The sequence below is a fragment of the Pseudomonas sp. X10 genome (assembly GCF_054889225.1).
The window spans coordinates 5,618,885-5,674,979 of record NZ_CM142677.1 but is presented as its reverse complement, the minus strand read 5'-3'; the positions used below and the strand labels follow the sequence as shown (position 1 = coordinate 5,674,979).

Below are 56,095 nucleotides of genomic sequence, written 5' to 3'. Positions count from 1 at the left end.
GGCCCTCATGGTTGTGCATATCGCTTTCACCGCCGCCGTGCTGATGGCCGCCGCTCGTGGCCACCAAGGCCTTGTACTGCTCGGCATTCATCTGGGGCAGTTGATTCAGGAACGCGACGATACCCCAGATGTACTCATCGCCCATGCTCTTGCCCCAGGCGGGCATGCCCGTGGCTTTGATACCGTGCTTGATTGTCCAGAATGCGGCGGCCGGATCGCCTCCGATACCCACCTTGGTGAGGTCAGGTGGCGACGGGTATAGCGCTTGGCTTAGCTCAGTCTTTCCAACGCCGGGGGCGAGGTGACACCCAATGCACATGGCGTTGTAGTTACCTGCTCCTGCCTTGATCAGCGCGGCGTCCTTTAGGTCAGGCACTTCAATGTCTCGTGCTCGAACCTCAATCGACCGATCGCGAGCCATGGCGAGAAAGGAATGGACTGCCGGGAAGTGAGGATCATCGGCGCCGACATTCACCAAGCCGAAATAGGCCGTGCCCAATACCGCCGCACTTCCGACCGCACCGGCCACAAGCAGCGTTGTAATTGTTCTTTTCATGTTGGAATTCTCAGAACCACATCCTGATACCGGCAACGAAGCGTGCCTCATTAACATCTCCACCCTCGTCTCGGATGAAGTCAGCGGTTTTGCCGTAGGAGCGGCTCCAGGTAACGCCTATGTATGGAGCAAACTGGCGGACAATTTCATACCGTAGACGCAGCCCGACTTCGGTATTGGCCAGACCCGAGCCAACGCCGCGCTCAGGATCATTCTTGCCATAGAAATTCGCCTCGGCCGTTGGCTGCAAAATCAAGCGATTGGTCAGCAGGATGTCGTATTCGCCCTCAAGACGCACAGCAGTCTGGCCGTTCTCGCCAATGAACGCCGTGGCTTCTGCCTCGAAGTCGTACAAGGCCAAGCCCTGAATTCCAAAGGCTGCCCAGGTCTGAGGGGATTCCGGTTTGAAGTCCTGGCGGACCCCGGCGACCACGTCCCACCACGGACTGACGGAGCGCCCATAGAGCAGTTGCAGCTCCGCGTCTTCGGTTACCCCATTGGTGCGCTCGCCCTCGGAACGAACCCAGAGTCGATTCACATCGCCGCCGACCCAGCCTGATGCGTCCCAGGCTAGCGTGCTGCCCTCGTCTGCGTCCTGGTATTCGAGCTGGTCCAACAGGAAGAAACTGTTGTTACCGCTGTCGTGGACCTGGTGGCCACCCAGGGGCGGAAAAGCTGCCTCGCGGTCGGCATCAGTGAGCACCGGAATCGGCGTGCGGCTCGTTGTGGTCGGAGAAGTCGCTGAACCATGGTTCATCTGGGAATGGTCCATGCCCTTCATCGCACCGTGATCCATGCCCTGCATGTTTCCATGGCCCATTTTGCTGTGGTCTATCTTGCTATGGTCCACCGAGCTGGATTTGTTCTGGCTTTGAGCATGCCCCATCTGGTTGTGATCAACAGAGGCAGACTTTTTATGCTGTTTGCTCACCCCCATCTTGCTGTGATCCATCGCCGGCATCGATTCGGACGGAGCAGCATCCATTTGCATGGAACCGTGTCCCATCTTGGAATGATCCATGCTCGTGTGATCCATTTCCTCAGCGGCGAAGCTGGGCGTTACGCCCAGCATGCCGATTGAAACGGTCAGGGCCAGCAGCGAAGGCCGCCCAAGGCTATTGGCCATCTTTCCCTGCCTTAGCTTTGTCGCTGCCATGCGATTCCATCATTTTGTCGTGGTCCATGCCTTCCATCGAGCCATGGTCCATCCCCTTCATCGAGCCGTGGTCCATACCTTCCATGGAGCCATGGTCCATGCCTTCATGGTTCATCTGGCCCTGCTTGTCCTGCGAACCTTTGGCTTTGTCGGCCTCGGTGGTTTTCTGGGAATGCTGATCATGGTTGTCGCTGGACCACGACGACGGGGCATAAACAGCCAGCATGCCTACCATCGCAGCAGAAAGGAAAAAGGCGCTTCGTTTCATTGGTTTGCTCATCTCAAATCTCCAGTTCATTCGTCCACACGGACTTCTCGGAACATGCCCATTTCCATGTGGAACAGTAGGTGACAGTGATAGGCCCAACGTCCCAAGGCATCTGCGGTGACGCGATAGCTTCGTTTTGAGCCAGGTGGCATGTCGATGGTGTGCTTGCGAACCATGAAGTTGCCGTTCTCGTCCTCCAGATCACTCCACATACCGTGGAGATGGATGGGGTGAGTCATCATGGTGTCGTTGACCAAGGTGATGCGAAGACGCTCGCCATATTTCAACCGCAGCGGTTCAGCGTCGGAGAATTTGATACCGTCGAACGACCACGCGAATTTCTCCATGTGGCCGGTAAGGTGCAGTTCGATTGTGCGTCCAGGCTCTCGACCATCGGGATCGATGAAGGTGCTCCGCAAATCGGCGTAGGTCAGCACTCGGCGCCCGTTGTTGCGCAGGCCAATTCCCGGATCGTTCAACTTCGGGGTCGGCGACATGGTCTGCATATCGACCAACGGGTTATTGGTCTCGGAAGCCGGATGGCTCTGCATTGCACCGCTCATGCCGGCCATGCCCTCATGACCCATCCCAGCCATCTTGCTGTGATCCATGCCGGCCATGCTGCCATGGTCCATCCCAGTCATCTTGCTGTGATCCATGCCGGCCATGTTGCCCTGGTCCATGCCAGCCATGCCGCCGTGATCCATTCCGCCCATGCTGCCGTGGTCCATGCCCATATCGCTCATGGCGATGATCGGGCGTGGATCAACCTCCGGCACGGGTGATTGCAAGCCTTCACGAACTGCCAGGGTGCCTCGGGAGTACCCGGTACGGTCCATGGACTGCGCGAAGATCGTATAGGCCTGCTCGTTTTCAGGTTCGACGATGACATCGTAGGTTTCCGCAACGGCGATCCGGAACTCATCGACCGATACGGGTTTGACGTACTGGCCGTCAGCAGCCACAACCGTCATCTTGAGCCCAGGAATCCGGACATCGAAATAGGTCATGGCCGAGCCGTTGATAAAGCGCAGGCGGATCTTCTCGCCGGGCTTGAAGATACCCGTCCAGTTGCCGTTCGGAGCTTGGCCGTTCATGAGGTAGGTGTAGGTATACCCGCTCACATCAGCGAGGTCGGTGGGGCTCATCTTCATTTCAGCCCACATCTTCCGATCCGCTACAGCTGCCGACCAGCCTTTCTCGCTCACGTCGTCAACGAAGTCGCTGACTGTGCGCTTGTGGAAGTTGTAGTAGTCGGATTGCTTCTTGAGTTTGGAGAGCACCCGCGCGGGGTCCTCATCCGTCCAATCGCTGAGCATGACGACGTAATCACGGTCATACACAAACGGCTCCGGATCCTTGGCATCGATCACCAATGCGCCATAGACCCCGGACTGCTCCTGGAAGCCCGAGTGGCTGTGATACCAGTAAGTGCCGTTCTGGTGGACCTTGAACTTGTATTCGTACATACCATCGGGAGCGATGCCGTGGAAGCTCAAGCCCGGCACACCGTCCATGTTGGCGGGCAGGATGATGCCGTGCCAGTGAATGGAGGTGTCCTGTTTCAACCGGTTGCGTACGCGCAGCGTCACGGTATCGCCTTCGCGCCATCGCAGGATCGGCCCTGGCACGGAGCCGTTGATGGCCATGGCCGTACGAGCTGCACCAGTGATGTTGACGGGCAGTTCACCGATATACAGATCGAAGTCCGTGCCGCTGAGCACGTTCGGTTGGCCAGGGCTGGTCACGGCCCAGACCGGCGCGCGCCACATGCCGAGCCCACCCAGAAGTCCGGTAGCGGCCAGGCCTTTGACGAAAGATCGTCTCGTGGTTTTGCTTTGCATGCCGTTGCGTCCAGTCAGGTAGATTGCTGATATCCAGGCTGCTCGATGGCGCAGCCCTTGGGTTCATTGGAGCTCTCACCAGTCTCGTAGACTTTCGCCACTGCGCGAGGCTGATGAGAGGCCGCAGTCTGAAACTGCCATAGTTCAGATTCCGGGGTGATTACATTTCTGTAAGCTCGGATCAGCAGCTTTCGTGGCCCGCGTGCTTGCTGGACTGGGCGGCGACTGGCGCCTGCTCTTTCTTCTCCTGAGCAACTTGGTAGGCCTGCATGGAGCTTTGGCGAGCCGCTTCCATCCGCGCAAAGGTCCGGTCCGCGCCGCCCTCTGCCAGGGCGATGCCTGCCATGCCGAAGGTAACGACCGCCACAATTGCTTTGACCATGTTCATCTGGAGATCCTCCGTGGGTTCTGCGCCTCATGGCGTCAGGTACAGGGTCAAGTTAGCCTCGCGGTGCTGTCAGAAAACTGATCTCGACATTACTTTTCCGTCAGCTTCTGGTTGGGCGTCTTTTTTCCTGCAAACTGGAGATGCACCCCGCGTGGATGAGAGCAGATGAAATTACTCGTAGCCGAAGATGAGCCGAAAACCGGTGTCTACCTCCAGCAAGGCCTGGCAGAAGCTGGCTTCACCGTTGACAGGGTGATGACAGGCACTGACGCCCTGCAACAGGCGCAGAGCGAAGCGTATGACTTGCTGATTCTCGACGTGATGATGCCGGGGCTCGATGGATGGGAGGTCCTGCGCAAGATCCGTGCAGCGGGTAAGGATGTGCCGGTCCTTTTCTTGACGGCCCGTGATGGCGTAGACGATCGCGTGAAAGGTTTGGAGCTGGGCGCTGATGATTACCTGGTGAAGCCCTTTGCATTCTCGGAGTTGCTGGCTCGGGTCCGCACGTTGCTGCGCAGAGGCAACGGTGGATCTGTTCAAACCACCATGAAAATGGCGGACCTTGAGGTTGACCTGCTCAAGCGCCGGGCTACGAGAAATGGCAAGCGGATCGACCTTACTGCCAAAGAGTTTTCTCTGCTGGAGCTGCTCATGCGCCGACGCGGCGAGGTGCTCCCCAAGTCGCTGATCGCTTCTCAGGTCTGGGACATGAACTTCGACAGTGACACCAACGTGATCGAGGTCGCGATTCGCCGGCTGCGGGCCAAGATCGATGATGACTTCGCGCCAAAACTCATTCATACGGCCCGTGGCATGGGTTACATGATGGATGTGCCCGAGTGATGCGCCCGCAATCATCGCTCGTCAAGCGACTGACCCTGATGTTCATGTTCGCGGTGACAGCTGTCTTGGTCGTTGCCGGCGTGGCTTTCTACGGGCTCAGCCAGCACCATTTCCGGATGCTGGATGAGCAGGCGCTTTCCGAAAAGCTGGAGTCAACGCGTCATATCCTGTCCATCTCAGCAGCGCGAGGCGGGCTCGACGATCAGGAGCAGCAGCTGCGGGCATTGCTCGGCGCACATCAGGATCTTTCGGCGAAAATCACCAAGGCTGACGGAACGGTCCTTTTTTCAGACTCCAAAGCCTCCCAAATTCCTCAGCGCTTCGAGCAGGCGCGCCAGGGTGCGGTCTGGGAATGGCAGGATGAATCGCAGAACTTCCGCGGCATTACCGCCCAGCTGACCCTAGCAGGCGAGCCAGAACCGGTGACTGCCGTGCTGATGCTCGATGTCACCACTCACGCCCATTTCTTTGTCACCCTGCAATGGTGGTTCGGCATCGGCTTGGTGATCAGCGCGATTGTGAGCGCAGGCTTGGGTTGGGTTGTGGCCAAGCGTGGGCTTCGGCCTGTTGGGCAAATCACCAAAGTGGCCACCGGGATGTCGGCAAGATCGCTCCGCGAGCGCATTCCCCTGGAGCCCGTACCGCTTGAACTTCAGGAGCTCATCCTGTCTTTCAACGGGATGCTGGGACGATTGGAGGATGCATTCGTTCGGTTGTCCAACTTTTCTGCCGATATCGCTCACGAGTTGAGAACGCCGGTCAGCAACCTACTGACCCATACCGAAGTGGTGCTCACCAAGAAGCGTGACCTGGATGCATATGAGGAAAACCTCTATTCGAATCTGGAAGACCTCAAGCGCATGTCGCGGATGATCGACGACATGCTGTTCCTCGCCAAGGCGGATAACGGTCTGATCGTGCCCGAGCAGATCGATGTGGACCTCTCCGAGCTTGTATGCAAGCTGTTCGAGTACTATCAGTTCCTGGCTGAGGACCGGAGCATTCAGCTGACCCTCCATGGTCGTGGTAAGGTTCGTGGCGATCGCCTGATGATTGATCGAGCGCTTTCCAACCTTTTATCGAACGCGTTGCGCTACACCCCGGAAGGCAACGAGATATCAGTGCAGATCGAGCAAACACCTGAAAGCGTGACGCTATCCGTACGTAACAGCGGAGTAACCATCGATCCTCAGCACATTGGCAAGATCTTCGACCGGTTCTATCGGGCCGATCCAGCCAGACGCGAAGGCGGGCCAAGCAATGCAGGCCTGGGTCTGTCGATAACACGCTCTATCATTGAGGCTCACAGCGGACGAATTTGGTGTACTTCAGCGGAGGGTGTCACAACTTTCTTCATCAGCCTCCAAGCGCTTGGTTTGTGCAGCCCCAACCCCTTAATGCTGAATTCATCCCGATAGCAGAGTTCAAATGGCCGGCGATGACCATGGGCTTCCAAGCTGAGCCTGCACAGCTGAAGGGCTTGAACGTAGGAGACAAGGTGAAATTTGGGTTCCGTATGGAGGGAAGCGTCGCGAAAATCGTGAGCATTCAGAAGCAGTGATTTTCCAGCCTTAAATGATCGGGCAGGCCTTCTCACCGAGATGATTCGGACAAGCTTACAGAAATGTAATCAATCTTCAGGACCCCGTCAGGTCGAACGCTACATACCGTCATGAGACGGTGCACTGGCATCACATCGACCCGATACCGGAGATATGACCATGAACAGTCGCTTTGAAGAATGCATCTCGGAATGCCTGCGCTGCGCGCTGGCCTGTGAAGGAGTCTTCGATTAACGCTCTGCTCCTTTTGCGATCCTTTAGAAGTCGACCCAATGGAGCCATTTACAGATGCCTGCTATCGGCCAGAAGCGGTCGCTCGATTACTTTCTATCAAACGCGAACGTTAGGCCTGTTTCTGAGCACTTGCTGCGGGCGTCTAGGCGTCCATGAGGATAAAGTCGCCACTTCCCGTTTTCTGGGACTGATGAGCAAACCTCATGAACCCTTGCCGATTTAACCGTCTAGTCCCCACTCGTTAGCTCGCTTACTGTTCTCCCAACGCCAAATGTCGGGAGATCCAAATGCACAAGCGCACACTCGGGAACAGTTCACTCGAAGTGTCAGCCCTGGGCTTCGGTTGCATGGGCTTGAGCCATGGCTACGGCCCGGCGACTGACACACAACAAGCCATTGCGCTGATCCGATCGGCGGTTGACCGAGGCGTCACTTTCTTCGATACCGCCGAGGTTTACGGCCCTTACCTGAACGAACAAGTGGTGGGCGAAGCCCTGGCACCGGTGCGCGATCAAGTGGTCATCGCCACCAAGTTCGGCTTCACCTTCGGCGACGACAATAAACAGCAAATTCTCAACAGCCGCCCAGAGCACATCCGGGTCGCCGTCGAGGGTTCGTTACGTCGGCTGAAGACCGATTACATCGATCTGCTTTACCAGCACCGCGTCGATCCGGACGTGCCGATCGAGGACGTCGCCGGGGTGGTGAAGGACTTGATTGGCGAAGGCAAGGTCAAGCACTTCGGCCTGTCAGAGGCCGGTGCTCAGACCATTCGCCGTGCACACGCGGTACAGCCGGTCACAGCACTGCAAAGTGAATATTCGCTGTGGTGGCGCGAGCCTGAGCAGGAAATCCTGCCGGTGCTGTGGGAGTTAGGCATCGGCCTCGTACCGTTCAGCCCATTGGGCAAAGGTTTCCTCACCGGCACGGTGTCGGCGCAGGCAACTTACGGTAGCGACGACTTCCGCAGCATCGTCCCGCGTTTCAGTCAGCCGGCGCTGCAAGCCAATCAGGGACTGGTGGTGTTGATCCGTCAGATCGCCGCGCAGAAACAAGCGACACCCGCACAGATCGCGCTGGCGTGGCTGCTCGCGCAGGCGCCGTGGATTGTGCCGATTCCGGGGACGACCAAACTGCCTCGCCTGGAAGAAAACCTCGGCGGCGCGGACATCGCGCTCGACGCCTTCGAACTGAAGGCAATTGATACAGCGTTGACGCAGATCCGCATCGAAGGCGAGCGTTATCCCGAGGCCCTTAAGGCGCGTGTCGGTCGATGAGCGACGATCACGATCCGCTGCGGTGCACGGTGATCGCCGCACTGGCCAGCGCTCCGCTGCTGTCGCTCGCCGACACGCAAGGCGCCAGTGAAACACCGCGCTCAGGGTCGCGGATTCTGGTCGCCTACTTCTCGCGTTCGGGCAATACCCGCGTGGTCGCCGGGCTGATCCAGCGTGGACTGGGTGCCGATCTCTTCGAGATTCGCCCGGCCAACGCCTACCCCGAGGACTATCTGCAAACCGTCGAGCAGGCGCGTCAGGAGCGTGACAGCGGCTTCGTGCCCGAGCTGCAAAACAAGGTTCACGCCCTCAGCGACTACGACACGATCTATCTCGGTTTTCCGATCTGGGGTGAAACCGCCCCGTCGATCGTGCGCGCCTTTCTCAGCGCCCACGACCTGGCCGGCAAGACCCTAATTCCCTTCAACACCCACGGTGGTTATGGCTTGGGCAACAGCCGCAGCGTGCTGGTCAAGCACGCGCCGAAGGCAAAGGTTCTGGAGGGTTTTGTGATGGAGAGTGAGCAAGAGCGCAAGACCATGGAACGCGTGAACGGCTGGCTGAGCGCTCACCCACTCACGCGCTAATCGAATTCTGTACGGAGTGACATTATGAAAACCCGCACGTTGGGCAATGGCCTGGAAGTGTCCGCACTGGGCCTTGGCTGCATGAGCATGACCTCGGCCTATGGGCCGGCTGCCGACAAGGCCAGCATGATCAAGCTGATTCGTTCGGCCCATGAGCAAGGCATCACCTTGTTCGACACCGCTGAAGCGTACGGCCCGTTCGCCAATGAAGAACTGCTGGGCGAGGCCTTGCAGCCGATCCGCGAGCAGGTCGTCATCGCCACCAAGTTCGGCTTCGATATCGACCTGATTACCGGCGCACGCGGCGGCGGAACCAACAGCCGTCCCGAGCATATCCGCGCCGTGGCCGAGGCGTCGTTGAAGCGTCTGCGCACCGATTGCATCGACCTGTTTTATCAGCACCGCGTTGATTCGCAGGTGCCCATCGAAGACGTCGCCGGCACGGTCAAGGGGCTGATCGCCGAGGGCAAGATCAAGCATTTCGGCCTGTCCGAAGCAGGTGTGGAAACCATTCGCCGGGCGCACGCGGTGCAAGCGGTCACGGCGGTGCAGAGCGAATATTCGCTGTTCTGGCGAGGCCCAGAGCTGGAACTGCTGGCAGTGCTGGAAGAACTGCGGATTGGTTTTGTACCGTTCAGCCCCCTCGGAGCCGGTTTCCTCACCGGTCAGATCGATGAGCACACGCAGTTTGACGCCAGCGATTTCCGCAACTTCGTCCCGCGTTTTTCCCCTGAAGCGCGCAAGGCCAATCTGGCTTTGGTCGATGTGGTGAAAGCCGTCGCGCAACGCAAACACGCCACGCCAGCGCAAGTGGCGCTGGCTTGGTTGCTCGCACAGAAACCGTGGATTGTGCCGATCCCGGGCACCACCAAACCCCATCGACTGGAAGAGAACCTGGGCGCAGTCGAACTGCAATTGACCGGTGACGATCTGCGCGAGATCAACGAACAGATGGCGCAGATTGAAGTGCACGGTGAACGCCTGCCGGAATCGGCACTGAAGATGACCGGACTCTGAATCTGCCCAACGCGGCGCCACGTGCGGCGCCACTTTCACGTCTGACCGGAGTTGACACGATGAACCGATTGATCGCACCACTCGTTGCTTTGTCATTCATGGCAGCAGAATCCCAGGCCGCCAGCGAAATCCGCGTTACACCGAACGGCTCGCAGCCCTCGATCAAGGGCGCGGCGGAAAACTTTACCGGCACGGTGCGCGTTGATGGCCTGTTCAAGGGCGAGCCGCCGGCGCGTGTCGGCGGCGGCACGGTAACCTTCGAACCTGGTGCACGCACGGCGTGGCACACCCATCCGCTGGGGCAAACGCTGATCGTCACCGCAGGCGTCGGATACGTGCAGCAAGAAGGCGGCCCGCGACTGGAAATCCGACCGGGCGACACTGTCTGGATTCCTCCGCACACCCGTCACTGGCATGGCGCCACGGCCAGCAACGGCATGACCCACATCGCCATCGCTGAAGCCGAAGACGGCAAGACCGTCACCTGGGCGGAACAGGTCTCGGAGGCGCAATACGCCGGACAATGAAGTTACGGAATGTGTCGAAGCTGCTCACCCGGCACCTCTGTCGCAAACCGTCATCCTACCTCCATGCCCCGCACCAGCGCAGTCGCGCCGCAATTGCAGCGATTATGGCGATGGCGACTCATGAATTCTGCTCAGAAGTCCATGCGCAATTTCGGGGTTAATCGACACAACCATCCTCCGTACGATCCAGCGACACCGCAGTGACCCGCAATGGATGGAGCCTTTCACGATGACCATTGACGCACGCAACAACACTGCCCTCCCCACACTCATGGCGCTTTGTCTAGGCATCGGGGCGATGTTCAGCGTTACCACTCAAGCAGCCGAGGCGTCGCAGACCATGGCTAGCACGCGCGCCAGCGCAACTACCTTGTCGCGCCAGCAACAAACGATTCCCCTGATCGCCGCGTTCATGGCGACCAGCGACATCCCCAACCTCAACACCGCGCTCAATCAAGGGCTCGATGCCGGCTTGACCATCAGCGAAACCCGGGAAATTTTGGTGCAGCTGTACGCCTATGTGGGCTTTCCGCGCAGCCTCAACGCCTTGAACGAGCTGATGACGGTGGTGCAGACACGCAAACAGCGCGGTATCGAAGACGCGCTGGGGCGTGAGCCGAGCCGGGCGATTCCGATCGGGGATGAGCTGCTGGCCGCCGGCACCGCGAATCAAACCAGGATCTCCGGCGCCCCGGTCAAAGGCCCGGTGTTCGAGTTCGCTCCGGTGATCAACCGGTTCCTGCAAACCCACCTGTTCGGCGATATCTTCGAGCGCGACAACCTCGACTGGCAAAGCCGCGAACTGGCGACCGTCGGGGCGCTGGCGGCAACGCCAGGTGTCGAGCCGCAATTGCGCTCGCACATGGCGGCGAGCCTGCGCGTCGGTCTGAGCACGGCACAGTTGCTCGAGGTCACGGAACTGCTGAAAAAACACGGCGATGCGCATACGGCTGAACGTGCCAATACCGCGTTGACCCAGGCCCTCGCGGCTTCGGGGAAATGACATGAAATCTGCAAAGTACCTGCTGAGCATCACGCTGTTGAGCCTGTTGGCGGCCTGCGCGAACCACCCCGATGGCTCGTTGCTGATTAAACAACAAGGCAGCTTCGCCGCCGGCGGAACGGTGACCACTGCACCGGGCACCTTCAACCCGCACCAACCGATGACGCCCAACGGCCAGACCTACCACGGTGACCACGTTTACGCCTTCTATCAAATTCCGGTGGATGCGCGAAAACTGCCCATCGTCATGTGGCATGGTGCGGGTCAGTTTTCCAAGACCTGGGAAACCACCGCCGATGGTCGCGAAGGCTTTCAGAACATCTTTCTGCGCCGCCATTACGGCGTCTATCTGATCGATCAGCCACGGCGTGGCGATGCCGGGCGCAGCATGGTCGAAACCACAATCAAGCCTGTGCCTGACGAACAACTGTGGTTCAACCAGTTCCGCATCGGCCTGTGGCCCAACTACTTCAACGGCGTGCAAGTGGCACAGGATGCACAGACCCGCGAGCAATTTTTCCGGGCGATGACGCCGAACACCGGGCCGTTCGACATGGACGTGGTCTCTGATGGCGTGTCAGCACTGTTCGAAAAAATCGGCCCGGGGATTTTATTCACCCATTCGCAAGGTGGCGGGCCGGGCTGGTTGACGGCGATCAAGAACGACAAGGTCAAAGCCATCGTGGCGTTCGAACCGGGCAGCAGCTTCGTGTTTGCTGATGGTGAAGTGCCTGCGCCGATTCCCAGCGCGTTCGACACAGTGCAAGGCGCGGCGGTGCCGATGGAGCAATTCATGGCCCTCACGCGCATTCCGATTCTGATCCTTTACGGCGACAACATCCCGGAGCAGGCGGTCGACCTGCCCGCTCAGGACAGTTGGCGCGCACGCCTGAAAATGGCCCGGCTCTGGCGTGACGCGGTCAATCGCCACGGCGGTGATGTGCGACTGATCCACCTGCCGGAGATCGGCATTCACGGCAATACCCACTTCCCCATGTCGGATCTGAACAACGTGCAGATCGCTGACCTGGTCGCGCAATTCCTCAAAGAAAACCAGCTGGACTGACCCAAACACTTTTGCAACTGCCGCCCTTTTGATTGCTGAGGAGCTTCACGTGAAAAACACACTCAAAGCCACGTTCATGTCGGCATTGGTCGGCCTTTCGGCGGGCGAAGCCTTGGCCGCCGATTACAAAAAGAACCCGTTCACCCTCGCCTACGACGGCGCGATCAGCAAGAACGAACCGGGCAAGGTCAACATCCACCCGGTCAGCTACAAGCTCAACGGGCTGGATATCGCCGCCAACGTATACACCCCGGCTAACTATGATGCGAAGAAGACCTATTCGACCGTGGTCGTTGCACACCCCAATGGCGGCGTGAAAGAACAAGTCGCCGGTCTGTATGCCCAACGCCTGGCCGAACAGGGCTACATCACTATCACTGCCGATGCGGCGTATCAGGGTGCCAGCGGTGGTCAGCCGCGCAGCATCGATAAACCGGCGTATCGCATCGAAGACATTCACGGCATGGCCGACTTCATCAGCCAGTTTGCCGGCGTCGATGACAAGCGTCTGGGCCTGCTCGGTATCTGTGGTGGCGGTGGTTATTCGCTGGCGGCAGCGCAAACCGACAAACGCTTCAAATCGCTGGCAACGGTGAGCATGTTCAACTCGGGCCGGGTACGTCGCAACGGCTACAACGACTCGCAAATGGACAGCATTCAGCAACGCCTGCAACAGGCGTCAGCAGCCCGCGCGCAAGAGGCGGCCGGCGGCGCGGTGCTGTATTCAGGCGATGCCAACCTTACCGACGAGCAGATTGCCAAACTGCCCTTCGAGCTGTATCGCCAAGGTTATGACTACTACTGGAAGACCCACGCGCACCCGAACTCGACCTTCAAATACACCACCAGCAGCCTGATCGACTTGATGCGTTTCGATGCCACTGACCATATCGAGCTGATCAACCAACCGTTGCTGATGATCGCTGGCAGCAAAGCCGACAGCCTGTACATGACGCAGGACGCCTTTCCCAAAGCCACCGGCACCACCGACAAGGAAGTGTTTATCCTCGACGGCGCGACGCACATCGAAACCTATTGGGTGCCGCGTCATGTCGATGCCGCAATTGGCAAACTGACCGCGTTTTACGCCCGCACCTTGTAATTAGCTCTCTTGGGGTCGCGCATCCGTGTGCAACCTGCTTTCATGGATTAATCCAGCGCCCCTCATGAGAGGTTCTCATCAATGTCCCGCGCCAATCTAAACGACCTGCAAGCCTTCGTGGTCATCACCCGCGAAGGCAGTTTCACCCGCGCGGCCGCCCAGCTTGGCGTCTCGCAGTCGGCGCTGAGCCACACCATGCGCGCGCTGGAAAGCCGATTGGGCGTGCGCCTGCTGACGCGTACCACCCGCAGCGTTTCGCCGACCGAGGCGGGTCAGCGGCTGTATCAATCGATGGCGCCGAGGTTCGATGAGATTGAACTCGAACTGGCTGCCGTCAGCGAGTTTCGTGACACCCCGGCAGGCAATGTGCGGATTCAAGCATCCGAACATGCCGCCAACAATATTCTGTGGCCCAAGCTTTTAAAGGTGCTCCCCGACTATCCGGACATCAAAGTCGAAATCACTGTCGACTACGCGCTCTCCGACATCGTCGCGCAACGCTATGACGCCGGTGTACGCCTGGGAGATCAGGTGGCTAAGGACATGATCGCCGTTCCTATCGGGCCACCTTTGCGAATCGCGGTCGTGGGCTCACCCGAGTATTTCAAACAGCGGCCGGTGCCGAAGGAGCCCGGTGATCTGGCCGCGCAAGACTGCATCAATCTACGCCTACCCACCCATGGCAGTCTGATGCAATGGGATTTTGAGAAGGATGGTCACGAACTGAAGGCCCGTGTCGAAGGACAATGGACGTTCAACAGCAGCCTGCCGATCCTGCGTGCGGCCGTGGCGGGATGTGGCTTGGGTTTCCTGCCGGAGGACATGGTGGCGAAGGAGCTAGCTGACGGTAGCCTTGTGCGGGTGTTGGAAGATTGGTGCCAACCCTTTGCCGGTTACCATCTCTACTACCCCAATCGCCGTGAACACTCATCAGCATTTGGCGTTGTAGTTGAAGCGTTACTCTACAAGCGCTGAGTCATGGACCTTCAAGGCGTCTGAGTTTTTACCCGCCCCACAAGCCCGCGAATAAGCAGATGCTTTGATTGATTGCAGGCGTACGCGACCGGCTGCAATGGGTCGATTACTGCTGATCATGAATGGCAGCTTTTGGCCGAGAGCTGCCGGCCCCAATTGACCACCTGTTTGCATTCGACCCTAAGAGCAGGGCTAGCCGTTATCTTGAACTGGACTACCCCGTGCTTGGCCCTCTCCCAGAACAGCGGTACAGCTACCCACACCTAGAGGTTTGGATGAGTAGCACTGATTATATTCACGCGTCGGCCCATCTGAACACCATGGTCTTCCAGCATCCGGAACGACGCGGAAAGAGCCTTCCTTGGAAGCTGCGCACCAGACTGATGTGCAAGCTTCTGGCCGGCGATATGGGGGTAGACGTTATGCACGCAATGCGGCCGCAGTTCGCACTGCGGATCGACGTAGGGGAGATCGCCACCGATTTGGTGAAAGAGTTCAACAAGACGTCAGCACTCAGAACCTGGGGCTGGGATGTGCATCATTTATGGCACGCCTCAGGTGGTGCCGCCCACATCGCTTTTATAGCTCTCCATTAGTGCGTGCCTTGAGTGGTCATATCCGATGCAAATGGCTGGTCAAGTCGAATGCAAACAGGTGGTCAAGTGCCATGCAAACGCTTGGTCAAGTCAGGTGCAATTTCCCAGCATACCGGGAGGTACTTGCCTCGCCGTGGCAGACACTGACACTGTTCGGGTGGGGCTAGGGGAGCATGACAGGCACTTGCTTAAGCGTATGCGTGGAACTGGCATTCAGCGCGTAGCCGTCTCGGTTTTCCGAGGGGCCAGCCATACTGCAATATGACTTACCAGGTTATCCAGGATGACCTTGGTCCTGTAGAGGTCGAATTCTTTGACAGTGAAAGTCCGGGATGCTGGATTCATCCAGCGGAATGGGACTGATCGACCAAGGCGGGAGCGCGCTGCGTCGAGAGGCCTCCAGGCCGCGTCGATGCTGGCGGCGACAGTTTTAATTCTCTGGCGCAATCGTCTGGACTGTCATTTCGGATGGTTGCGACAGTTTTGCGTTTCCTCAAGCCGAGGCTGCAGACCGCGGATTTTGTGCCCCCGCTGCGACAGCTTTAATTCTCAAAAACCAAAACTGGATTCTGAGAATTAAAACTGTCGCAGGAGCTCTGGGAGGTGTGCGTCAGAAGACGACATCCAACGGTACATCACGAACAGTCGTGGTATCCCAGGACGTCTTGGGGGCATCCCGCAGAGCGGTGTAAGTCAGCCTTAGCGCCGTATTGTTGAGAGCTGAGCTGCCATAGCACAGCCCGACTCTGCGGCTGGGCAGCGGGGACTTGATGGGCTGGGTAATCACGTCTTGTCTATTGCTCACCAGCGACGAAGGCACTATCGCCACCCCGGCGCCGGCGGCCACAAGCGACACTGACTGGTTAAGAGAGCCGCTGCTAGCTACTGCTGTAGCGCTGGAGTTGCCGTAGAGCGGCGCCAAGCGTTGGTGAGTGGGGTGGTCAGGACAGATGACCCAGGGATAGACACTGGGTGTGGACCCTAACTCAGTACCCCGCCTACTGATCAAAACGAAAGGGTCGTCCCAAATGGGGAGGAATAGTTCGTCCTCGCAACGCTCATCCTCAACGCCCAATCGAGCATCACCAGCACAACCTTCGAAGAGGGTCAGATAAAGTTGCGGCACAGCCTGGCGGACAAACGATAAAAAAGTACGAACGTGGTCAGGGGCGAGGTCATTTTCAATACCTAAGCTCAACGGAAGTCGCGCTTGGCTTGTGCGAAACCTTAGCCGCAAGGCCTCCGACTCACTCACCAACGAACAGGCTTGAGGGTAGAGAGAACGTGCCTCTTCACTCACCTCGACACCCCGAGATTGTCGGTTGAAAAGAGTGGTACCCAGCGCTTCTTCCAGTTGCTTGATAGTCACCGAGAGCGTCGGTTGGCTAATGCACAAGCGCTGTGCGGCTGAAGTGATATTGCGTTCTTCGAATACGGCAATAAACGCTTTCAGATGGCGTATATCCATAGGATATTCCGATACCTGTTAAAGGAATTAAGCATTTTATCAAACCTGACGGCTTGCCTACACTACTTGCCATACGTTTTCCATATGTCAGGAGATTTATCATGCAGAAGCCCCTAGTCATCGTGACCGGCGCCAGCTCTGGGATTGGGGAAGCCATTGCTCGCCTTTTTTCCGCGCAGGGTCACCCATTGTTGCTATTGGCCCGTCGCGTGGAGCGTCTTGAAAAACTCAACCTGCCTAACGCTCTGTGCCGAGGTGTGGATGTGACAGATCGGAGCGCCCTATTGGCTGCTGTGCAGGAAGCCGAGGTGAAATTCGGTCCAGCTGATGTGGTTGTCAACAATGCCGGCGTCATGCTGCTAGGGGACATGGATACCCAATCGCCAGATGAGTGGGAACGCATGCTCGATGTCAACGTGAAGGGGCTGCTGAACGGCATTCATTCAGTCTTGGCCGGTATGATTGAGCGCAACCGCGGGACTATCATCAATATCGGCTCCGTCGCCGGTCGAAAGACCTTCCCTAACCATGTTGCCTATGTCGGTACCAAGTTCGCAGTGCATGCGATTTCGGAAAACCTGCGCGAAGAAGTTGCGGCTCACAACGTCAGGGTTATCACCATTGCGCCAGGTGCGGTGGAGACCGAACTGCTCAGCCACACAACCAACGATGCGATCAAAGCCGGGTATCAAGACTGGAAAGCTGGAATGGGAGGGGTGGTACTCTCAGCCGACGATGTAGCGAATGCCGTTCGATACGCTTATGAACAACCCCAGGGTGTATGCATCCGTGAAATTGTCTTGGCGGCTACGCGTCAGCAGGCGTGATTGAGTCAGGATGTCACAAGTATCCGGTTTGCCGAAACAAAACCCCCTCCTGGGGGTTTTGTCTTTCATGCATCCGCTCCTGGACCCCAGGACTGTATGCAGCCGGGATCAGGTTCAGATCTGCATGGCCATGCCGTCGACGTTCATCGCGGCCTGGCGCAGGGCTTCGGAGCGAGTCGGGTGGGGATGGCAGGTGAGGGCGATGTCTTCGGCCGACGCGGAAAACTCCATGGCTACGCAGAACTCGCCGATCATCTCGCTGACGCTCGGACCCACCAAGTGAACGCCTAGCACCTCATCGGTGTTGGCATCGGCCAGGACCTTGGCGAAGCCTTCGGTCTCATGGTTGATCTTGGCGCGGCTGTTGGCGGTGAAGGGGAACTTGCCGACCTTGTAGGCACGGCCCTCGGCCTTGAGCTGTTCTTCGGTCTTGCCGACGCTGGCCAATTCCGGACGGGTATAGATGACGCCAGGGATCAGGTTGTAGTTGACCTCATGGAGCTTGCCAGCGATGCGTTCGATACACGATACCGCCTCATCCTCTGCCTTGTGCGCAAGCATTGGGCCGGAGGTGACATCGCCGATTACCCAGATGCCCGGCACCGAGGTGCGGTGGTGCTCATTGTTGAGCATGCCGCGCTTGTCGGCTTCCAGGCCGACGCTTTCCAGGCCAAGGCCCTGGGTGTAGGGGCGACGGCCAATAGCGACCAGCACGTAGTCGGCTTCCAGTGTTTCCGGGGCGCCGCCGGCGGCAGGCTCCAGGATCAGGCTCACCGAGTCGGCGGAGGCGCTGGCCTGGGTGACTTTGCTGCTGAGCTTAAAGCTCATGCCTTGCTTGGCCAAGGCTTTTTGCAGGGTCTTGGCGGTTTCTTCGTCAGTGCCCGGGCAGATGCGGTCCAGGTATTCGATCACCGTGACCTGGCTCCCCAGGCGGCGCCAGACCGATCCCAGTTCCAGGCCGATCACTCCAGCGCCGATGACAATCAGATGCTTGGGCACCTGTGGCAACGAGAGTGCCCCGGTAGAATCGATGATGCGCTGGTTGTCGATGGTCACGCCCGGTAGCGGCGTCGGTTCGGAGCCGGTGGCGATCACGATGTCCTTGGCCTGCAGTGCGGTCTCGCTGCCGTCCTCGGCCTTGACGATGACCTTACCGACGCCATCCAGCCGACCCCAACCCTTGATCCAGTCGACCTTGTTCTTGCGGAAAAGGAATTCGATGCCCTTGGTCAAGCCGGTAACGCTCTCGTCCTTCTGCTTCATCATCTGGGCCAGGTTCAGGGTCGGCTTGACCTCGATGCCCAGCTGGGCGAACTCCGTGCCACTGGCGGCTTCATAGAGCTCTGAGGCGTGCAACAGGGCCTTGGAAGGCATGCAACCGACGTTCAGGCAGGTACCGCCGAGCGTCGAGCGGCCTTCCACGCAGGCTACGCTCAGGCCCAATTGGCCAGCACGGATAGCGGCGTTGTAGCCGCCGGGCCCGCCACCGATGATCACCACATCGTAGGATTTCATGGTCGTACTCCAGGATGAAGAAGTGGATTTGGGGCACAAGATTAGTCGGCGCACAGAGGATTGTATACAATTCTGGCGCCTGACCTGGATTGATAGCTCTAGACTATGGTCTTGATTAACGGAAACTTCGCACGGATGAACTACCCTGTTTCGGTGACGTCCGAAGATGAAAGGGAGGGTCATTCATGCTTGCGCAACTTCCACCCGCATTGCAGAGCCTGCACTTACCACTGCGCTTGAAGCTGTGGGACGGTAACCAGTTCGATCTGGGGCCGAGCCCTCAAGTCACCATCCTGGTCAAGGAGCCCCAACTGATCAGTCAGTTGACGCACCCCAGCCTGGATGAACTGGGCGCCGCCTTCGTCGAAGGCAAGCTTGAGCTTGAAGGGAAAATTGGTGAAGTCATCCGGGTCTGTGATGAGCTCAGTGAAGCGTTGCTCAAGGATGAAACCGAGGTCCCGCCGGTGCGCACTGCCCATGACAAGGCCACCGATGCCGAGGCCATTTCCTATCACTACGATTTATCCAACGACTTCTACCAGCTTTGGCTGGATCAGGACATGGCGTATTCCTGCGGCTATTTCAAGGAAGCCGACAACACTCTGGATGAGGCCCAGCAGAACAAGTTCGAGCATCTGTGCCGCAAGCTGCGTCTGCAAGCCGGTGACTATCTGCTGGATGTGGGGTGTGGCTGGGGTGGGTTGGCCAGGTTTGCCGCGCGGGAGTATGGCGCCAAGGTCTTCGGCATTACCCTGAGCAAGGAGCAACTCAAGCTTGGGCGCCAGCGGGTCAAGGACGAGGGGCTGTCCGACAAGGTCGACCTGCAGATTCTCGACTATCGCGATTTACCCCAGGATGGCCGCTTCGACAAGGTGGTTAGTGTCGGCATGTTCGAACATGTCGGCCATGCCAACCTGGCCCTCTATTGTCAGCGCCTGTTCGGCGCAGTGCGGGAAGGTGGCTTGGTCATGAACCATGGCATCACGGCCAAGCATGTGGATGGCCGTCCGGTCGGGCGGGGAGCAGGCGATTTCATCGACCGCTACGTCTTCCCCCATGGCGAGTTGCCACACCTGTCGATGATCAGCGCGCGGATCTGCGAGGCCGGTCTTGAGGTGGTCGACGTCGAAAGCCTTCGCTTGCACTATGCGCGCACCCTGGAACACTGGAGCGAGCGCCTGGAGAACCAGTTGCACAAGGCTGCGGCCATGGTCCCGGAAAAGACCTTGCGGATATGGCGTCTTTACCTGGCCGGCTGTGCCTATGCCTTCAGCAAAGGCTGGATCAACCTCCACCAGATTCTGGCGGTGAAACCATACGCCAATGGTCACCATGATCTGCCGTGGACCCGCGAAGACCTTTATCGCTGAGCGAGCTCAGAGAATCGGTGAAATGAGCCGGGCGATACGCATCCCTAGCTGTTGCAGGCGATGCGTATCGTTGGTGTCTTTTGCAGTGATTTCCCTGGACTGCTCGAAGTCATTGAGCAACATGGCTTCGACTTGGTCGGCGAAAGTCCGGTCTACCGTCAGCAGCATGATCTCGAAGTTCAGGCGGAAGGAGCGGTTGTCCAGGTTGGCACTACCGATCGCACTGACTTCGTCATCGACCAGCACCACCTTCTGGTGCAGAAACCCCGGTTCATAGCGGAACATACGCACGCCGGCACGTACCGCCTCGAAGGCGAACAGGCTGGAGGCGGCAAAGACGATACGGTGATCGGGCCGAGAAGGGATCAGGATGCGCACATCCACGCCTCGTAGTACGGCTAGGCGCAATGCGGCGAATACGGCTTCATCGGGAATGAAATAGGGACTGGTGATCCATATGCGCTGGGTGGCCGAATGCAGGGCCTCGAGAAAAAACAGCGCGCAGGTTTCCTGGGAGTCGGCTGGGCCGCTGGCCAGTACTTGGCACAACACGCCATCTTCGGGGTAGGTATCCGGCAGTATCAATGGCGGCAACTCCCTCGCTGCCCAGTACCAGTCTTCGGCAAACGACTCTTGCAGGCAGGCGAGCACGGGACCGCTGACTTGCACATGGGTATCGCGCCAGGGCGACAGGCGGGGATGGCCACCCAGGTACTCATCACCGACATTGAGCCCGCCAAGGAAGCCAAGCAGTCCATCGACCACCACTATCTTGCGGTGGTTGCGGAAGTTCACCTGGAAGCGATTGAACCAGCCGCGACGGGTGGCGAAGGCCCTTATATCCACTCCGCCATCACGTAGGACCTGGCAGTAACGGTTAGGCAGGGCATGGCTGCCGACGCTGTCATAAAGGACAAAGATGCGTACGCCTTCGGCCGCCTTACGCAATAGCAGCTGCTGGAGCTCGCGGCCAATGGCGTCGTCGTGGATGATGAAAAACTGTACCAGCACCGTATCTCGCGCTTCGGCAATGGCAGCGAATATGGCCTCGAATGTGGCCTCGCCATCGATCAGCAGCTGCACCTGATTATTCGCCAGGCAGGGCATGCGTCCCAGCTTCGGCAGGGCTCGTAGGGCAGCATAGGAGCTGGACTCCCGGGCAGCCATTGCCTCTTCGACCCAGGGGCGCCAGTTCAGGTTGGCCATCGCCACATGCATTTCCTGGTTGGCCTGGCGCCTGGCCTGGATGTACGCGTTGAAGGAGCGGGCGCCGAATACCAGGTAAGGAATCAGCGTCAGGTAGGGGATGAACAGCAGGGGCATGGCCCAGGCGATCGCTCCTTGCGCCGTACGGACAGTGAACACTGCATGCAGCGCGGCGATGAGGCCGAGCAGGTGAGTAAGGCCGATCAGGTAACCGAAGAAGTAAGGGCTGTGGTAATCCATATGCATCCTGCTGACGGAGGGCACTGGTCACTAACAGACCATGTTCCTGTGCCTGGGTGCAACCGAAAGCGGAAAATCGCGTCTAAGTCGTTGTCCGGCTTGGGGCCGGGGTATCGAGGAGTTTTGACATGAAGATTCGTCTGCCACTGTTCGCTCTGGTGCTTGGCCTTTCCAGCCCACTGGTGCATGCGCAGATGCTACAACCCGGTTTGTGGGAGTTGACCACCAGCAACATGCAGGTCGATGGAAAGCCCTTGCCGGACATGGAGTTCATGCTCGGCCAATTGAAGAACCTGCCACCTGAGCAACGGGAGATGATGGAAGGCGCCCTGGCCAAGCAGGGCATTACGGTGGCGGGTAAAGGCGTGCGTTCTTGCCTGACGCCGGAGCAGGTCAAGACCGACGATATCCCACTGCAGGATCCTCAGTCTGGCTGTACCCAGAAGATCACCGAGCGCAGCGGCAATGTATGGAAGTTCGAGTTCAGTTGTCCGCGGGCGCAAGGTAACGGTCAGGCTACCTTCCTCAGTGACCGTGAGTTCCTCTCCCAGGTTAATGGCACCTTCAACGCTTCCGGTGTTCAGCAGCAGGGGAGCATGAACACCCGGGCGGTTTGGCTGGGTAGTGATTGCGGTTCGGTACAGCCGCGCAGTTGATCATTCTGAGGGGGCGATGGATTGCCAGTTCCACAGACTACTGGCCACGGCATCATGGGCATGCAGGCTCTCGGCATGTTCCACACGCAGATGAAACCCGGTGAGCCAGGGCTGATCGCGCAACGCGCGGTGTAGACGTCGCGCTGCATCCTCGCAGAACATCAGATTCTGGCCATTGACCAAGGCGAAAGCCTGCTCATCCGCCCGTTTCACGGCTGTCTGGACTGCCGTACCCAGCGCCGCCTCCGTCTGATCTATCAGTACCTTGATGGGGAGAACCTTCATGTCGTGCTGCAACCTCACCTGCAGGCGAGCCAGGCTCCGCTGGCTGTGAGGTGTGGCAACTATCCCTTCGCTTGTACCCAACCACCTGAGTACGGACTCATGATCGAGCTTTCGATTGGCGAAGTCTTCGAGAAATTGCTGTTGAATCAGCTGTCTGGCAAGGGCAGCCGAGCACGGGCACGTGGATGAATAGGGGACATCCGCTTTTAGTTCCACGTGGAACATTTCATTTTCCAGCCGAGCGCACAGTTCGACCGGGTAGGTTTTCCAGCCACTCAGAGGACTGACTAGGGCTGGACGTTTTAGCAGGTAGTCGAAGCGTAATGTCAGGTAGGCACTGGAGGAAAGACCCACGTGGCTTTCGAGAAAGGTCTTGAGTAGCCGGGAGATGGAGGCGGGATTCAATTCCACGGTTTCCAGCTGTTCTAAGGCCAGGTACAGCCGCGACATATGGATGCCCCGAGAACCGTCGTCATCCAGGTTGACGCCAGCATCGGCAGTGGCGGTAAGGGTTTGCTCCTCGAACCTGATGGGGAGGGCGATACCGCGCATACCGACCCATTCCAAGGGCTGCGCCCGTTGATTCATTTGAGCTGCGATGTCGGGAAGAGTCAGGGTCGTCATGGTGTGGATTTCGCCAAGGCAGAGTAAGAGAGAAGGGCTAGCGGCAACCGCCAACAAGGCTGCAATGCAGGTTGAAGCGCTGACCGTTGGAGCTGGAAACCCGGTTGATGGTGGTCCAGCCGATCCGACGACTGTATCCAACCCAGGCTTCGCCATCACTGGCCAGGCCCGTGAAGAAAGTCAGTGAGCCATAGCGACTGTTGGTTTGCGCCCACAGGCGACGGCCTTCAACTTCATAGCCGCGCAGATAGAACGTATTGCCCTGGGTACGCACGCTGTAATAGTTGCCCTTGCCATCCTGGCACGCCAACAGCGTAGCGCTGCGTGTGCACAGGGTCAGGTCGCTGCGAGGCATGGCATGCGCTGCCAAAGGCTGGATAACGAGTAGGACTGCGAGGACGCAGGGGCTGGTACATAACAAAGTCATCGTCTGTTCTCGGGCGTACCTTCGGTCGCGTTCAAAGGATAAGCGGCTTGGCGAAATTGTATTGTTATAATATAACATCATGCAATGCATCGTTCGAATGCGCTCGCCAGATGAGGATCCGCCATGCCAGACCGTCTTCCCGTTACCGTGCTTTCCGGCTTTCTCGGCGCTGGTAAAAGCACCCTGCTTAATCATGTGCTGCGTAACCGTGAAAACCTGCGGGTGGCGGTAATCGTCAACGACATGAGTGAAATCAATATCGACGCCAGTGAGGTCCAGCGCAACGTTAGCCTCAACCGTGCCGAAGAGAAGTTGGTGGAAATGAGCAATGGCTGCATTTGCTGCACCTTGCGTGAAGACCTGCTTGAGGAAGTTGGCCGCTTGGCGCGGGAAGGCCGTTTCGATTACTTGCTGATCGAGTCCACTGGCATTTCCGAGCCCCTGCCGGTCGCCGAGACGTTCACGTTCCGTGACGAGCAGGGCCGCAGCTTGTCCGACATGGCACGGTTGGACACCATGGTCACCGTGGTCGATGGTCTGAACTTCCTTCGCGATTACCAAGCTGCCGAAAGCCTGGCCAGTCATGGTGAAACCCTTGGCGAGGGTGATGAGCGTTCGATCAGTGACCTGCTGATCGAGCAGGTAGAATTCGCCGATGTGATCTTGCTGAGCAAGATCGACCTGATCAGCCAGCATGAACGTGAAGAACTCGCCGCCATCCTGCGCGGGCTCAATGCTCGTGCGCAGATCATCCCCATGTTGATGGGCCAGGTGCCGCTGGAGCGAATTCTCAATACCGGCTTGTTTGACTTCGACCAGGCCGCCCAAGCGCCTGGGTGGCTGCAGGAGCTGCGGGGCGAGCATGTACCGGAGACTGAAGAGTACGGAATCGCTGCCAGTACCTGGCAAGCCCGGCGGCCTCTTCATCCCCAGCGCTTCTTCGACTTTATCCACAGGCCATGGGGCAATGGCCGTTTGCTGCGTTCCAAAGGGTTCTTCTGGCTGGCCAGTAAATATCAGGAGGCCGGCAGTTGGTCTCAGGCCGGTGGCATGATGCGCCATGGCTTCGCTGGCCGTTGGTGGCGCTTCGTACCACGTGAGCACTGGCCTCAGGATGAGCAGAGTACAGCGGCTATCCTCAAGCTCTGGACAGCCGAATGCGGTGACTGCCGACAAGAGCTGGTGTTCATCGGCCAGAACATCGACTTTGCCCGTCTGACAGCCGAACTCGATGCCTGCTTGCTGAGTGATGCGGAAATGACCGAGGGGGCGCAGGCCTGGTTGCGCTTGCCGGACCCGTTCGGTCCCTGGCATGACGAGGAGGCCGCCTGATGCTGGCGCGGGCGTTGATGCCGGCGCCTCGTCAGGTTACGGGGGAGTCGCCGCCGGTACTTGCCGAGATTCTTCAGGACGGCACCAATCTGGCGGTCTGGCAACGGCGTTTGCCTGCGCAGATCGAAGACTTCGCCGCGCTGTTGCTCAGCCTGGGCCAGCCGCTGGCTGAGGAGCGGGTGATCGAGGTGGACGAACGGCAATCGCCAGCGCTGGACGGTCTGCTTGCCAGCGCTGCCGACCTGCACGGCTATGAGAGCTTTGTCGCTGATGTCTCCTGGTTGGTCTCAGCCTATACCTGCTTACTTGGTGCGCAGCGTATAGGGCTGCGCTTGCGTGTGCTGGAGGGGGCGATGTGCCCACGTTTTCACGTTGATCATGTGCCTGTGCGCTTGCTCACGACTTACATAGGGTGCGGCAGTGAGTGGCTGGAAGAAGACGGTATTGATCGGGCACGATTATCCACAGATACGCCGTCTGTGGATAAGATCAGGCGCCTGCAGGTTGGTGAGGTGGCGGTGCTGAAGGGCGAGAAGTGGCTGGGCAATGAGGGGGCGGGGTTGATCCATCGCTCTCCTTCACCACAGGCGGGGGAGCGCCGCTTATTGCTGAGCCTTGACTGGTTGGCTTGACCCGGCATAGTGGGGCAAATGCCAGACAGTGCGGACAAATGCTGCAGAATATTCCTACCTATGTCATTGCCGGACCGCTGGGTGCCGGCAAGACTAGCCTGATCCGCCAATTGTTGGCCCAACGCCCTGCCGGTGAGCGCTGGGCAGTGTTGGTCAATGAGTTTGGCCAGATCGGCCTGGATGCAGCCTTGCTCAGCTGTGGCGACGATGGCATTGCCATCGGTGAGGTTGCTGGTGGCTGCCTGTGCTGCGTCAACGGCATGCCTTTCCAAGTCGGTCTAGGTCGCCTATTGCGCAAGGCGCGTCCTGACCGTCTTCTGATCGAGCCTTCCGGGTTGGGTCATCCGCTGCAGTTGCTGATGCAGTTGCGTCAACCACCGTGGATTGGCGTTCTGGCGGTACAACCGCTGCTGCTGGTGCTGGATGCCGAAAGGCTTGCTGAAGGGCAGGCGTTGCCCGATGCGCAGCAGCAAGCATTATTGGCTGCTGGGCTCTTGGTCATGAACAAGTCGGCCGCTGTGGATAAAGAAAAGCGGCTGTTGATAACCTCCCGTTTGCCCGCTCTGCCCTGTTTTTGGACCGAACAGGGATTTCTTCCGCTAGCGCGCTTGCCTGTGGATGGTGCTGTCGTTGAGGTGCCCCAAGCTGTGGATAATTTGCCTGGGGAGCTGTTCAAGGCCCCGCTTCCTACCCTGTGGAAAACCCCGCAGACCCCTATCTGTCTGGCGCAGCAAGGCGAAGGGGGCTGGAGTATCGGCTGGCGCTGGCACCCCCAGCAGTGTTTTGACCTGGTGCGTTTGCAGGACTTCCTCCGGCAGTGGCCATGGCGCCGCGCCAAATTGGTTATCCACTGCCCACAGGGTTGGCAATCCTTCAATGGGTTGGAATGCCAGGCAGCTACCTGGCAACTAAGCGAATGGCGTAAAGACTCAAGGATCGAATTGATCTTCGACCGGGCTCAGCCGGTGGATGCGCTGCAACAGGCGCTGGCAGCCTGCTGCGTGCAGGCCTGATCACTGACGCCAGCGGTTGTGTTCCTGGCGCCACTGCTTCATTTCGATGACGTTGTCTTCCCGTGGCGGGGTCTTGATCTCGAAGGGGTAGGGGGCGAGTTCGATCTGCATGGTGTGGGGGCCGAATTGAGTCACGGTACCTGGGTGTCTCTGCTCCCCGGTCACGGTGAATTCGAACCCGTACACCCGAGCCAAGCGCTTCCTGCCATTTGCATCGCGGCTGAAACCGATGCGCTTGAGGGCGACGGCGCCGTCGAGCAACTCGAGGTCGAGCTTGGCGCAATGCTGCTTGACCCGCTCCAGGGCCTTCTCGCGTAGCCCATGGCTGTGCCATAACCAGGCACCTGCCGTCGCCAGCACCATCAGCACGAAGAGGTTTTCCAGGGTCAACATTTGCGTATGCTCCAACCAAGTTGGTTCAGCTTAACTGCCTTGCTGGCCTGTCGTACAGGTGGCATTTGGCGCCATACTGCACGCCGCACATTCTTTGACCCGCTTTGGAAACCTTGCATGAAACGTACACCGCACCTGCTCGCTATCCAGTCCCATGTGGTTTTCGGCCACGCCGGAAACAGCGCCGCGGTGTTTCCCATGCAGAGGATCGGCGTGAATGTCTGGCCGCTCAATACCGTGCAGTTTTCCAATCATACCCAGTATGGCCAGTGGGCAGGAGAGGTGCTCGCACCAGAGCAGATTCCGGCGCTGGTCGAAGGGATCGCAGCGATCGGTGAGCTGGGCCATTGTGACGCCGCGCTGTCCGGCTATCTGGGCAGCGCCGAGCAAGGGCGGGAGATCTTGGCAGGGGTAGAGCGGATCAAGGCGGTCAACCCCCGCGCCCTGTACCTGTGCGATCCGGTCATGGGGCATGTGGAGAAAGGCTGTATCGTACCGTTGGAGGTCAGCGAGTTCTTGTTGGAGCAAGCGGCGGCCGTTGCCGACATCCTCTGCCCCAATCAGCTGGAGCTGGACAGTTTCTGCGGACGCCGTGCCGAGTCCCTGGAGGACTGCGTCGTCATGGCGCGGAGCCTGCTCGAGCGGGGGCCGAAAGCGGTATTGGTCAAGCACCTGGCCTATCCGGGCCGCCCTGGCGACGCCTTCGAAATGCTGCTGGTTACCCAGGAAGGGAGCTGGCACCTGCGCCGCCCGCTGCTGGCTTTCCCGCGTCAGCCGGTAGGCGTGGGTGACCTGACTTCCGGGCTGTTCCTGGCTCGGGTCCTGCTCGGTGACTCTTGGCTGCAGGCGTTCGAATTCACCGCGGCGGCGGTTCATGAAGTGCTGCTGGAAACCCAGGCCTGCGCCAGCTACGAATTGCAGTTGGTACGGGCCCAGGATCGTATCGCACACCCACGTGTACGCTTCGAGGCACAGCGCCTCTAGATGGCGTCGGTCTTCAGGTCCTGGTAGCGCTTTTCCAGTTCCTGGCGGATCAGACGGCGCTGCTTGCCTTGCAGGAAGCGTCGCTTCTCTTCACTGGTTTCTGGCTGGCGCGGTGGCACTGCGACGGGTTTGCGGTTGTCGTCGACGGCGACCATGGTGAAAAAACAGCTGTTGGAGTGGCGCACGGAGCGTTCGCGTATATTTTCGGTGACCACCTTGATGCCGACCTCCATGGAGGTCGTGCCGGTGTAGTTGACCGAAGCCAGGAAAGTCACCAGCTCACCAACGTGCACCGGCTCGCGAAAGATCACCTGGTCCACCGACAGGGTTACCACATAGGATCCGGCGTAGCGGCTGGCGCAGGCATAGGCGACTTCGTCGAGGTACTTGAGCAGAGTGCCGCCGTGTACGTTGCCAGAGAAGTTGGCCATGTCCGGGGTCATCAGGACAGTCATCGACAGCTGGGCGTTTCCAGGTTCCATAGTGTGCTCACGGTAAGGTTGCGCTGAATCGGGGTGGGTATCTGCGGACACTTCTGTTTCCCCTTTAGAGTTTTCCCATCCTGAAACGGGACGCCGTCCGGCGCCTTTCCGTCACGTGAATCGCGCCAAAGCCTGCGGCGAACTGGCCGATCTGTTTCTACATATTGCACCAGCTTTTTGCAGTAGGGCGCGATGTTAACCTGAGCGCGCCCACGCATCGTGGGTTTTCCTACATCTAGAACAGTATGTACTCTCTGCTTGTTCAGACCTCGTCTGATAGAGGAGCGGTCTGTCCCGTGCATTTGAAACAAGGAGCATCACGCCATGCATGCCATAAGCTTCATCCAGGATCTGGCAGTGATCATGCTGGTCGCCGGGGTGGTCACCATTCTCTTCCACCGCTTCAAACAGCCGGTGGTGCTTGGCTACATCGTCGCAGGCTTTATCATCGGGCCGCACACCCCTCCGTTTGGCCTGATCCACGATGAAGAGACGATCAAGACGCTGGCCGAGCTCGGGGTGATCTTCCTGATGTTCTGCCTGGGCCTGGAGTTCAGCCTACGCAAGCTGTTCAAGGTGGGCGCCACGGCGTTCATCGCAGCCTTCCTGGAAATCGTCCTGATGATCTGGATCGGTTTCGAGATCGGTCGCTGGTTCGGCTGGAACACCATGGATTCGTTGTTCCTCGGCGCGATTCTGGCGATTTCCTCGACCACCATCATCGTCAAGGCGCTCAATGACCTGAAGATGAAGAACGAGCGGTTCGCCCAACTGATCTTCGGCGTGCTGATCGTCGAGGACATTCTTGGTATCGGTATCATCGCCCTGTTGTCCGGTATCGCTGTCAGTGGCACGGTCAGCTCTGGCGAAGTGTTTTCCACGGTCGGCAAGCTGTCGTTGTTCATGATCGTTGCGCTGGTGATCGGCATCTTGCTGGTGCCGCGGCTGTTGTCCTACGTGGCAAAGTTCGAGAGCAACGAGATGTTGCTGATCACTGTGCTTGGGCTGTGCTTCGGCTTCTGCCTGCTGGTGGTCAAACTGGAGTACAGCATGGTCCTGGGCGCGTTCCTGATCGGCGCGATCATGGCCGAGTCCCGCCAGCTGTTGAAGATCGAACGCTTGATCGAGCCTGTGCGTGACTTGTTCAGCGCCATATTCTTCGTTGCCATTGGTCTGCTGATCGATCCCCAGGTACTGATCGACTATGCCTGGCCGATCATGGTGATCACCCTGGCGGTGGTGCTGGGCAAGATGCTGTCCTGTGGTATGGGCGCGTTCATCGCGGGTAATGATGGCCGTACCTCGCTGCGGGTGGGCATGGGGCTTTCGCAGATTGGCGAGTTTTCCTTCATCATCGCCGCCCTGGGCATGACCTTGCAGGTCACCAGCGACTTCCTCTATCCGGTGGCCGTAGCCGTGTCGGCTATCACCACTTTGCTGACGCCTTACCTGATTCGCGCTGCGGACCCTTTGTCGATCAAGCTCGCCAAGGTCGTGCCGCAACGTCTGGCGCGCGTCCTGTCGTTGTATGGCGAGTGGTTGCGCAGCATCCAGCCCCAAGGGGAGGGCGCGATGCTGGCCTCGATGATCCGGCGCATCCTGTTGCAGGTCGGCGTCAACCTCGCCCTGGTCGTGGCGATCTTCTTCAGCGGCGGTTATTTCGCCGTACGCATCGGCAACTACTTGCAGGAGTGGATCGGTGACATCAGCCAGCAGAAGGCGCTGATCTGGGGAGCGGCGTTGCTGCTGTCGCTGCCGTTCCTGATTGCGGCCTACCGCAAGCTCAAGGCGCTATCGATGTTGTTGGCGGAGATGGGCGTGAAGCCGGAAATGGCGGGGCGCCATACCCAGCGTGTGCGGCGGGTGATTGCCGAAGTGATCCCGCTGCTCTCGCTGCTGGTGATCTTCCTGCTACTGTCGGCATTGTCGGCGAGCATACTGCCAACCACCGAACTACTGCTGTTGATCGTGGTGGTGGCGGCAGTGGTAGTGGCGGTGCTGTGGCGCTGGTTCATCCGGGTGCATACCCGCATGCAGATCGCTTTGCTGGAGACCCTGGAGAACCACCGCGATCATACGCACTGATGGGTAGATGACGCGTTGGCGGGATCGCCAGGCCGCAAGCCTGGCGATTTCATGAACAGGAGCCATTGCTCCGTGAGGCTATGACTCGCTCAGCTTTCCAGCCAGACGTCCCGGGCCCAGTGCCAGACCGACTCCCAGCTTTCCTCGGTCACGATCTCTTCCTCGCCGGACCACAAGACCACGGTGCCGTCTTCCTCGACACAGTAGTAGTCATCGCCATCCTGACATATCGGGATGAGGTCGCGGGGGACGCCGGAGTCCCAGGCATTGGCTGCTACCTCGGGCAGGTAGGTATGGGATTGCGGATCGGTGACGGTCACCGGCTCCAGGCTGCCATACACCACGTCGCTGACAGTCAGTAGGAACTCCTTGAACACGAAGGGGATGTTGATGAACAGTTGCTCCTCGATTTCGACCAGCAAGTCTTCATCGGGAAGCTCCAGGGGCACCGGTACCGGTTCGTTGGCTTCACGGAGTTGTTCGATCACTTCTTCCACGGTTCACATCCTCTGACCTTGATGACACGCTGCGCGTTATACCCTAGTAGCCCGCTGTGTTAAAAGCAAAAACCCCAGGCAGGGCTGGGGTTTTTTGTGCAATGCGGTGGAGCCTGTTGCCGTTTATGGAACGGCAACAGGGCCTGGGATCAGCCGTTCTGGCGGATACCAGCGAGCAGCCATGGCTGGTTTTCGCCCTGGGCGCGCTCCATGTTCCAGCTTTCGCTGAAAGGCTCGCCCTGGTCGAAACGCGAGGTCTTCGACACGCCGTGGAAGGTCAGGGTGGCAATGGTCTTATCGGCGCGGTCGTCGACACCTTCCAGCTGCACTTCGAGGTTGTCGATGTAGGTGGACTGGAAGCCATCACCCAGGTCGGCACGTTCGCGCTTGAGGAACTCGAGCATCTGCGGGGTGACGAACTCGGAGATCTTGTCCATCTCGTTGGCGTCCCAGTGCTGTTGCAGCGACTGGAAGTGATTGCGCGCGGCAGCCAGGAAGCTCTGCTCGTTGAACCAGGCCGGAGCGTTGATCACTGGGGCAGGAGCAGCGGAACCACCGAAGATCGACGGCTGGGCTGGCTGGGCATGGACTTCACGCTGGAACGGCGCGTGGCCGGCAGCGGCGACCTGAGGCTGTTGCTGGCGGCGGCGGGCAGCAATGAAACGGAATACCAGGAAGGCGATCAGACCCATGATCAGGATGTCGAAGATCTGCATGCCTTCGAAGCCATCACCCATGAACATCGAGGCCAGCAAGCCACCGGCGGCGATGCCGGCCAGTGGGCCCAGCCAGCGCGAAGCACCGCTGGCAGCGGCTGGTGCGCGGCCAGGAGCGGTCGGTGTGGCAGCTGGAGTGGTTGGCGCGGCCTGGCGAGTCTGGTGGGTAGGCGCGGCGCCCGAGCTCTTGCCGCCGCCGAAGCGCTTGGCATTGGCGTCCAGGCTCAGCGTCAGGCCGATGCACAGCGCCAAGGCGATGCTAAGAAAACGTTGCATAGATGGGTATTCCCGTGTGGTTGATTGCACGCGCGTCATGGTGCACAGGTTGTAGGACACATGACCAGCGCCATAATGTTTCCAGCTTTTGCCTGATTGGCTTACAGGCTTATCTGGCAGATCTGTGGGCCTTTCGTCTAACCGCTGTACGAAAGGCCCATAGGAGGAGCGTCCGGAAAGGAAGGTCAGATAGCTTCCAGTTTGGCGTAACTGAGCATCAGCCACTTGCTGCCTTCGGCAAAGTTGACCTGCACACGGGCCTGGGCCCCGGAGCCTTCGAAGTTGAGGATCACGCCCTCGCCGAATACTGAGTGCTGCACGCGCTGGCCGAGGCTGAAGGCCGTCTGCGGAATGCTCGCGTTGGCGAACAAGCTGCTGTTCTGGCTTTGCGTATTACCGAACGGGCGGCTGACGCTGTTCGACAGGCGCACTTCCTGGATCAGCCCGGCGGGGATCTCTCGGACGAAGCGCGACACCTTGTTGTAGGTTTCGCTGCCGTACAGGCGACGGGTTTCAGCGTAGGTCATGACCAACTGGCGCATGGCTCGGGTGATACCGACGTAGGCCAGGCGGCGTTCCTCTTCCAAGCGCCCAGGCTCTTCCAGGCTCATCTTGTGAGGGAACAGGCCTTCTTCCATGCCAACCAGGAACACATAGGGGAATTCGAGGCCCTTGGCGCTGTGCAGGGTCATCAGCTGGATGCTGTCTTCGTGCTCGTCGGCCTGGGCATCGCCGGCTTCCAGCGAGGCATGACCGAGGAAGGCCGACAGCGGAGAGAGGTCGGCGTCATCTTCGCTGGTTTCGAAGTTGCGCGCGGCGCTGACCAGTTCTTCAAGGTTCTCCACCCGGGCCTGACCCTTTTCGCCTTTCTCTTCCTGGTGGTAGATGATCAGGCCGGACTGCTCGATGACCGTCTGAGTCATCAAGTGCAGGGGCATGTCCAGAACCTTGGCGGCCAGGTTCTCCATCAGCTCGATGAAAGCGCCCAGGGCACTGGCGGCACGGCCCTTGAGGGCTTTGTTGGCCAACAGTTGGCACATGGCTTCCCACATCGACAGGCGGCTGTGGCGAGCGTGCTCGCGGATGGCCTCGACGGTCTTTTCACCGATACCGCGTGGCGGCACGTTGATCACCCGCTCCAGGGCGGCGTCGTTGCCGCGGCCTTCGAGCAGGCGCAGGTAGGCCATGGCGTTCTTGATCTCGGCGCGCTCGAAGAAGCGTTGGCCCCCGTAGATGCGGTAGGGGATGCGTTCGCGCAGCAGGGCCTCTTCGAGTACCCGCGACTGGGCGTTGGAACGATAGAGGATGGCGATCTCGTTGCGCGCGGCGCCCTGCTTGAGCACGCTTTCGATGGTTTCCACCACGTAGCGGGCTTCGTCGTGCTCGTTGTAGGCGGCGTACAGGCTCAGGGGCTCGCCCTCACCGACATCGGTCCACAGCTCCTTGCCCAGGCGCCCGCTGTTGTTGGCGATCAGGGCGTTGGCGGCCTTGAGGATGCCGGCGGTGGAGCGGTAGTTCTGTTCCAGGCGGATCAGCTCGGCGTCGGGGAAGTCGGCCGTGTACTGGTGGATGTTCTCGATCTTGGCACCACGCCAGCCGTAGATGGACTGGTCGTCGTCGCCCACCGCCATCAGGCTGTCGCCGCCGGCCGCCAAGAGGCGCAGCCAGGCGTACTGAACGGCGTTGGTGTCCTGGAATTCGTCGACCAACAGGTGCCGGAAGCGCCGCTGGTAGTGCTCGAGCAGGCCCGGATGGTCGCGCCACAGGTCGAGGGCACGTAACAGCAGCTCGGAGAAGTCGATGACCCCGGCGCGCTGGCAGGCATCCTCGTAGGCCTCGTAGATACTGCGCATGGTGCCGAGGAACAGGTCACCACTGGCCTGGATGTGTTTCGGGCGCAGGCCCTCGTCCTTCTGGCCATTGATGAACCACTGGGCCTGGCGGGCCGGCCAGCGTTGCTCGTCCAGGCCGAGCTCGCGAATGACCCGTTTGATCAGGCGCTGCTGGTCGTCGCTGTCGAGGATCTGGAAGTTCTGGTTCAGCCCCGCCTCCTGCCAGTGCGCACGCAACAGGCGGTGTGCCAGGCCGTGGAAGGTGCCGACCCACATGCCCGCCGGGTTGATGCCCAGCAGTTGTTCGATCCGCTGGCGCATTTCCGCCGCGGCCTTGTTGGTGAAGGTCACCGACAGGATCGAATGCGGCGAGGCCTGCTCGACCTGGATCAACCAGGCGATGCGGTGCACCAGCACACGGGTTTTGCCGGAGCCGGCACCGGCCAGGACCAACTGACGCCCCACCGAGGCTGCTACGGCCTGGCGTTGGGCATCGTTGAGGGAGTTCAACAGGAGGGAGAGGTCATCGTTGCGCATCCGGCCATTCTATGGCCGCAGACGGGGCAGGGGCAAACGCCCCCTGGGAAAATCTTGCCGCTGCTGGCCTGCCGCTCAGCGGGCTGGCTGGCCGAGCCGCGTTCTTGAGCGGCCCACCTTGCTATGGCTGCCGCCAGCGCTAGAAATGCCAGCGGCGCCCCTGGTGGGCCAACAGGCTATGCGCTTGCTCCGGCCCGTTGGAGCCGGCCGGGTAGGGGCGTGGAGCCTGGAAGTGCTCCTGCCATCCGGTGAGGATAGGATCGATCCAGGTCCAGGCGGCCTCCACTTCGTCGCGGCGCATGAAAAGGGTCGAGTCGCCGGCCAGCACGTCCAGCAACAGGCGTTCGTAGGCATCCCAGCGTCGGGTTTGGCCGAACACCTGGGCCAGGTTCAGGTCCAGCTCGACCGGCTCCAGGCGCATGCCTTTGCCTGGGCTCTTGGTCATCATGCGCAGGCTGATGCGCTCATCGGGCTGCAGTTGGATCAGCAATTGGTTGACCTGGCCGCCGCTGAACAGCTCGTGGGGCACCGGCTTGAACTGGATGACGATCTGCGATGAGCGGCGTGCCAGGCGCTTGCCGGTGCGCAGGTAGAAGGGCACACCGGCCCAGCGCCAGTTGTCGATATGCGCCTGTACGGCGACGAACGTCTCGGTATCGCTGTCGTTGTCGACATCTTTCTCGAAGTAGTAGGCTGGAACTTCCTGGCCGCCGATCTTGCCGGCGCTGTACTGGCCGCGCACGGTCTTGTCCTGCACGTCCTGACCAGTGATGGGCTTGAGTGCACGGAGGATCTTCACCTTTTCGTCGCGCACCGCTTCTGCTTCGAACTGCGCTGGCGGCTCCATGGCTACCAGGCACAGCAGCTGCAGCAGGTGGTTCTGCAGCATGTCGCGGGTGGCCCCGGCACCGTCATAGTAGGCACCGCGGTTTTCCACACCCAGGGTTTCGCAGACGCTGATCTGCACATGATCGATCTGGCTGTTGCGCCACACCGGTTCCAGCAGGGCATTGGCGAAGCGCAGGGCCATGAGGTTCTGCACGGTTTCCTTTCCCAGGTAGTGGTCGATACGAAATACCTGGGGTTCCTCGAAGACCGCGCCGATAGCCTCGTTGATCGCGGTGGCGGACTCGAGCGAGTGGCCGATGGGTTTCTCCAGCACGATGCGTGCTTCGTTGTCGGCCAGGCCGGCCACCTTCAGGTGGTTGGCGATCGGAACGAACAGGTTGGGCGCGGTGGCCAGATAGTAGATCCGCGTCAGCCCGCCTGGCTCACCGAGAAAGCGCGCCAGGCGACCGAAATCGGCACTCTGCGAGGCGTCCATGGAGAAGTAGTCCAGGCGTGCCGAAAACCGGTTCCAGACGTCTTCCTCGAAGTCGTTGCGGGCAATCTGCGCCCTGCAGCGCCGCTCGGCGAGTTTCAGGTAGTCGTTGCGTGGCAGATTGCGCCGGGCCAGGGCGATGATCCGCACGGCAGGGTGCAGGCGGCCCTCGCGATACAGGTGATAGAGCGCCGGCAGCAATTTATGCAGGGCCAGGTCGCCCGTGCCGCCGAATACCAGAATGTCGCAAGGAATAGTCAATACCACTACGCTCCTAGATCGTTTAGCTGGGCGGGTCGTCGGTCATGTAGTATAACTACAAGAAAGCTACAACCCGGCCTGTCGATCATAACCGAGTCCAGCCTGTGAATCTGTTGCAACATATCGCCCAATCGCGCCACCTGCTGCGCAAATCGGAACTGAAAGTAGCTGACCACGTGCTGCTCGATCCGGCCGCTGTCATGCACAGTTCCATGGCCGATCTTGCCCACAGCGTTGGTATCAGCGAGCCGACCATCGTGCGCTTTTGCCGAGCCATTGGTTGCTCCGGGTTTCAGGACCTCAAGCTCAAGCTGGCCCAGAGCCTGGCTGCCGGTGCCAGCTTTGGCCAGTTCGCGATCCACGAAGACGACTCGGTCGCCGACTACAGCCTGAAGATCTTCGACACCACCCTGCACACCCTGATGGAGGTGCGTGAGCACCTTGATGCCCAGGCGTTGCAAAAGGCAGTGACGGCCATGGCCCAGGCGCAGCGCGTGGAGTTCTACGGCTTTGGCGCTTCCGGCGCGGTGGCTGCCGATGCCCAGCACAAGTTCTTCCGGCTCCTGCTCAGCGCCGCAGCCTATTCCGACCCGCACATGCAGGCGATGTCGGCGGTGACCTTGAAGCCAGGCGATGTGGCCGTGTGCATCTCCCAGTCGGGGCGCTCCAAGGATTTGCTGATCACCGCCAATCTGGTGCGGGAAAGCGGTGCGGCACTGATCACCCTGTGCCCGAGCCAGACGCCGCTGGCCGAGCTGTCGACCGTCAACCTGGCCATCGATGTCCATGAAGACACCGAGATCTACACCCCGTTGACCTCGCGTATCGCTCACCTGGTGGTGATCGACGTGCTGGCCATGGGCGTGGCCATGGCGCGCGGCCCGAGCCTGGTCAACCACCTCAAGAGCGTCAAGCGCAGCTTGCGCAGCCTGCGGCTGTCACCTAAGTCGGTCAAGGCCACGGACGACTAAATCGTCGATTTGGCGGCAGATTTCACGGATTTGTAACCATTTTTCCGCCAAATCGTAAAGCACTGAGGTCAGGCTGAAGCTCCCGCACTCGACAAGGGAGACAGGCAATGGCTCGTGAACTCGATGGCTCGTACCAACCTACCGCCAAGACACGCAAGCAGCAGGAAAAGGATCAGCGCCGCATGGAATTCCGCCGCGCGATCGAAAGCTACTGCGAGCAACGTCAATTGCTTCGCGACATAGCCGATTATCCGGAGTTGCGGGATATCACTGTGTGGCAGGTATCGGCGGCAAGCGCCCCGAAAACCGCTCCACAAGCTCGCTGATCTTCGCTCGCTCGTTGCGAATGAACGCCAGGAACGCCAGGGCCACCGGTGACTGCCGCTTGGCCTTGGACTGGACCACGCACCAGCTGCGGTACAGTGGTAGCTCCTCTACCGGCAACTCACGCAGGATACCGGTGGCCAGTTCCAGGTTGAGCGCGTGGCGGGTCAACAGAGCGATGCCCAGTCCGGCGATCACGCACTCACGCTGCGCATCGGCGGAGGCCACTTCCAGCGTCTGGGTGAAATGCACGCGCTTGTCCTTGAAGTACTCCTCGCAAGCTTTGCGCGTGCCTGAACCTTGCTCGCGGATCAGCAGCGTATGAGGCTCAAGATCCTGCAGACGCAGGCGTTCCAGCTTGCACAGCGGATGGTCCGGTGGCGCCACGGCGACGATCGGGTTGTTCAGGAACGGCATGAATTCCAGCCCCATGTCCTGAGGCACCATGGACATGATGATCAGGTCGTCACGGTTGTCCGAAAGGCGCCGGATGGCTTGGGCGCGGTTGACGACCGTGAGGGTCAGGTTGACCTCCGGGTGACGCTGCTTGAAGGCGGCGAACAGGTGTGGCACGAAGTACTTGGCGCTGGACTCGATCGCCAGTTTCAACTGACCCTGCAGTGACCCCTGCATGTCTGACAGTTGCATGTCGAGGCTTTCCAGGCGCCCGAAGATATCCCGGCTGGCCCGCTGCAGGGCTTCGGCCGCTTCGGTGAGGTACAGCTTCTTGCCGACGTACTCGAACAGGGGTTGGCCGACCAGCTCTTCCAGTTGACGGATCTGTAGACTAACGGCGGGTTGCGTCAGGGCCATTTCTTCCGCGGCCCGACTGTAGGAGCGCAAATCACACACCTCATTGAAGATCTGCAATTGACGCAATGTCATACGCATCAATGACTTACGCATTTTTTCCCGAGCTCCGGCAAAACCTTGTAACAGCACTATAAGCTTTTGCTAATACTGTCTCTAATAAATATTGATTTTTGTTTATCGACCTACAGCGCTAGGGTGAATATGCGACTGGCCAGCAGTATCTGGTCACGCGCCGACCGGTGTTGCCGGCTCGTGTGTTCCATCGGCTTTGGGAAGACTCCAGTGATAAAAAAAATCCTGATCGCCAACCGGGGTGAAATTGCAGTTCGGATCGTGCGTGCTTGCGCCGAGATGGGCATTCGCTCGGTCGCGATCTTTTCCGACGCCGACCGTCATGCCTTGCACGTCAAGCGTGCCGATGAGGCGTACAGTATCGGTGCCGAGCCTTTGGCCGGTTACCTGAACCCGCGCAAGCTGGTGAACCTAGCGGTCGAAACCGGTTGCGATGCCTTGCACCCAGGTTACGGTTTCCTGTCGGAAAACGCCGAGTTGGCGGACATCTGCGCCGAGCGCGGGATCAAGTTCATTGGCCCGGCTGCCGAAGTCATTCGCCGCATGGGCGACAAGACCGAAGCGCGCCGCAGCATGATCAAGGCCGGTGTACCGGTAACGCCCGGTACCGAAGGCAATGTCGCCGACATCCACGAAGCCCTGCGCGAAGGTGACCGGATCGGTTACCCAGTGATGCTCAAGGCCACCTCCGGTGGTGGCGGCCGTGGTATCCGCCGCTGCAACAGCCGTGAAGAACTGGAACAGGCGTTCCCGCGGGTCATTTCCGAGGCCACCAAGGCGTTCGGCTCGGCGGAGGTCTTCCTGGAAAAATGCATCGTCGATCCCAAGCATATCGAGGCGCAGATCCTTGGTGACAGCTTTGGCAACGTGGTGCACCTGTTCGAGCGCGACTGCTCTATCCAGCGCCGCAACCAGAAGCTCATCGAGATCGCGCCCAGCCCGCAACTGACCCCCGAGCAGCGCGCCTATATCGGCGACCTGTCGGTGCGCGCGGCCAAGGCGGTCGGCTACGAGAACGCCGGCACCGTGGAGTTCCTACTCGCTGATGGCGAAGTGTACTTCATGGAAATGAACACTCGGGTGCAGGTCGAGCACACCATCACTGAGGAAATCACCGGCATCGATATTGTCCGCGAGCAGATCCGCATTGCTTCGGGCCTGCCATTGTCGGTCAAGCAGGAAGACATCCAGCACCGCGGCTATGCCCTGCAGTTCCGCATCAATGCCGAGGACCCGAAGAACAACTTCCTGCCCAGCTTCGGCAAGATCACCCGCTACTACGCGCCCGGCGGCCCCGGCGTGCGTACCGATACGGCGATCTACACCGGCTACACCATTCCGCCGTTCTACGACTCCATGTGCCTGAAACTGGTGGTCTGGGCGTTGACCTGGGAAGAAGCCATGGATCGCGGCTTGCGGGCCCTGGACGACATGCGTGTGCAAGGCGTGAAGACTACCGCCGCGTACTACCAGGAAATCCTCCGCAATCCGGAATTCCGCAGTGGGCATTTCAACACCAGTTTCGTTGAAAGCCATCCGGAGCTGACCAACTACTCGATCAAGCGCAAACCCGAAGAGCTGGCCCTGGCCATCGCCGCCGCCATCGCCGCCCACGCAGGCCTATGAATGCAGCTGCAAGCTGTCAGCTACAAGCTGCAAGTAGAAGCAAATCGGCTTTTTCTTGCGGCTCGTAGCCTGAAGCTTGCCGCTATGAGGAGATAAGAATGTCCAAGAAGATCTTTGTTACCGATACGATCCTGCGTGACGCCCACCAGTCCCTGCTGGCCACGCGCATGCGCACCGAAGACATGCTGCCGATCTGCGACAAGCTCGACAAGGTCGGCTACTGGTCGCTGGAAGTCTGGGGCGGCGCCACCTTCGACGCCTGCGTGCGCTTCCTCAAGGAAGATCCATGGGAGCGCCTGCGCAAGCTGCGCGCGGCCCTGCCCAACACCCGCCTGCAGATGCTCCTGCGTGGGCAGAACCTGCTTGGCTACCGCCATTACAGCGATGACGTGGTCAAGGCCTTCGTCGCCAAGGCAGCGGTCAATGGCATCGACGTGTTCCGCATCTTCGACGCCATGAACGACGTGCGTAACCTGCGTGTAGCCATCGAGGCCGTGAAAGCCGCCGGCAAGCACGCTCAGGGCACCATCGCCTACACCACCAGCCCAGTGCACACCATCGAGGCTTTCGTGGCCCAGGCCAAGCAGATGGAAGCCATGGGTTGCGACTCGGTGGCGATCAAGGACATGGCCGGCCTGCTGACGCCGTATGCCACCGGCGAGCTGGTCAAGGCGCTGAAGGCTGAGCAGGGGCTGCCGGTGTTCGTCCACTCCCATGACACCGCCGGTCTGGCCGCCATGTGCCAGCTCAAGGCGATCGAGAACGGCGCGGACCACATCGACACTGCCATTTCCAGCTTTGCCTGGGGCACCAGCCACCCGGGTACCGAATCGATGGTCGCCGCCCTGAAAGGCAGTGAATTCGATACCGGCCTGGACTTGGAGCTGCTTCAGGAGATCGGCCTTTACTTCTATGCCGTGCGCAAGAAATACCACCAGTTCGAAAGCGAATTCACTGCCGTAGACACCCGTGTTCAGGTCAACCAGGTTCCAGGCGGGATGATTTCCAACCTGGCTAACCAGCTCAAGGAACAGGGCGCGCTGAACCGCATGAGCGAAGTGCTGGCAGAGATCCCGCGGGTACGTGAAGACCTCGGCTACCCGCCGCTGGTCACCCCGACCTCGCAGATTGTCGGTACCCAGGCGTTCTTCAACGTGTTGGCTGGCGAGCGCTACAAGACCATCACCAATGAAGTGAAGCTGTACCTGCAAGGCGGCTACGGCAAGGCCCCGGGCGTGGTCAACGAGAAGCTGCGGCGTCAGGCGATCGGCAGCGAAGATGTGATCGATGTGCGTCCGGCCGACCTGCTCAAGCCGGAAATGACCAAACTGCGTGCCGAGATCGGCAGCCTGGCCCATTCCGAAGAAGACGTGCTGACCTTCGCCATGTTCCCGGACATTGGCCGCAAGTTCCTCGAAGAACGTGAAGCCGGGACTCTGACCCCTGAAGTCCTGCTGCCGATTCCGGAAGCTGGCGCGGTGGCCTCGGCCGGTGGTGAAGGCGTGCCGACCGAGTTCGTCATCGACGTGCATGGCGAGACCTACCGCGTCGACATCACCGGTGTGGGCGTCAAGTCCGAAGGCAAGCGGCACTTCTACCTGTCCATCGACGGCATGCCGGAAGAGGTGGTTTTCGAGCCACTCAACGAATTCGTCAGCGGCGGCGGCAGCAAGCGCAAGCAAGCCAGCGCGCCAGGCCATGTCAGCACCACCATGCCGGGCAACATCGTCGATGTGCTGGTCAAGGAAGGCGACACCGTCAAGGCGGGGCAGGCCGTGCTGATCACCGAGGCGATGAAGATGGAGACTGAAGTCCAGGCCGCCATCGCCGGCAAGGTCACCGCCATCCATGTTGCCAAAGGCGACCGGGTCAACCCGGGTGAGATCCTGATCGAGATCGAGGGCTGAGCAAAGCTCTCATCTGTAAGCGGTTAACCTCTGGGGAGCGGATGCTCCCCTTTTTTTCGTCTATTGGTCTGCATTAAAACGCACATGATGCTCCATTTGGGGCAGCGAAATATGCATTAAAATGCAGAAATCTATTTTCTTCGCCATTGAAAACGCACTATATTGCAGATTATTCGCACTATACTCGTGTGGAAGTGCATTAAAATGCAGGTAGCTTATGTACCTACTCACGCTTCAGCTCTACGCGCAAGGTCGATGGCAGGACGTCATGTCCATGGGCTTTTCCCAACCGGAAAACGGTTTTCGGAGCCCTTGCGAAATAGCCTACAAATCCACCTACATCAGGGACAACCTCGATGCCTACCAGAGTGCGTTCGCCATGGCAGTCAGCGTAAGGCTGCCCGTGGATTTCGATATCGTCTTGCTGAAGCAGGCGCCTGCCTTTCTCCATGACATCGCGCCTTCAGGCGCCGCCAAGCGCTTCTTGCTCAGGCATATCGGTCGCGAAAAGCCAGAGGGTCTTAGTGATGACATGTTCCTGTTGCAACGCTGCACCCCTGCACCCATTGGCAACCTGCGCATCAAGGAGTCGGTTGAGGTGCTGGCTACAGGGGAGCCGATGGGCTTCACCCGCCAGGATGTAGTCATCCGTGATCAGCGTTTCCTCGAATACGCTTACGAGCAAGGTGCTGCAATCGGTGGGGCAACCGGGGCGGGCGGAGAAGCACCCAAGCTGTTGCTGACGCAAGGGCGCGACGGGCTGCTCTATCCAGACGCGGTTCTGGAGGATACCCAGGCAACCTGCCATTGGTTTGTGAAGTTTGCCCGCAACCAGGCGCTGAGCAATGACCAGGACATTCTGCGGGCGGAATTCCTTTACTACAAAGCGCTACAGCATTTGGGTATCGACACCGTAGCCACTGCAGAGATGGCTTTGGAAGAGGCGAGCAAGCCAAGCCTGTGGATGAAACGCTTTGACCGCCGGGTGAGTGAGCGCGGGGTGGAGCGTCTGGCGGTAGAGTCGGTCTACTCGTTGGCAGGCGTGACAGAACCGGGTAGCAGGCTGGACCACCTTGAAGTCATCCGCTTGCTGGCGCAATTGTGGACGGATGCTGGGCAGGCAGCCCAAGTGCCCGGGCTGGTGGCGGAATACTTGCGTCGTGACCTGATCAACAAGATTTTGGGGAATTCCGACAACCACGGGCGCAATACCGCCATCATTCGCAGCCAGGATGCATTGCGCCTGGCCCCGATCTATGACCTTGCGCCGATGGTGCTGGATGCCGAGGGCATCACCCGAACCAGCAAATGGCCGTCGGCCATCGAGCGTGCTGGCGAGGTGGACTGGCGCGCCGCCTGCAACAGCCTGGAAGGTTTGGTGGAGCCGCAGCAGGCTTTTGACCGGCTTCGACAGGACGCCCGATTGTTCCTGGCGTTGCCAGACCTCCTGGTTGACAGTGGCTTGCCGACCGCAGTGATGAACCACCCGGCCATTGCCTTGAAGAACCTGGATCAGCGCATGAAAGAGTGGGGGTTGGTATGACGGTTTCGATCGATGTTCGCGGTCTGTTGATCGAGGGTGTCCGTGAGGGTATTGCCGACGGTTCTCTTGAGTTGGGGGCGGGGGTGCGGCGTTTGCGCGTCGAGGTTGCGAAGTTGCAGCAAAGCCAGTTTGCCCGCATGTGCAAGATATCAGTCCGTACGCTCATCCAGATCGAGCAGGGCGAAGGAAACCCGACGCTCAAGTCGCTGAACGCCGTGTTCCGCCCGTTCGGTTTGCAGATGGGCGTGGTCAGGCGCCAGCGGCAAGTCAGTTGATCTGCAGCGTCGGGCGCACGAACCGCGTTACGCAAGTATCTGCCCTGACGTATCAGGTTGCTCCGCGACAGGCTTCCAGCGTCCTGACCTGCCCCTCCGGCCTCTGGTTATCCTCACTCAACCAGCGCTCGACCCCTGTTGCAATCGCTGGCCACTCATCATCGGTGATGGAGAACCAGGCAGTGTCGCGGTTCTGGTCCTTGATCACCATGTGTTTGCGGAACACGCCTTCGAAGGTGAAGCCGAAGCGCTCGGCCGCGCGTTTGGAACGGGCGTTGGCGTTGTTGCACTTCCACTCCAGGCGGCGATTGCCCAGTTCGAAAGCCAGCTTGCCCAGCAGGTAGATCGCTTCGGTACCCTTGGGCGTGCGTTGCATGGCGGCGCCGAAGGTGACATGGCCGATCTCGATGCGGCCCTGGTCCGGCACGATCGACATCAGGCTGAGGATGCCTTGGGCCTGCCCATTGGCCTGGTCGATGACACTGAAGAACAGTGGGTCGCGGCTGGCTGCATTGCTGTCGAGCCAGTGGTCGAAGCTTTCACGGTCGGTGAACGGACCATAGGCCAGGTAAGCCCAGAGGGACGGGTCCGAATCCGGCCCTTGGAACACGTCCCAAAGGTCGTTCCGGTCGCGGTGTGGGTCGAGTTTTTCCAGCCGGATGAAGCGACCGGTGAGGGGCGCGGCTTGTGGTGCCCGGGCGGGCTGCCAGTGTAAACGACGACTCATGATGGACTCCTGGCGTTACAGCGCTTTGCGGAACTGAATGAAGCCCGGCCGTTCGGCGACCTGCTCATACAGGCTGATCGCGGTGGCGTTGGTTTCGTGGGTCAGCCAATGGACCTTGACGCAGCCAGCTGCCTTGGCTGCCGCGTAGACGTGTTCGATCAGTTGGCGACCGATGCCCAGGCCGCGTTGTTCACTGGCGACATACAGGTCCTGCAGGTAGCAGGAGTTTTCGATGCTCCAGTTGGAACGATGATAGATCCAGTTGACCATGCCCACCGCTTTACCATCCACCCAGGCCAGGGCCGAGTGGGTCGGTTCGGTGGGGTCGAGCAGGCGTTGCCAGGTGCTCGCGCTGACTTCTTCAGCCAAGTGGGTCTCGTAGAAACGTAGGTAGGCCTGCCACAGGGGCAGCCAGGCGGCATGGTCATTGATGCTGACTGGGCGGAGGGTGACGCTTGGCATGGTGCTTGTCCTCAAGATTGGCGCATCTGCGCGGCGAGATGGTTGTCCAGTGGGTCGGCACTATTCGCCAGGCTTGTACGCACACCTTCCATATCCACAGGGGAACGGTTCTGGCTGAGTTTGCGGGTGCCCTGCAGGCGAGCGATGGGCAGGCGGAACCCGACGATGGCGCGGAGCATCCCGTCAATGTAGTCGGCGGGCGCATCGGCGACCTTCCAGGGCGCTGGGCGGCCTTGCTCGTGGCGATCGCTCAGGCGGCTGACGATGTCCAGCAGGCGCGTGGCATCGTGGATGACTTCGGCCTGACCATAAGCATGGACCGCCAGATAGTTCCAGGTCGGAACGGTGCGCGGGTTTTCTGCCTTGCTCGGGTAGTAGCCGGGGCTTACATAGGCATCCGGGCCGGGAAACACGAGCAGGCTCTCGCTGCCGTTGCCCAGGTCTTGCCATTGCCGGTTGACTCGTGCCAGGTGCCCATAGAGGGTGCCTTGGGCGCCTTCGCCGGGATCGAGCAGAATTGGCAGATGGGTGGCCAGCAAACCTTGCTTGCCCTGGCTGACCAGCACAGCGAGGCGGGTATGCAATATCTGCTGGTGCAGATGTCCGAGATCGTGTTCCTGATGAGCTCTGGCACTGTACATGGCGTGTTCCTTGTGGATTGGCTTCATCCTAGGCAGGCTATTGGCTCAATGTAAGAGCCATTCAAGGCTGTTTTCATAGGTCCAATTTCATGAGCCAGCGTCCTGTTGTCCTGCCTTTCGATCCTGCCGGCATCGTTCTTGATCGCCGCCGTGGCCTCAGTCAGCAGCTGTACCAGGCATTGCGCGCGCGAGTCCTGGATGGTCGCCTGAGCAGCGGTACACGCCTGCCCGCCAGCCGTGACCTGGCCGCGATGTTGGCGCTGTCCCGCAACAGCGTGGTGCGCGCCTATGACCAGCTGTATGCCGAAGGCTACATTGAGAGTCGGGTGGGCGATGGCACCTATGTGAGTCGGCTGCCTAAACTATCCACACAATTGTCCACAGGGTTATCCCTGGGTTTATCAACAGCTTTATCCACAATTTCGCCAGAAAATACTGAGGATTTATCCAGCAAGTCCCGCTCCAGCGGTCCTCTTGAGCGTCTGAAAAAGCACCATCTGCCAGCGCCGAGAAGTGGGGCGCCGCAAGCTTTTCGCGTGGGGGTGCCGGCCTTCGATCTGTTTCCATTTCAGGTCTGGGCCAAGCTACAAGCGGGTTTCTGGCGTGATCCGGATCTTGCGCAGCTCGGTTATGGCGATCCGGCCGGCGAGCCGCTGCTGCGTGAACTGATCGCCACCTATCTGCGCCGTTCTAGAGGACTGTCCTGTACCGCTGAACAAATTGTGATCACCAGTGGTGCGCAGCAGGCCATTAGCCTTTGTGCACAGTTGCTGTTGGAGCCAGGTGACCGGGTCGTTGTGGAAAACCCAGGTTATCGCGCTGCCGGGCATGCCTTCGGTCTCGCTGGGGCACGGGTGATTGGAGTGCCTGTGGATAACGAAGGCCTCGACTGCGGGAGGCTGGAAACCCTGGAGGACTGCCGGCTGGCCTACGTCACCCCGGCTCACCAGTACCCGACGGGCGTCACCATGAGCCTTGCGCGGCGCCTGTCATTGCTGGCCTGGGCCGAGCGCAACGATGGATGGATCATCGAGGACGACTACGATGGCGAGTACCGCTATAGCGGTGCCCCGTTGGCGCCCCTGGCAGCATTGGACCGGCAGGGTCGGGTGCTGTACGTGGGGACTTTCGGCAAGATCGCCTTTCCTGCCCTGCGCCTGGGCTACCTGGTCCTGCCAGCGCAACTGGTGCAGGCCTTCTCCCAGGGGCGGGCGCTGGCGGTCAGGCATTCCGAGGTGGGCACCCAGAGCGTCATGGCGCAGTTCATGGCCCAGGGGCACTTCCAGCGCCATATTCGGCGGATGCGCCGCGCTGCATTGAGCCGGCGCAACGTGCTCAAGGCCGGCTGGCCTGTGGATATTCCCGGATTGGGGCCGATGCCGGAAGTGGCGGCGGGTCTGCACGTCAAGGTCGATGTGGATAACTACGCGCGTGAACAGGCGCTTGTGGCGCAGGCCGAAGCGGTGGGGGTGGAAGTCAATCCGCTCAGCAGCTACTGGCTCGAGGACAGTGAGACGCCTGTGGATAACCGTGCCGGGCTGGTACTGGGCTTCGCCGCTGTGGGCGAAGCCGAGATTGCCGATGCGTTACTGCGGCTGCGCAAGGCCTGGCGCCGGAGTTGAGCAAACGAACCGGCCACACAGGTCGCTAGGTGCCGGACTTGATCTTGGTCCAGGCCCGGGTCCGCGCCCGTTCCGCCGCGCGTGTCAGCGGCTTGAGGGTATAGAGCTTGGCCATGGCCTCGGTAGTGGGGTAGAGGTTGGGGTTGTTGCGGATTTCCGGGGCCACTTTGTCCGTGGCGTCCTTGTTCGGATTGGGGTAGCCGACGAAGTCGCTGATTGGCGCAATCACTTCCGGCCGTAACAGGTAGTTGATGAAGGCATGGGCATCCTCGGGGTTGGCCGCGCCCTTGGGGATAGCCAGCATATCGAACCAGATGGGCGCGCCTTCTTTGGGCAGGCGCATGTCTACCACGACGCCGTTCTTTGCATCCCGGGCGCGGTTGGCGGCCTGGGAGAAGCTGCCCGAATAGCCTACCGCCACGCAGATGTCGCCGTTGGCGATATCGGCCATGTACTTGGAAGAGTGGAAGTAGGTGATGTGCGGACGGATCTTCAACAGCAGCGCCTCGGCCTTCTTGTAGTCGGCCGGGTCGTCACTGTTCGGCGACAAGCCCAGGTACTGCAAGGCCAGTGGCAGGATCTCCGACGGCGAGTCGAGCAGGGCGACGCCGCACCGCTTGAGCTTGGCGATGTTCTCTTCCTTGAAGATCAGGTCCCAGCTGTCTACCGGCGCATTGTCGCCAAGGGCGGCTTTGACCTTGTCCGGGTTGAAGCCGATCAGCACGGTGCCGTACATGTAGGGTACGGCAAAGCGATTGCCCGGGTCGTTGGCCTCGATCAGCTTCATCAAGGCCGGGTCCAGGTGCTGCCAGTTGGGCAGCTTTTCGCGGTCCAGGGGCTGGAACACACCGGCCTCGATCTGCTTGGCGAGGAACACATTGGATGGCACCACCACGTCATAGCCGGAGTTGCCGGTGAGCAGCTTGGCTTCCAGCGCCTCGTTGGTATCGAAGATGTCATAGACCAACTTGACCTGGCTGTCCTTCTGGAAGTCCGTCAGGGTTTGCGGCGTGATGTAGTCGAACCAGTTGTAGACCCGCAAGGTGCGCTGTTCGGCGACAGCCTGGAGGCTGCTGGCGGCAAGGCCGGCGCAGAGCAGTGGGGCGAGCAGTTGCTTGAGTCGTGTCATGCCTGGGCTCCAGGTTGGGCGCGCTGGAAACCTTCCAGCACATTGACGGCATTGATGCCGATTTCCTCAACTGCATAGCCGCCTTCCATGACGAACAAGGTCGGTTTGCCGAGGCGGGCGATGCGTTCGCCCATTTTCAAGTAGTCCGGGCTGTCGAGGCGGAACTGTGAAATCGGATCGTCCTTGAAGGTATCCACACCCAGGGAGATCACCAACACATCCGGCGCGTAGGCATCGATGCGCTGGCAGGCGTCATCCAGGGCCTGGCTCCATACTGCCCAGTCGCTGCCAGCCGGCAGGGGATAGTTGAGGTTGCAGCCTTGCCCGTCGCCTTCCCCTTCTTCGTCGGCATAACCGAGGAAGAACGGGAATTCCGCCTGGGGGTCGCCGTGGATAGAGGCGAAGAACACGTCGTTGCGCGTGTAGAAGATGTCTTGGGTGCCATTGCCGTGGTGGTAGTCGACGTCGAGGATCGCCACTTTCTTCCGGCCTTGATCGAGAAAGGCCTGGGCCGCGATGGCAGCATTGTTCAGGTAGCAATACCCGCCCATGACTTCGGCTGCGGCATGGTGCCCTGGTGGGCGGCACAGGGCGAAGGCGGTGTGCGCGCCCTGTTGGATCGCCGCTTGTGCAGTCAGTGCCACCTGCGCGGCGCTGTAGGCCGCTTGCCAGGTGCCCGCCGTGATCGGCGCACCGGCATCGAAGCTGTAGTAGCCCAGCTCGCCATGCAGGCCGCTCGGCTTGACCCGGCGCAGGGTACGCGCTGGCCAGGTGAAGGGCAGCAAGTCACCTTCGTGGCCCTGTTGCTCCCAGCGTGCCCAGGCACCCTCGAAGAAATCCAGGTAGCCAGCGCTGTGTACCCGAAGCAGCGGCGCGCGGCCAAAATCGGTCGGGCCTTGCACTGGGCCCAGGGCGCGCGCCTTGACCTGTTCGAGGACATGGTCGGCACGCGAGGGCATCTCGAAGCAGGGCATCAGTTGACCGTCGATCAGCTCGCAGCGGCCGTGGTGTAGGCGGTGGTCATCGGAATAGATCGTCAGCATTTCTTGTTCTCCGCTAATGACTGGCGTGCCCCATTGTCAGCCGCTGGGTAATGACTGGAGAACGACGCAAACGGCCAAAAGGGGATAGATCTGGCCAACTGCTGTGTCCCTTTGCGTCCCCGGCATCAGCTGCGGAAGTGGCTGGGGGCGACACCGCTCCAGCGCTGGAAGGCATGGCGAAAGCTGGCGGTCTCGCTGAAGCCCAAGGTCTCGGCGATACGGTAGATGGGCATCTGGTCTTCGGCGAGCAACTGCTTGGCGCGCTCGAAGCGTAGTTCATCCAGCAATTGCTGGTAGCTGCTGCCCAGCGCTTGCAAATGACGCCGCAGAGTGCGCGATGAACAGTTCATCTGCCGCGCCAGGCCCTCCAGGCCAGGTGCGGCATCCAGTTGCTGGAGCAGCAACTGGCGAATCCGTCCCAGCCAGGCCTGGCGCCCGGTGAACTCAAGGTTAAGGCGCCGGCAACGTTCGTTCATGGCCTTGTGGGTGATCGGGTCGGCCAAGGGCAAGGGCATGTCCAGCCAACGGCGTTCGAAAGCGAAGGCATTGTCGTTGGCGTCGAACCCCACGGGGCACTGGAATGCACCGTCGTAGAGCGGATGATAGCCTGGGCGAGCGTATTCGAAGCGTGCTGCCAGCAATGGCAGCGGCTGGCCCAGCAGGTCATCACAGATGACTTTCAGTGAAAGCAGGCAGAATTCGGCATTGAATGCAGCCAGACGAGGGGTCTCCCGGTAATCGCTGGCGCTGAGCCAGACACGTGGCCCGTCCTCGACCAGGCGCAATTGGAAAAGTGTTCCCAACAGCGCCGGATAGCGCAGCGCCAGGCGCAAGGCGTCACCTAAGGTGGCACTGGAGAGCAGGGCGTAACCGAGCATGCCGTAGCACGACACGTGCATGCGCTGACCCAGCTCCAGGCCGATTTCCTCACGTCGGGCCACGGCGTTCGCGCACACCTGCAGTTCCTGCTGGGTGGTGATGCGGGCATCGGCGTGGCCCAGGTCGGCCGGGCCGATGCCGCTGCCGGCGAGCAGTTCCTCGGCGCTTCGGCCTTCTGCTTGGAAGACCTGCAGGATCAGCGAGACGGCATTGAGGGTGGTGAGGTGGCTGTGCAGCATGCTCGGTTTCCGGCGGAGAGGCTGGAAGCATTGTGGAGCAATTTGTGTGCCTTGCTCAGCCTTCATCGGCGCCATCAGGGCCGCTACGCGGCCCATCGCCAGACGATGCTGGTCATTGCAGCGATTCTGCGCGCCTTAGCGCTTGTCCCGCTCCGGCCATGCCTGCTTGTCCAGATCCAGATCCTGGAACTTGCCAGCATCGAATACCGGCACCTTGACCCCGGCAGCCCGCTGCTCGTCATAGTCGCGCAGCACGCGCATGGCGATCTTGAACAGTAGGGCCAAGGCGATCAGGTTGACGAAGGCCAGGCAGGTCATGGTGATATCGGCGAAGGCGAACACCGTGCTCAGGTTTTCCACTGCACCCCAGAGGATCAGCGCCAATACCAGTGCACGGTAGCCGATCAGTGCCTTGCGATTGTCGCCGAGGAGGAAGCGCAGGTTGCTCTCGCCCAGGTAGTAGTTATAGAGGATCGAGGTGAACACGAACAATGCCAGGGCCACGCTGATAAAGATGCGCCCCCAGTCACCGACTACTGCGGCCAGGGAGTTCTGGGTCAAGGCAATACCATCACCCTCGAAGCCGGGGGTATAGAAGCCCGATAGCAGGATCAGCAGGGCGGTGCAGGTACAAATGATGAAGGTATCGAGGAACACGCTGAACGCCTGGACCACACCCTGGGCCACCGGATGATCGACCTGCGCCACCGCTGCTACGTTGGGCGCGCTGCCCAGGCCGGCCTCGTTGGCGAACACACCGCGTTTCACACCCATGACGATGGCGCTGCCGATAAGGCCGCCGAAGGCTTGGTCGAGGCCGAAGGCGCTCTTGACGATGGTCAGCAGCATGCCTGGCACCTGGTCGAACTGCAGCACGATCACATACAAGGTGACTGCGATGTAGGCCAGAGTCTTGACGGGTACCAGCAGGTCGGCAACGGCGGCGATGCGTTTGATGCCGCCGATGAACACCAGGCCCAGCAAGACGGCCAGGGCGATGCCGGTGTGGGTGGTGGACAGGCCGAAGGCATTGTTCAGCGAGTGGGTCACCGCATGGGCCTGGAGGCCGTTGAAGGCAAAGCCGAAGGTCACCAGAAGCAGGAAGGCCATGATCATGCCCAGCCAGCGTTTGCCCAAGCCATGCTCGATGTAGAACGAAGGGCCGCCACGGTACTGGCCTTCGCTGTCGCAGCGCTTGTAAAGCTGGCCCAGGGTGCACTCGAAGAAGCTGCTGGACATGCCGACCAGAGCAGTGACCCACATCCAGAACACGGCCCCGGGCCCGCCCAGGGTCACGGCAATGCCGACCCCGGCGATGTTGCCCGCGCCAACCCGGCCGGCCAGGCTGAGCATCAGCGCCTGGAACGAGCTGAGCTGGTCGCTGCTGTTGCGCAGGCTTTGGCGGAATACCGAGAACATGTGGGTAAAGTGACGCAATTGAACGAAACGCGAGCGGATCGTGAAGTAGCTGCCCAGACCGACAATCAGCACGATCAGTACCTTGCCCGAAAGGAAGTCGTTGATGACTTCAAGCATGGATTTTTCCTCGCTTTAACCGATGGCGAAATGACTGGGGCGCTCCTGTTATCCAGGAGGTTCCGTGTAATGGAGCAACAGGGAGCGCCGCGGCGGTTCGCCGATTGAATGCTTGTATACGTGCGTCTTGCCTGGCCATTGGCATGCCGCGTTGGCAGCGCCGCCAGGGCAAGAGGGCCGGCACTATACCGGGACAATGGCCATGCGTCTGCACAAGGATGGCCGAAATGCCATGCTGCGATGCAGAGTAGCCACTGTCTTGGTGGCAGGGGCTGGTACCTGCCCTCCTCTGCAACAGGGCGGCGCTGAATAAAAAAAGGGCCCGGAGCATAGGCTCGGGCCCTTAAAGGTTGAGAGGTGTCTAGTCCCTCGACCTGGTGAGCTGTTTCAGTTCGCCGGTTACGCCTTCAGCGGAACCAGACGTGGGGCAATCATGTTTTCCGGACGCAGGATGTCGTTGAGCATCGCTTCATCCAGCAGGCCTTCCTCGCGTACCAGTTCCAGCACGCCGCGGCCGCTTTCCAGGGCTACGCGGGCGATACGGGTAGCGTTCTCGTAGCCGATGTACGGGTTCAGGGCTGTGACCAGGCCGATGGAGTGCTCGACCAGTTCACGGCAGCGCTGTTCGTTGGCGGTGATGCCGACGATGCAGTGCTCGCGGAGCATGTCCATGGCGCGTTGCAGCAGGCGGATCGAGTCGAAGATCTTGTAGGCGATCAGGGGCTCCATGACGTTCAGCTGCAGTTGGCCACCTTCGGCGGCGACGGTCAGGGCCAGGTCGTTGCCCATGATGGCGAAGGCCACTTGGTTGACCGCTTCCGGAATTACCGGATTGACCTTGCCTGGCATGATCGAGCTGCCTGGCTGGCGTGCTGGCAGGTTGATTTCATTGATGCCGGTGCGTGGGCCGCTGGACAGCAGGCGCAGGTCGTTGCAGATCTTCGACAGCTTGACCGCCGTGCGCTTGAGCATGCCGGAGAACAGGACGAAGGCACCCATGTCGGAGGTGGCTTCGATCAGGTCGGCAGCCGGTACCAGCGGTTGGTTGCTGATAGTCGCCAGGCGCTGGACGGCAAGGGTCTGATAGCCAGGGTCGGCGTTGATGCCGGTACCGATCGCGGTGCCGCCCAGGTTGACTTCGGTCAGCAACTCCGGCGCCAGGCTGCGCAGGCGGTTGAGGTCTTCGGTCAAGGTGGTGGCGAAGGCGCGGAACTCCTGGCCCAAGGTCATCGGCACGGCGTCCTGCAGCTGGGTGCGGCCCATCTTCAGTACATGGTCGAATTCCTGACCCTTGGCGGAAAAGGCCTGGATCAGGCTGTCGAGGCTGGCCAGCAGCGCGTCGTGACCGAGCAGCAGACCCAGGCGGATCGCGGTCGGGTAGGCGTCGTTGGTCGACTGCGCCATGTTCACGTCGTTGTTCGGGTGCAGGTACTGGTACTCGCCCTTCTGGTGGCCCATGGCTTCCAGCGCGATGTTGGCGATGACTTCGTTGGCGTTCATGTTGGTGGAAGTACCAGCACCGCCTTGAATCATGTCGACCACGAACTGCTCGTGGTAGTCACCGCGGATCAGGCGAGCGCAGGCCTCGCTGATGGCGGCGTGCTTGGCATCGCTCAGGTGACCCAGCTCACGGTTAGCGTCGGCAGCGGCCTGCTTGACCATGGCAAGGGCCACGACCAGCTTCGGATAGTGCGACAGTGGAACACCGGACAGGTGGAAGTTGTTGGCAGCGCGCAGGGTCTGGATGCCGTAGTAGGCATCAGCAGGGACTTCAAGGGTACCAAGCAGGTCTTTTTCGACGCGGAACGATGCAGCGGAGGACATGACGGATATCATCTCGATTTTGACCCGGCACATGCCGGAATGGCGCCAATGCTAGGCCTGCGCCGATTTTGCGGCCAATGCTGTTGCACGCTAACCTATGCACAAACGGCATAGTGATTGATGTGACGCCAAACGACATTCGAGCGTGTTCCATTTTGGTGCACGCCGGGAGACAGCAATGAACCTCGAAAGCAAATGGCTGGAAGATTTCAGCGCCCTGGCCGCCACCCGCAGCTTCTCCCAGGCCGCCGAGCGCCGCTTCGTGACCCAGCCAGCGTTCAGTCGGCGTATACGTAGCCTGGAGGCGGCGCTGGGACTGACCTTGGTGAACCGTTCCCGCACGCCCATCGAGCTGACGGAGGCCGGGCAGCTGTTTCTTGTCACAGCTCGTACCGTTGTCGACCAGTTGGGCGAAGTTCTCCGCCATCTTCATCACCTCGAGGGTGGGCAGGGCGAGGTGATCCAAGTGGCGGCCGCGCACTCCCTGGCCCTTGGGTTTTTCCCGCGTTGGGTAGCACAACTGCGCAATGACGGCCTGAACATCGCCACGCGCCTGGTGGCAACCAACGTCGGCGATGCGGTGCATGCCCTGCGCGAAGGGGGCTGCGACCTGATGCTGGCGTTCTACGACCCGGATGCTGCTTTGCAGATGGACTCGGAGATTTTCCCTTCGCTGCACATGGGCCACACCGAAATGCTGCCGGTATGTGCCGCCGATGCGGAAGGCAAGCCGATGTTCGATCTGGAAGGCGAGAGCAGTGTGCCGTTGTTGGCGTACAGCGCTGGCGCCTTCCTGGGACGCTCGGTCAACCTCCTGCTGCGTCAACGCAACCTGCGCTATACCACGGTCTACGAGACTGCCATGGCCGACAGTCTCAAGAGCATGGCCCTGGAAGGCCTGGGCATTGCCTGGGTGCCACGTCTTTCGGTGCGCGCCGAACTGGAGCGTGGCGAGCTGGTGATCTGCGGGGGCAGCCAATGGCATGTGCCGCTGGAAATCCGCCTGTATCGCTGTGCCCTGGTGCGCAAGGCGAACGTGCGATTGCTCTGGCGCAAGCTCGAGGGTAGTTCTGCGGGAACGCTTGACTCGAAAGTCAGCCAAGGCCCCGAAAAATAAGGCCAGGCAGTTTGTCGCCGGGGTGCCTTAAACGTACCTCGTTACGTTATACTGCGCGGCCCTCGGCCGGCATGACTGGCCCCCGATTAGCATTAACAAGCCACGCCGGTCGTCCCGCGTGGCTTGTTGTTTTTTGACGCGCCCCCGGGCGCACAAGCGAAGAGGCTCGACGATGAGTGCACTGGTTGGCGTGATCATGGGCTCCAAGTCCGATTGGTCCACCCTTAGCCACACCGCCGATATGCTGGAAAAACTCGGCATTCCCTACGAGGTGAAGGTGGTTTCCGCCCACCGTACCCCGGACCTGCTGTTCCAGTACGCCGAAGAGGCCGAGGGCCGTGGCATCGAGGTGATCATCGCCGGTGCCGGTGGTGCTGCCCACCTGCCCGGTATGTGCGCCGCCAAGACCCACCTGCCGGTGCTGGGCGTGCCGGTACAGTCGTCGATGCTCTCCGGCGTCGATTCACTGCTGTCGATCGTGCAGATGCCCGCGGGCGTGCCGGTAGCCACCCTGGCCATCGGCAAGGCCGGCGCGATCAATGCCGCGCTGCTGTCGGCGAGCATCCTGGGTGCCAAGTACCCGCAGTATCACGCAGCACTCAAGCAGTTCCGCATGGAACAGACCGAAACCGTCCTGGACAATCCGGACCCGCGTCAGGCCTGAGGTTACGAGCATGAAAATCGGTGTAATCGGTGGCGGCCAACTGGGCCGCATGTTGGCCCTGGCGGGCACTCCGCTGGGCATGAACTTCGCCTTTCTCGACCCGGCCCCGGACGCTTGTGCTGCGCCCCTGGGCGAGCACCTGCGCGCCGATTACGGTGACCAGGACCATCTGCGCCAGCTGGCCGACGAAGTCGACCTGGTGACGTTCGAGTTCGAAAGCGTTCCGGCCGAGACCGTGGCTTTCCTCTCCCAGTTCGTTCCGGTCTATCCGAGCGCCGAAGCCCTGCGTATCGCCCGCGACCGCTGGTTCGAGAAGAGCATGTTCAAGGACTTGGGCATTCCTACCCCGGCCTTCGCCGACATTCAGTCCCAAGCCGACCTGGACGCCGCCGTGGCCAGCATCGGCCTGCCGGCCGTGCTCAAGACCCGTACCCTGGGCTACGACGGCAAAGGTCAGAAAGTCCTGCGTACCGCCGAGGACGTAGTCGGCACTTTCGCCGAACTGGGCAGCGTTCCCTGCCTGCTGGAAGGCTTCGTTCCTTTCACGGGCGAGGTCTCGCTGATCGCCGTGCGTGCCCGCGATGGTGAAACCCGCTTCTATCCGCTGGTGCACAACACCCATGAGAGCGGCATCCTGCGCCTGTCGGTGGCTAGCCAAGCGCATCCATTGCAGGCCCAGGCCGAAGACTATGCCGGGCGCG

Annotated in this window: 55 protein-coding genes and 1 pseudogene (2 of these 56 cut by a window edge); 31 read left to right on the top strand and 25 right to left on the bottom strand. The window is 60.2% G+C overall.

The features are described 5' to 3' along the window. The 5 genes from ACYU03_RS25860 to ACYU03_RS25840 form a co-directional block, all read right to left on the bottom strand. On the bottom strand, positions 1 to 556 hold the 5' portion of the coding sequence (locus ACYU03_RS25860; RefSeq protein WP_461887433.1) for a c-type cytochrome. It extends 227 nt beyond the left edge of the window; 556 of the gene's 783 nt are visible here — the first part of the coding sequence; it begins with the start codon at positions 554 to 556; the stop codon falls past the left edge of the window. Between the two features lie 10 nt (positions 557 to 566). Beyond that, positions 567 to 1,682, bottom strand: a complete 1,116-nt coding sequence (locus ACYU03_RS25855) for a copper resistance protein B (protein WP_461887432.1) — start codon at positions 1,680 to 1,682, stop codon at positions 567 to 569. Beyond that, complete coding sequence (locus ACYU03_RS25850) at positions 1,672 to 1,992, bottom strand: hypothetical protein (RefSeq protein WP_461887431.1); 321 nt, start codon at positions 1,990 to 1,992, stop codon at positions 1,672 to 1,674. Before ACYU03_RS25850 ends, ACYU03_RS25855 begins: the two co-directional genes overlap by 11 nt. 14 nt (positions 1,993 to 2,006) lie before the next feature. Then, the gene (locus ACYU03_RS25845; RefSeq protein ID WP_461887430.1) at positions 2,007 to 3,824 is read right to left on the bottom strand and encodes a copper resistance system multicopper oxidase; all 1,818 of its coding nucleotides are present in this window, start codon (positions 3,822 to 3,824) and stop codon (positions 2,007 to 2,009) included. A gap of 181 nt (positions 3,825 to 4,005) precedes the next feature. Beyond that, entirely contained in the window at positions 4,006 to 4,212 is a 207-nt protein-coding gene (locus tag ACYU03_RS25840; RefSeq protein WP_461887429.1) for a co-regulatory protein PtrA N-terminal domain-containing protein, read from the bottom strand. 165 nt (positions 4,213 to 4,377) lie between these two features. Between ACYU03_RS25840 and ACYU03_RS25835 the strand changes: the two genes are divergently transcribed. The 13 genes and pseudogenes from ACYU03_RS25835 (at position 4,378) to ACYU03_RS25775 (ending at position 15,364) form a co-directional block, all read left to right on the top strand. After that, positions 4,378 to 5,055: a heavy metal response regulator transcription factor gene (locus ACYU03_RS25835; protein ID WP_461887428.1), complete on the top strand. Its 678-nt coding sequence runs from the start codon at positions 4,378 to 4,380 to the stop codon at positions 5,053 to 5,055. After that, positions 5,055 to 6,473 carry a heavy metal sensor histidine kinase gene (locus ACYU03_RS25830; RefSeq protein WP_461887427.1) on the top strand — a complete coding sequence of 473 codons (1,419 nt, stop codon included), beginning with the start codon at positions 5,055 to 5,057 and terminating at the stop codon, positions 6,471 to 6,473. Before ACYU03_RS25835 ends, ACYU03_RS25830 begins: the two co-directional genes overlap by 1 nt. Positions 6,474 to 6,493: 20 nt before the next feature. Then, positions 6,494 to 6,616 carry a copper-binding protein gene (locus ACYU03_RS25825; protein WP_461887426.1) on the top strand — a complete coding sequence of 41 codons (123 nt, stop codon included), beginning with the start codon at positions 6,494 to 6,496 and terminating at the stop codon, positions 6,614 to 6,616. 522 nt (positions 6,617 to 7,138) lie between these two features. Continuing rightward, positions 7,139 to 8,128: an aldo/keto reductase gene (locus tag ACYU03_RS25820; protein ID WP_461887425.1), complete on the top strand. Its 990-nt coding sequence runs from the start codon at positions 7,139 to 7,141 to the stop codon at positions 8,126 to 8,128. Then, positions 8,125 to 8,715 (top strand): flavodoxin, encoded by a 591-nt coding sequence (locus tag ACYU03_RS25815; RefSeq protein WP_461887424.1) that lies wholly within the window; start codon positions 8,125 to 8,127, stop codon positions 8,713 to 8,715. The genes ACYU03_RS25820 and ACYU03_RS25815 overlap by 4 nt, the downstream gene beginning before the upstream one ends. Positions 8,716 to 8,739: 24 nt before the next feature. Beyond that, on the top strand, positions 8,740 to 9,732 hold the full coding sequence (locus tag ACYU03_RS25810; RefSeq protein ID WP_461887423.1) for an aldo/keto reductase: 993 nt from the start codon (positions 8,740 to 8,742) through the stop codon (positions 9,730 to 9,732). Between the two features lie 59 nt (positions 9,733 to 9,791). Continuing rightward, positions 9,792 to 10,259: a (R)-mandelonitrile lyase gene (locus tag ACYU03_RS25805; protein ID WP_105641275.1), complete on the top strand. Its 468-nt coding sequence runs from the start codon at positions 9,792 to 9,794 to the stop codon at positions 10,257 to 10,259. Between the two features lie 229 nt (positions 10,260 to 10,488). Further along, positions 10,489 to 11,262, top strand: coding sequence for a carboxymuconolactone decarboxylase family protein (locus ACYU03_RS25800; protein ID WP_461891551.1), 774 nt, complete (start codon positions 10,489 to 10,491; stop codon positions 11,260 to 11,262). Between the two features lie 121 nt (positions 11,263 to 11,383). Next, positions 11,384 to 12,328, top strand: coding sequence for an alpha/beta hydrolase (locus ACYU03_RS25795; protein WP_461891550.1), 945 nt, complete (start codon positions 11,384 to 11,386; stop codon positions 12,326 to 12,328). A gap of 49 nt (positions 12,329 to 12,377) precedes the next feature. Continuing rightward, positions 12,378 to 13,430 (top strand): alpha/beta hydrolase, encoded by a 1,053-nt coding sequence (locus tag ACYU03_RS25790; RefSeq protein ID WP_461887422.1) that lies wholly within the window; start codon positions 12,378 to 12,380, stop codon positions 13,428 to 13,430. A gap of 81 nt (positions 13,431 to 13,511) precedes the next feature. Next, entirely contained in the window at positions 13,512 to 14,405 is an 894-nt protein-coding gene (locus ACYU03_RS25785) for a LysR family transcriptional regulator (RefSeq protein ID WP_461887421.1), read from the top strand. 275 nt (positions 14,406 to 14,680) lie between these two features. After that, positions 14,681 to 15,001, top strand: coding sequence for a hypothetical protein (locus tag ACYU03_RS25780; protein ID WP_461887420.1), 321 nt, complete (start codon positions 14,681 to 14,683; stop codon positions 14,999 to 15,001). Positions 15,002 to 15,026: 25 nt separating this feature from the next. Continuing rightward, a pseudogene (locus ACYU03_RS25775) lies at positions 15,027 to 15,364 on the top strand (DUF4917 family protein). A 247-nt stretch (positions 15,365 to 15,611) separates the two neighbouring features. Here ACYU03_RS25775 and ACYU03_RS25770 read toward each other — a convergent pair. Next, positions 15,612 to 16,469 carry a LysR family transcriptional regulator gene (locus ACYU03_RS25770; RefSeq protein WP_461887419.1) on the bottom strand — a complete coding sequence of 286 codons (858 nt, stop codon included), beginning with the start codon at positions 16,467 to 16,469 and terminating at the stop codon, positions 15,612 to 15,614. A 101-nt stretch (positions 16,470 to 16,570) separates the two neighbouring features. Between ACYU03_RS25770 and ACYU03_RS25765 the strand changes: the two genes are divergently transcribed. After that, positions 16,571 to 17,296 (top strand): SDR family oxidoreductase, encoded by a 726-nt coding sequence (locus tag ACYU03_RS25765; RefSeq protein ID WP_461887418.1) that lies wholly within the window; start codon positions 16,571 to 16,573, stop codon positions 17,294 to 17,296. 114 nt (positions 17,297 to 17,410) lie between these two features. Here the strand turns inward: ACYU03_RS25765 and lpdA are convergent, their stop codons facing one another. Continuing rightward, a complete protein-coding gene (lpdA, locus tag ACYU03_RS25760) occupies positions 17,411 to 18,811 on the bottom strand; it encodes a dihydrolipoyl dehydrogenase (protein WP_461887417.1) in 1,401 nt (466 codons plus the stop codon). Positions 18,812 to 18,996: 185 nt separating this feature from the next. Here lpdA and cfaB point away from each other — a divergent pair, with 185 nt between their 5' ends. Then, positions 18,997 to 20,181 carry a C17 cyclopropane fatty acid synthase CfaB gene (cfaB, locus tag ACYU03_RS25755; RefSeq protein ID WP_461887416.1) on the top strand — a complete coding sequence of 395 codons (1,185 nt, stop codon included), beginning with the start codon at positions 18,997 to 18,999 and terminating at the stop codon, positions 20,179 to 20,181. Between the two features lie 6 nt (positions 20,182 to 20,187). On the opposite strand, the gene cls is transcribed toward cfaB, so the two are convergent. After that, entirely contained in the window at positions 20,188 to 21,627 is a 1,440-nt protein-coding gene (gene cls, locus ACYU03_RS25750) for a cardiolipin synthase (protein WP_461887415.1), read from the bottom strand. Between the two features lie 128 nt (positions 21,628 to 21,755). Between cls and ACYU03_RS25745 the strand changes: the two genes are divergently transcribed. Further along, complete coding sequence (locus ACYU03_RS25745) at positions 21,756 to 22,283, top strand: DUF3617 domain-containing protein (RefSeq protein ID WP_461887414.1); 528 nt, start codon at positions 21,756 to 21,758, stop codon at positions 22,281 to 22,283. Here ACYU03_RS25745 and folE2 read toward each other — a convergent pair whose 3' ends face one another. Continuing rightward, positions 22,284 to 23,192, bottom strand: a complete 909-nt coding sequence (gene folE2 / locus ACYU03_RS25740) for a GTP cyclohydrolase FolE2 (RefSeq protein ID WP_461887413.1) — start codon at positions 23,190 to 23,192, stop codon at positions 22,284 to 22,286. It lies immediately after the preceding gene. Between the two features lie 37 nt (positions 23,193 to 23,229). Then, a complete protein-coding gene (locus ACYU03_RS25735) occupies positions 23,230 to 23,547 on the bottom strand; it encodes a glutamine synthetase (protein WP_461887412.1) in 318 nt (105 codons plus the stop codon). A 195-nt stretch (positions 23,548 to 23,742) separates the two neighbouring features. On the opposite strand from ACYU03_RS25735, the gene zigA reads away from it, so the two are divergent. From zigA to ACYU03_RS25720, 3 genes are read left to right on the top strand one after another with little or no spacing between them, the layout of a single operon-like run. Then, the gene (gene zigA / locus ACYU03_RS25730) at positions 23,743 to 24,951 is read left to right on the top strand and encodes a zinc metallochaperone GTPase ZigA (protein WP_461887411.1); all 1,209 of its coding nucleotides are present in this window, start codon (positions 23,743 to 23,745) and stop codon (positions 24,949 to 24,951) included. Beyond that, positions 24,951 to 25,583, top strand: a complete 633-nt coding sequence (locus ACYU03_RS25725) for a DUF1826 domain-containing protein (RefSeq protein WP_461887410.1) — start codon at positions 24,951 to 24,953, stop codon at positions 25,581 to 25,583. Before zigA ends, ACYU03_RS25725 begins: the two co-directional genes overlap by 1 nt. Positions 25,584 to 25,621: 38 nt before the next feature. Beyond that, a complete protein-coding gene (locus ACYU03_RS25720; protein WP_461887409.1) occupies positions 25,622 to 26,596 on the top strand; it encodes a CobW family GTP-binding protein in 975 nt (324 codons plus the stop codon). Here ACYU03_RS25720 and ACYU03_RS25715 read toward each other — a convergent pair whose 3' ends face one another. Beyond that, entirely contained in the window at positions 26,597 to 26,989 is a 393-nt protein-coding gene (locus ACYU03_RS25715; RefSeq protein WP_461887408.1) for a DUF3301 domain-containing protein, read from the bottom strand. A gap of 117 nt (positions 26,990 to 27,106) precedes the next feature. Between ACYU03_RS25715 and pdxY the strand changes: the two genes are divergently transcribed. After that, positions 27,107 to 27,973 carry a pyridoxal kinase PdxY gene (gene pdxY, locus ACYU03_RS25710; RefSeq protein ID WP_461887407.1) on the top strand — a complete coding sequence of 289 codons (867 nt, stop codon included), beginning with the start codon at positions 27,107 to 27,109 and terminating at the stop codon, positions 27,971 to 27,973. Here pdxY and ACYU03_RS25705 read toward each other — a convergent pair. Then, positions 27,970 to 28,455, bottom strand: coding sequence for an acyl-CoA thioesterase (locus tag ACYU03_RS25705; RefSeq protein WP_461887406.1), 486 nt, complete (start codon positions 28,453 to 28,455; stop codon positions 27,970 to 27,972). The genes pdxY and ACYU03_RS25705 overlap by 4 nt on opposite strands. Positions 28,456 to 28,779: 324 nt before the next feature. Between ACYU03_RS25705 and ACYU03_RS25700 the strand changes: the two genes are divergently transcribed. Continuing rightward, positions 28,780 to 30,540: a cation:proton antiporter gene (locus tag ACYU03_RS25700; RefSeq protein WP_461887405.1), complete on the top strand. Its 1,761-nt coding sequence runs from the start codon at positions 28,780 to 28,782 to the stop codon at positions 30,538 to 30,540. Between the two features lie 89 nt (positions 30,541 to 30,629). Here the strand turns inward: ACYU03_RS25700 and ACYU03_RS25695 are convergent, their stop codons facing one another. The 4 genes from ACYU03_RS25695 to zwf form a co-directional block, all read right to left on the bottom strand. After that, complete coding sequence (locus tag ACYU03_RS25695) at positions 30,630 to 31,037, bottom strand: SMI1/KNR4 family protein (RefSeq protein WP_461887404.1); 408 nt, start codon at positions 31,035 to 31,037, stop codon at positions 30,630 to 30,632. A gap of 149 nt (positions 31,038 to 31,186) precedes the next feature. Next, on the bottom strand, positions 31,187 to 32,029 hold the full coding sequence (locus ACYU03_RS25690) for a Tim44 domain-containing protein (RefSeq protein ID WP_461887403.1): 843 nt from the start codon (positions 32,027 to 32,029) through the stop codon (positions 31,187 to 31,189). Positions 32,030 to 32,214: 185 nt separating this feature from the next. Beyond that, positions 32,215 to 34,398: a DNA helicase II gene (gene uvrD, locus ACYU03_RS25685; protein ID WP_461887402.1), complete on the bottom strand. Its 2,184-nt coding sequence runs from the start codon at positions 34,396 to 34,398 to the stop codon at positions 32,215 to 32,217. Positions 34,399 to 34,537: 139 nt separating this feature from the next. Then, entirely contained in the window at positions 34,538 to 35,980 is a 1,443-nt protein-coding gene (gene zwf, locus ACYU03_RS25680) for a glucose-6-phosphate dehydrogenase (protein ID WP_461887401.1), read from the bottom strand. A 104-nt stretch (positions 35,981 to 36,084) separates the two neighbouring features. On the opposite strand from zwf, the gene hexR reads away from it, so the two are divergent. Further along, entirely contained in the window at positions 36,085 to 36,951 is an 867-nt protein-coding gene (gene hexR, locus ACYU03_RS25675; protein WP_461887400.1) for a transcriptional regulator HexR, read from the top strand. A 107-nt stretch (positions 36,952 to 37,058) separates the two neighbouring features. Further along, positions 37,059 to 37,277 carry a PA3496 family putative envelope integrity protein gene (locus ACYU03_RS25670; RefSeq protein ID WP_461887399.1) on the top strand — a complete coding sequence of 73 codons (219 nt, stop codon included), beginning with the start codon at positions 37,059 to 37,061 and terminating at the stop codon, positions 37,275 to 37,277. On the opposite strand, the gene ACYU03_RS25665 is transcribed toward ACYU03_RS25670, so the two are convergent. Beyond that, positions 37,219 to 38,181: a LysR family transcriptional regulator gene (locus ACYU03_RS25665; RefSeq protein WP_461887398.1), complete on the bottom strand. Its 963-nt coding sequence runs from the start codon at positions 38,179 to 38,181 to the stop codon at positions 37,219 to 37,221. The genes ACYU03_RS25670 and ACYU03_RS25665 overlap by 59 nt on opposite strands. A 189-nt stretch (positions 38,182 to 38,370) precedes the next feature. Here ACYU03_RS25665 and ACYU03_RS25660 point away from each other — a divergent pair, with 189 nt between their 5' ends. From ACYU03_RS25660 to ACYU03_RS25645, 4 genes are all read left to right on the top strand, one after another. Further along, a complete protein-coding gene (locus tag ACYU03_RS25660; protein WP_461887397.1) occupies positions 38,371 to 39,786 on the top strand; it encodes an acetyl-CoA carboxylase biotin carboxylase subunit in 1,416 nt (471 codons plus the stop codon). Positions 39,787 to 39,884: 98 nt separating this feature from the next. Then, entirely contained in the window at positions 39,885 to 41,693 is a 1,809-nt protein-coding gene (oadA, locus tag ACYU03_RS25655; RefSeq protein WP_461887396.1) for a sodium-extruding oxaloacetate decarboxylase subunit alpha, read from the top strand. Positions 41,694 to 41,910: 217 nt separating this feature from the next. Further along, the gene (locus ACYU03_RS25650) at positions 41,911 to 43,236 is read left to right on the top strand and encodes a type II toxin-antitoxin system HipA family toxin (RefSeq protein ID WP_461887395.1); all 1,326 of its coding nucleotides are present in this window, start codon (positions 41,911 to 41,913) and stop codon (positions 43,234 to 43,236) included. Further along, positions 43,233 to 43,511, top strand: coding sequence for a helix-turn-helix domain-containing protein (locus ACYU03_RS25645; RefSeq protein WP_461887394.1), 279 nt, complete (start codon positions 43,233 to 43,235; stop codon positions 43,509 to 43,511). The genes ACYU03_RS25650 and ACYU03_RS25645 overlap by 4 nt, the downstream gene beginning before the upstream one ends. Positions 43,512 to 43,563: 52 nt before the next feature. On the opposite strand, the gene ACYU03_RS25640 is transcribed toward ACYU03_RS25645, so the two are convergent. From ACYU03_RS25640 to ACYU03_RS25630, 3 genes are read right to left on the bottom strand one after another with little or no spacing between them, the layout of a single operon-like run. Further along, a complete protein-coding gene (locus tag ACYU03_RS25640) occupies positions 43,564 to 44,238 on the bottom strand; it encodes a GNAT family N-acetyltransferase (RefSeq protein ID WP_461887393.1) in 675 nt (224 codons plus the stop codon). Between the two features lie 15 nt (positions 44,239 to 44,253). Further along, positions 44,254 to 44,700, bottom strand: coding sequence for a GNAT family N-acetyltransferase (locus ACYU03_RS25635; RefSeq protein WP_461887392.1), 447 nt, complete (start codon positions 44,698 to 44,700; stop codon positions 44,254 to 44,256). 11 nt (positions 44,701 to 44,711) lie between these two features. Further along, entirely contained in the window at positions 44,712 to 45,341 is a 630-nt protein-coding gene (locus ACYU03_RS25630) for an FMN-binding negative transcriptional regulator (protein WP_461887391.1), read from the bottom strand. An 89-nt stretch (positions 45,342 to 45,430) separates the two neighbouring features. Between ACYU03_RS25630 and pdxR the strand changes: the two genes are divergently transcribed. Continuing rightward, positions 45,431 to 46,963 carry a MocR-like pyridoxine biosynthesis transcription factor PdxR gene (pdxR, locus tag ACYU03_RS25625; protein ID WP_461887390.1) on the top strand — a complete coding sequence of 511 codons (1,533 nt, stop codon included), beginning with the start codon at positions 45,431 to 45,433 and terminating at the stop codon, positions 46,961 to 46,963. A 25-nt stretch (positions 46,964 to 46,988) separates the two neighbouring features. On the opposite strand, the gene ACYU03_RS25620 is transcribed toward pdxR, so the two are convergent. From ACYU03_RS25620 to aspA, 5 genes are all read right to left on the bottom strand, one after another. Further along, complete coding sequence (locus ACYU03_RS25620) at positions 46,989 to 48,092, bottom strand: polyamine ABC transporter substrate-binding protein (protein ID WP_461887389.1); 1,104 nt, start codon at positions 48,090 to 48,092, stop codon at positions 46,989 to 46,991. Further along, positions 48,089 to 49,135: a histone deacetylase family protein gene (locus tag ACYU03_RS25615; protein ID WP_461887388.1), complete on the bottom strand. Its 1,047-nt coding sequence runs from the start codon at positions 49,133 to 49,135 to the stop codon at positions 48,089 to 48,091. Before ACYU03_RS25615 ends, ACYU03_RS25620 begins: the two co-directional genes overlap by 4 nt. A 125-nt stretch (positions 49,136 to 49,260) precedes the next feature. Next, positions 49,261 to 50,253 (bottom strand): AraC family transcriptional regulator, encoded by a 993-nt coding sequence (locus tag ACYU03_RS25610; RefSeq protein WP_461887387.1) that lies wholly within the window; start codon positions 50,251 to 50,253, stop codon positions 49,261 to 49,263. A 135-nt stretch (positions 50,254 to 50,388) separates the two neighbouring features. Next, positions 50,389 to 51,789, bottom strand: coding sequence for an alanine/glycine:cation symporter family protein (locus ACYU03_RS25605; protein WP_461887386.1), 1,401 nt, complete (start codon positions 51,787 to 51,789; stop codon positions 50,389 to 50,391). 399 nt (positions 51,790 to 52,188) lie between these two features. Further along, complete coding sequence (gene aspA / locus ACYU03_RS25600) at positions 52,189 to 53,613, bottom strand: aspartate ammonia-lyase (protein WP_461887385.1); 1,425 nt, start codon at positions 53,611 to 53,613, stop codon at positions 52,189 to 52,191. 178 nt (positions 53,614 to 53,791) lie between these two features. Here aspA and ACYU03_RS25595 point away from each other — a divergent pair, with 178 nt between their 5' ends. The 3 genes from ACYU03_RS25595 to ACYU03_RS25585 form a co-directional block, all read left to right on the top strand. Further along, positions 53,792 to 54,730, top strand: coding sequence for a LysR substrate-binding domain-containing protein (locus ACYU03_RS25595; RefSeq protein ID WP_461887384.1), 939 nt, complete (start codon positions 53,792 to 53,794; stop codon positions 54,728 to 54,730). 172 nt (positions 54,731 to 54,902) lie between these two features. After that, positions 54,903 to 55,394, top strand: a complete 492-nt coding sequence (purE, locus tag ACYU03_RS25590; protein WP_461887383.1) for a 5-(carboxyamino)imidazole ribonucleotide mutase — start codon at positions 54,903 to 54,905, stop codon at positions 55,392 to 55,394. A gap of 10 nt (positions 55,395 to 55,404) precedes the next feature. Beyond that, positions 55,405 to 56,095, top strand: partial view of a 5-(carboxyamino)imidazole ribonucleotide synthase gene (locus ACYU03_RS25585; protein WP_461887382.1) — the 5' portion only. 392 nt of this gene lie beyond the right edge of the window; the window shows 691 of its 1,083 coding nt (coding positions 1-691); the start codon lies at positions 55,405 to 55,407; its stop codon lies beyond the right edge, outside the window.

Coding starts and splice junctions, on each gene's coding strand:
- ACYU03_RS25615 (WP_461887388.1), bottom strand. CDS start 49,135: ATGCTGACGATCTATTCCGATGACCACCGCCTACACCACGGCCGCTGC.
- ACYU03_RS25595 (WP_461887384.1), top strand. CDS start 53,792: ATGAACCTCGAAAGCAAATGGCTGGAAGATTTCAGCGCCCTGGCCGCC.
- aspA (WP_461887385.1), bottom strand. CDS start 53,613: ATGTCCTCCGCTGCATCGTTCCGCGTCGAAAAAGACCTGCTTGGTACC.
- ACYU03_RS25805 (WP_105641275.1), top strand. CDS start 9,792: ATGAACCGATTGATCGCACCACTCGTTGCTTTGTCATTCATGGCAGCA.
- oadA (WP_461887396.1), top strand. CDS start 39,885: ATGTCCAAGAAGATCTTTGTTACCGATACGATCCTGCGTGACGCCCAC.
- pdxY (WP_461887407.1), top strand. CDS start 27,107: ATGAAACGTACACCGCACCTGCTCGCTATCCAGTCCCATGTGGTTTTC.
- ACYU03_RS25830 (WP_461887427.1), top strand. CDS start 5,055: ATGCGCCCGCAATCATCGCTCGTCAAGCGACTGACCCTGATGTTCATG.
- ACYU03_RS25780 (WP_461887420.1), top strand. CDS start 14,681: ATGAGTAGCACTGATTATATTCACGCGTCGGCCCATCTGAACACCATG.
- ACYU03_RS25620 (WP_461887389.1), bottom strand. CDS start 48,092: ATGACACGACTCAAGCAACTGCTCGCCCCACTGCTCTGCGCCGGCCTT.
- ACYU03_RS25670 (WP_461887399.1), top strand. CDS start 37,059: ATGGCTCGTGAACTCGATGGCTCGTACCAACCTACCGCCAAGACACGC.
- ACYU03_RS25820 (WP_461887425.1), top strand. CDS start 7,139: ATGCACAAGCGCACACTCGGGAACAGTTCACTCGAAGTGTCAGCCCTG.
- ACYU03_RS25835 (WP_461887428.1), top strand. CDS start 4,378: ATGAAATTACTCGTAGCCGAAGATGAGCCGAAAACCGGTGTCTACCTC.
- ACYU03_RS25725 (WP_461887410.1), top strand. CDS start 24,951: ATGCTGGCGCGGGCGTTGATGCCGGCGCCTCGTCAGGTTACGGGGGAG.
- ACYU03_RS25630 (WP_461887391.1), bottom strand. CDS start 45,341: ATGTACAGTGCCAGAGCTCATCAGGAACACGATCTCGGACATCTGCAC.
- ACYU03_RS25635 (WP_461887392.1), bottom strand. CDS start 44,700: ATGCCAAGCGTCACCCTCCGCCCAGTCAGCATCAATGACCATGCCGCC.
- folE2 (WP_461887413.1), bottom strand. CDS start 23,192: ATGACGACCCTGACTCTTCCCGACATCGCAGCTCAAATGAATCAACGG.
- ACYU03_RS25665 (WP_461887398.1), bottom strand. CDS start 38,181: ATGCGTAAGTCATTGATGCGTATGACATTGCGTCAATTGCAGATCTTC.
- ACYU03_RS25690 (WP_461887403.1), bottom strand. CDS start 32,029: ATGCAACGTTTTCTTAGCATCGCCTTGGCGCTGTGCATCGGCCTGACG.
- ACYU03_RS25735 (WP_461887412.1), bottom strand. CDS start 23,547: ATGCCTCGCAGCGACCTGACCCTGTGCACACGCAGCGCTACGCTGTTG.
- pdxR (WP_461887390.1), top strand. CDS start 45,431: ATGAGCCAGCGTCCTGTTGTCCTGCCTTTCGATCCTGCCGGCATCGTT.
- ACYU03_RS25785 (WP_461887421.1), top strand. CDS start 13,512: ATGTCCCGCGCCAATCTAAACGACCTGCAAGCCTTCGTGGTCATCACC.
- ACYU03_RS25770 (WP_461887419.1), bottom strand. CDS start 16,469: ATGGATATACGCCATCTGAAAGCGTTTATTGCCGTATTCGAAGAACGC.
- ACYU03_RS25705 (WP_461887406.1), bottom strand. CDS start 28,455: ATGGAACCTGGAAACGCCCAGCTGTCGATGACTGTCCTGATGACCCCG.
- ACYU03_RS25650 (WP_461887395.1), top strand. CDS start 41,911: ATGTACCTACTCACGCTTCAGCTCTACGCGCAAGGTCGATGGCAGGAC.
- ACYU03_RS25720 (WP_461887409.1), top strand. CDS start 25,622: ATGCTGCAGAATATTCCTACCTATGTCATTGCCGGACCGCTGGGTGCC.
- zigA (WP_461887411.1), top strand. CDS start 23,743: ATGCCAGACCGTCTTCCCGTTACCGTGCTTTCCGGCTTTCTCGGCGCT.
- ACYU03_RS25850 (WP_461887431.1), bottom strand. CDS start 1,992: ATGAGCAAACCAATGAAACGAAGCGCCTTTTTCCTTTCTGCTGCGATG.
- ACYU03_RS25610 (WP_461887387.1), bottom strand. CDS start 50,253: ATGCTGCACAGCCACCTCACCACCCTCAATGCCGTCTCGCTGATCCTG.
- ACYU03_RS25800 (WP_461891551.1), top strand. CDS start 10,489: ATGACCATTGACGCACGCAACAACACTGCCCTCCCCACACTCATGGCG.
- ACYU03_RS25765 (WP_461887418.1), top strand. CDS start 16,571: ATGCAGAAGCCCCTAGTCATCGTGACCGGCGCCAGCTCTGGGATTGGG.
- ACYU03_RS25810 (WP_461887423.1), top strand. CDS start 8,740: ATGAAAACCCGCACGTTGGGCAATGGCCTGGAAGTGTCCGCACTGGGC.
- cfaB (WP_461887416.1), top strand. CDS start 18,997: ATGCTTGCGCAACTTCCACCCGCATTGCAGAGCCTGCACTTACCACTG.
- ACYU03_RS25645 (WP_461887394.1), top strand. CDS start 43,233: ATGACGGTTTCGATCGATGTTCGCGGTCTGTTGATCGAGGGTGTCCGT.
- ACYU03_RS25700 (WP_461887405.1), top strand. CDS start 28,780: ATGCATGCCATAAGCTTCATCCAGGATCTGGCAGTGATCATGCTGGTC.
- ACYU03_RS25840 (WP_461887429.1), bottom strand. CDS start 4,212: ATGAACATGGTCAAAGCAATTGTGGCGGTCGTTACCTTCGGCATGGCA.
- uvrD (WP_461887402.1), bottom strand. CDS start 34,398: ATGCGCAACGATGACCTCTCCCTCCTGTTGAACTCCCTCAACGATGCC.
- ACYU03_RS25855 (WP_461887432.1), bottom strand. CDS start 1,682: ATGGCCAATAGCCTTGGGCGGCCTTCGCTGCTGGCCCTGACCGTTTCA.
- ACYU03_RS25845 (WP_461887430.1), bottom strand. CDS start 3,824: ATGCAAAGCAAAACCACGAGACGATCTTTCGTCAAAGGCCTGGCCGCT.
- ACYU03_RS25745 (WP_461887414.1), top strand. CDS start 21,756: ATGAAGATTCGTCTGCCACTGTTCGCTCTGGTGCTTGGCCTTTCCAGC.
- purE (WP_461887383.1), top strand. CDS start 54,903: ATGAGTGCACTGGTTGGCGTGATCATGGGCTCCAAGTCCGATTGGTCC.
- ACYU03_RS25825 (WP_461887426.1), top strand. CDS start 6,494: ATGACCATGGGCTTCCAAGCTGAGCCTGCACAGCTGAAGGGCTTGAAC.
- lpdA (WP_461887417.1), bottom strand. CDS start 18,811: ATGAAATCCTACGATGTGGTGATCATCGGTGGCGGGCCCGGCGGCTAC.
- ACYU03_RS25715 (WP_461887408.1), bottom strand. CDS start 26,989: ATGTTGACCCTGGAAAACCTCTTCGTGCTGATGGTGCTGGCGACGGCA.
- ACYU03_RS25640 (WP_461887393.1), bottom strand. CDS start 44,238: ATGAGTCGTCGTTTACACTGGCAGCCCGCCCGGGCACCACAAGCCGCG.
- ACYU03_RS25815 (WP_461887424.1), top strand. CDS start 8,125: ATGAGCGACGATCACGATCCGCTGCGGTGCACGGTGATCGCCGCACTG.
- ACYU03_RS25605 (WP_461887386.1), bottom strand. CDS start 51,789: ATGCTTGAAGTCATCAACGACTTCCTTTCGGGCAAGGTACTGATCGTG.
- cls (WP_461887415.1), bottom strand. CDS start 21,627: ATGGATTACCACAGCCCTTACTTCTTCGGTTACCTGATCGGCCTTACT.